Here is a 57671-nt window from a genome sequence, read left to right on the forward strand (position 1 = left end):
CTCGGCAACGAGCTGGGCGCGCTCACGCTCGTGGTCGCGGTGGCGCTCGGGGTCGGGACGGTCGTCGCGACGTCGGTCGCGATCTTCACCGTCGTCAAGCTCGTCGGGGCCGCGTACCTCGTGTGGCTCGGCGTCCAGGCGGTCCGCCACCGGCGCGACGGGGCCGTCACCGTCGACGGCGCCCCCGTGCGCGAGCCCTGGTGGCGCGTGGTGCGGCAGGGCTACGTCGTCGGGGTGACCAACCCGAAGACGATCGTGTTCTTCGTCGCGGTGCTGCCGCAGTTCACCGACTTCCACGCGGGCCGCGTGCCTGCGCAGATGATGGTGCTCGGGCTCGTCTTCACCGTCATCGCGTTCGTGTGCGACAGCGTCTGGGCGCTGGCGGCGGGCGCGGCCCGCTCGTGGTTAGCGTCCTCGCCCCGACGGCTCGGCGCGGTGCGGGCCGTGGGCGGCGGGATGATGATCGGCCTCGGCGGCGTCCTCGCCGTCGCGTCGCACCGCGCGCCCTGAGCGGCCCCGAGCGCGTCGACGCAGGGCTCGTCGGGCCCGGGACGCGACGAGGGCCGGCCTCCGTACGGAGACCGGCCCTCGCCGTCTGGGGTGAGTAACGGGACTTGAACCCGCGACCCCCTGGACCACAACCAGGTGCTCTACCAGCTGAGCTATACCCACCATGTGAGCCGTGCTCACGGACCGGCGCCTGGAGCACCGGCCGTCGAAAAGTGTACCCGGTCCGGGAGGTGCTCCTGGACGCCTTTCTCGCGTCAGGCCTCGCCGGCTCCTGTGACGGTCGCCACGGCCGGGTCGTCGGTGGCGTCGGCGCCCTCGGCGGGACGCGTGCGTCCCCGGGTCACGCTCGTCGTGACGACCTGCTCCGCGATCTTGCGGGCGGTCGCCGAGTCCGGGCCCGGCGCGGGCACGAAGACGGCGGCGCGGTAGTAGCGCAGCTCGTCGATGCTCTCGAGGATGTCGGCGAGCGCGCGGTGCCCGCCGTGCTTCTCGGGAGAGGAGAAGTAGGCGCGCGGGTACCAGCGGCGGGACAGCTCCTTGACGGAGGAGACGTCGATGATCCGGTAGTGCAGGTGGCTCATGAGGGCCGGCATGTCGCGGTCGAGGAACGCCTTGTCGGTCCCGACGGAGTTCCCCGCGAGGGGCGCCTTCCCGGGCTCCGGCACCCAGGTGCGGACGTAGTCCAGGACGCGCTGCTCGGCCTCGGCCAGCGTCAGGCCCTCGTCGAGCTCGTCCAGGAGGCCGGACGTCGTGTGCATCTGGCGCACGAAGTCGCCCATCTGCTCGAGCGCCTCGGCCGGGGGGCGGACCAGGACGTCGACCCCGTCGCCGAGCACGTTGAGCTCGGAGTCGGTGACGACCGCGGCGACCTCGACGAGGGCGTCGGCGCCCAGGTCGAGCCCGGTCATCTCGCAGTCGATCCAGACGATGCGTTCGTTCGCGTTCACAGGGCTCACGCCCACAGCCTAGTCGCGCACGAGGAAGGCCCCGGCGGTCCGGTCCACGGAGGGTCCGGACGGCCGAGGCCTTCGACGGGTCGCGCTCTCGCCCGGCGGGGTGTGCCCCCGGTGCGACGAGCGCTCGGTGCGCGTCATGCGGTGCGGCGCGACAGGCGGGCCTGCCGGGTGTGCGCCGGGACGCGGGTCGTGGTGCGGCGCAGCTGCGACCGGCGCAGGGTCTGCTCCTGCAGCTGCTCGCGACGGCTGAGGGCCGCCACGTCGTACGTGATCAAGGGATGCATGGTGCTGCTCTCGTGACGCTGGGTTCGTGGGTCTGGCCGGACCCTCCACCGCCCGGTACGGACCGGACGGACGCCACCGCGGTGTGTGCTCATACGACCACGCCGGGCGCCGGGGACGCACGGGTTTTTCGCCAGGACCGCCCGGGGGCCCGTCCGGTCCGTCGGGGGGTCGGTCCGGGACCGTGCCGCGCTGCGTCGTCGGCCCGCGTTCCGTAGCCTCCGGGGATGGGTGCGACGACGAGCGGGTCGAAGGAGGGCACGTCGCCGCGGGCGGTGCTCGTGAGCGTCTGGCCGGGGGTGCTCCTGGTCCTGGTCGGCGTCCTGGGCTTCGCCGGCCTGCTGGACTCCGTCCGGGAGCGGGACGACCTCTGGCGGTTCGACGAGCCGCTGCTGGCCTGGATGGTCGCGCACCGGACTCCCGTCGCCACGGGGGTGCTGACGGTCGTGACGAACGTGTTCGGCCCGTTCGTGCTGCCCGTCCTCGTGGCGGTGGGGTGCGTCGTGTGGGCCCGCCGCTCGGGGACGTGGTGGGAGCCGGGCCTGCTCGCCGGGGCGATGGTGCTCGCGACCCTCGTCTCGAGCGTGCTCAAGGCCGTGATCGCGCGACCGCGCCCCCCGGACGTCTCGATGGTCGTGGCCGGGGTGGAGCGGTCGTTCTCGTTCCCGTCGGGCCACACGATCGGTGCGGCGACGCTCGTGCTCGTCGGGGGCTACCTCGTGTGGCACCGCCACCGCGACGCGCGCGTGCTCACGGTCTGGGTCGTGGCGTCGGTGCTCGTCGTCGGGACCGTGGCGCTGAGCCGGCTCTACCTCGGGTACCACTTCCTCACGGACGTCCTCGCCGGGCTCTGCCTGGCCGTGGCGGTGCTCGGCGTCGTGGTCGCGGTCAGCCGGGTGCACGACCTGCTGTCTCGACCGGAGGCATCCCCGCGGCCCGTCGAGGCACCGCCCGAGGAATCTTAAGAAAGAACTCTTGCGCAAGATATCTTTCGTGACGTAGCGTCGTCGCCATGACGACCGCTGCCGACCGCCCCGCGCCGGGCACCCCCGCGAGCACGACCCCGCCGGAGCCGGTCGTCGCGACCGACCCGGCGAGCATCCGCGCCCTCGCGCACCCCCTGCGCCTGCGGATCCTCGCGCTGCTCGACGACGAGGGCGAGGTCACGGCCACGCGCTGCGCCGAGGTCACGGGCGAGTCGGTCGCGAGCTGCTCGTTCCACCTGCGCATGCTCGCGAAGTACGGCTACGTCGAGGCCGCCGAGCGGCGCGGCAAGGAGCGCCCGTGGCGGACGGTCGGGCGCGGCCGCCAGACCCGCTTCGACCCCGACGTGCCCGAGTCGCTGCCCGCGGCGAGCGCCGTGGCGGACCTCGTGCTCGGCCAGGAGGCGGCGCGCGTGCGGGCGTGGCTCGCCGGCGCCGCGGCGGAGGACCCGCGGTGGCTGCTCGCCTCCACGCTCAGCTCGTCGTCGTTCTACGCGACGCGCGAGGAGCTCGACGCGCTCGCCCGCGAGGTCGAGGCGCTCACCGACCGGTTCGCCGGGCGCTGGGAGGACCCGGCGCTGCGCCCCGAGGGCGCGCGACCGGCGCGGCTGTTCGCCGTCGTCAACGCCGACCCGCCCGCGGACCCCCGGTGACCGCGCCGTCCGAGCCGGCGGCCACGGACCAGGCCGCGGCGCCGACGTCGACCGCCGCGCCGACGGCGACCGGGGAGACGGCGACCGCGGCGTCCGCGCCGCGGCGCGAGGGCACGACGCCGGGAGCCGACGCACGCGCGGCGCTCCGCGGGCGCCCCTTCCTGCTGCTCTCCGTCGCGTGGGGCTTCACCAACTTCGCCGACTCGGTGCTCGCGATCATCCTCGCCGTGTGGGTCAAGGACCTCACGGGATCGAACGGTGCGGCCGGGCTCGTGTTCGCCGCGCTGGGCCTGCCCGCGCTCGCGTCCCCGTTCCTCGGCCAGCTCGCCGACCGGGTGTCCCGCCGCCGGATGCTCGTCGCGACGTACCTCGTCGGCGCGGCCGTGCTGCTCGCGCTCCTCCTCGTCCGCGGCCCGGGACAGGTGTGGCTCGTGCTCCTCGTGACGGTCGTGTACTCGGGGGTCGGGTTCGCGACGTCCGCCGCGCAGTCCGGGCTCGTGCGCGACATGCTGCCCGACGACGCGCTCGCCGCCGCGAACGGCCGCCTCACGACGATCGACCAGGTGTTCCGCCTGCTCATGCCCGTCGTCGGCGCGGGCGCCTACGCGATGGCGGGCGTGTGGCCGCTCGTCCTGGCCGCGTCGGGCGCGTTCGTCGTCGCGGCCGCGGTGGTGGCGCGCGTGCGGGTGCGCGAGACACCGCCGGCCGACGAGCACGAGCCGTACCTCGCCGAGGTGACGGCGGGCTTCCGGCACCTCGCGCGGACGGCCCCGCTCGGCGTGCTCACCGTCGCCCTCGTCGTCGCGTTCGGGGCGGTGGGCCTGCTCAACGCCGTGAGCCTCGCGATCGTCGAGGACGGCCTCGGCCTGCCCGCCGCGCTGCTCGGCCCGGTCTCGTCCGTCCAGGCCGTGACCGCGATCGTGGCCGGCCTCACCGCCGCCCGGCTCGCGGCCCGGTGGGGCGCGCAGCGCCTCGTCGCCCTGGGGCTGGTCGTGCTCGCGCTCGGCATCGTCCCGGCGACCGGCACGAGCGTGGTGGCGGTCGTCGTCGGGCTGGGCGGCGTCGGCCTCGGCGTCACGTGGGCGATCGTCGGGTTCGTCACCGAGCGCCAGCTCCGCACGCCGCCCGCGCTCCAGGGCCGGGTGGCCGCGGCGAGCACCATGCTGCTCAACGTGCCCCAGCTCCTGCTCACCGTGGTGGGTGCCGCGCTCGTCGGGGTCGTGGACTACCGGGTGCTGCTCGTCGTGACCGTGGCGGGCATCGCCGTCGCCGCGGCGCTCGCCCTGCGTGGCCGCCGCGCCGTCGCCGGCGCGCGCTAGCGGGACCGACCGGCGGCGCAGCGGCGGGGCCGGGACAGCGGGCACGACAGCGGGGGGGCACGACGGCGGGGCGCAGCACCGGTCCCACCGGCGAGACGACGCCGGGGCGGCCTCAGTCGTCGAGGCCGCGGGCGCGCAGCGCGTCGCCGAGCGCGTCCGCCTGGCGCAGGGCGCCCACGACGAGCGGGACGGCGAAGGCCCGGACGTCGTGCTCCCGGCCGCGCGCGCGGCACGCGTCCCGCACGCGCTGCGCGAGCGCCGCGACCACCGGGACGGAGCGCACGGCGAGCGAGAGGACGAGCGCGACCCGGCCGACGTCGACCCCCACGCGGCCGAGCGGGTGCAGCCCGCGCTCGATCGCCGCGAGCACCGCGGCCGTGCGGGTCGTGAGCAGCACGAGGCCTGCGAGGGCGACGATCGCCACGAGGCGGGACGTGAGGACCACCGCGGCGGCGGGACCGAGCGCGAACCACTGCACCGCGAGGAGCACCGGCACGACCAGCCGCAGCGGTCGGACCTGCTCCCACGCCGCGCGGGTCCCCACCCCCGCGAGCGCGTAGAGCACCGCGACCACGACGACCACGACCCCCACCGCGACCGGCGACGACACGAGCAGCACCGCGCCCGACGACGTCGCGAGGCCGACGAGCTTCGCCCCGGCCGGGAGGCGGTGCAGCACCGAGGTCCCCGGGCGGTAGCCGCCCGCCGTCATCCCGGCCCCGCGTCGACCAGGCGCCGGTAGTGCGCGACGGCCGGGCCCGGCGCGTCGTCCGCGACGACCCGCCCGCCGTCGACCACGAGCACGCGGTCCATCGCGTCCATGAGCGCGAGGTCGTGCGAGACGAGCACGACCTGCTGGGAGAGGGACGCGAGCTCCGCGGCGACGCGGCGCGTGTTGCGCAGGTCGAGGAGCGTGGTCGGCTCGTCGGCCACGACGAGGCGCGGTCCCGCAGCGAGCACGGAGGTGAGCGCGAGGAGCTGCTTCTGGCCGCCCGAGAGCAGGTGCGCGGGATGGTCCGCGTGCTCGGCCAGGCCGCGCGCCGCGAGGGCGCGCCGCACGACCGCGGCGCGCTCGTCGGCCGGTACGCCGCGCAGCGAGTACGCGACGTCCTCCGCCACGGTCGGCATGACGATCTGCGCGTCCGGGTCGGTGAACACGAACCCCACGCGCCGTCGCACCGCCGCGCCCTGGCGGCGCGTGTCGAGACCGTCGACGAGCACCCGTCCCGCGGTGGGCACGACGAGCCCGTTGAGCAGGCGGGCCAGGGTGCTCTTGCCCGAGCCGTTCGCACCGACCACCCCGACCCGGCGCTCGCGCAGCTCGAGGCTCACGCCGCGCAGGACGTCGCGCTCGCCGAGCCGCACGTGCACGTCCTCGAGCCGCACCACGCAGCCCGCTGCGCCGTCCTGCGGCGGGAGCTCGGGCGCGGGTGCCGCGACCTCGGCCGGGCGGTCCCGTCGTCGCCCCCGCACGGCGCGCGCCGCGCGCGCGATCACCGCGCCACCTCCACGAGCACCGCGACGCCCTGGCCGCCGCCGACGGCCGCCGTCGCGAGCCCGAGCGTCCCGGCCCGCGCGCCCCCGCGCACGAGCCGGGAGAACAGCCGGACCACGGCCACAGCGCCGCTCGCGCCCCACGGGTGGCCCAGCGCGAGCGCGCCGCCGTCGGCGCACACGCGCGCGTCGTCCGCCGGGTCGCCCAGCGGGTCGAGGCCGAGCGCGTCGGCGACCGCGAGCACCTGGGCCGCGAACGCCTCGACGACCTCGACCGCCGCGACGTCGTCGAGCCGCGCGCCGGCGCGGTCGAGCACGGCGCGCACCGCGGGCACCGGGCCCCACCCGGGCAGCGCCGGGTCGCAGCCCACGGTGGCCGACGCGACGACCCGCAGGCCCGCGAGGCCCAGGTCGCGGCGCACCGCCTCGGGAACCACCGCGACGACCGCGGCGCCGTCGCTCACCGGGCTCGACGTCGCCGCCGTGACGGTCCCGCCGGGGGTGAACGCGGGGGAGAGCCGTGCGACGACGGCCGGGTCGAGGCGGCGCGCGCGCTCGTCGCGCTCCAGGGCACGGCCCGGCGGGCCGACGCGCACGGTCTCCGCGGCGAACCGCCCGGCGTCGTGCGCCGCGCGGGCGCGCGCGTGGCTGCGCACCGCGTACGCCTCCTGGCGCTCGCGGGTCACGCCGCGTCGTCGGGCGAGCTCGTCGGCCGCCGCGCCCATCCCCGGGTCGGCCCACGGCACGGGCGTGAACGCCGCGCGCGCGTACGGGACGTCCCCCCACGGCGTGCGGTGGGCCCGCGCGGGGGAGCGCGTCGCGCTCTCGGTGCCGCCCGCGAGGACGAGCGTCGCCTCGTCCGCGCGGACCTGCTGCGCCGCGACGAGCACGGCCGCGAGGCCGGACGCGCACTGCCGGTCGACCGTGAGGCCGGGCACGCCGACGCCCGCTCCCGCGGCGAGCGCCGCGACGCGCGCGACGTCCCCGCCGGGGCCCGTGCAGCACCCGAGCACGACGTCCGCGACGTCACCGTCGACGCCGTGCGCCTGCGCGTCGTCGAGGGTCGCGCGCAGCGCCGCGGCCGCGAGGTCCACCTCGGTGAGCGCCCGGTGCCCGTGGCCCGCGGTGCCGACCCACGTGCGGCGCGCGGCGACCACCACGGGCGTCGCGTCCGTCGTGCCACGCGTCAACGTGCTCGGGTGCCGGGTCACCGCAGCGGCTCCAGGCCCGACCGCGCGAGGTCCGTCCCGCCGAGGGCCTCGCTCACCGCGCCGCGCGCGGGCTTGCCCGACGGCGTCCTCGGCAGCGCGCGCGTGCCGTACCAGCGCCGCGGTCGCTGGGCCGGCGCGAGCGCCGCGCGGGCGACCCGCTCGAGGTGCGCGCGCAGCCCCGACCGGTCGTCGCACTCCACGACGGCCGTCACGACCGCCCCGAGGCGGCGGTGCGCCGTGCCGAGCACGACGACGTCGCGCACCCCGGGCACGGCCCGCAGCACGACCTCGACGTCCTCGGGCACGACCGTCGACCCGCCCGAGAGGATCGCGCCGTCGCCCCGGCCGCGCAGCACGAGCGGCTCCGGCCCCGGGTCGGCGAGGTCCCCGACGGTGTGCCACGCGCCGTCGCGCCGCAGCGGTCCCGTGGCGCGCGCGAGGTAGCCGCGCGACACCCACGGCGAGCGCACCCACACCTCGCCGACGCTCGCCGACGGCAGGGGGCGGACCGCCAGGTCCACGCCGGGGAACGCGCGCAGCCCCGACCCGTCGGGGTCGTAGGCGACGAACGACAGCTCGACGGCGCCGTAGTACGCGAGCAGGTCGACGCCGAGGCCCCGCGCCCGCTCCCGCGCCCCGGGCGCGAGCGACGCCCCGCCGACGACCGCGTGCCGCAGCCGCGAGGGCGCGCCCGCGGCGACGGCGTCGAGCACGTCGTCGAGGACCTGCGGCACGAGGTGCACGACGTCGCTCGTCGCGAGCGCCGCCGTCGTCGCGGCCGGCGTGCGGGTGAGGACGGCGCACGCCCCGACGGCGAGCGTGTGCACGGCGGCGAAGCAGTACAGCGACGACGCGAGCGGGCCGGGGACGAGGACCGCGTCGGTGGGTCGCAGCCCGAGGAGACGGGTGACCGCGTCGAACGACCCCGCCCACGACGCGCGCGTGCGCACGACCGCGCGCGGGCGGCCGGTGCTCCCCGACGAGAACCCGGCCCACGCGAGGTCGTCGGGGCCGGGGACGTGCGGCGGCGCGGGCTCTGCGCCGTCAGCGGTGCCGGTCCCGCGCGGCAGCGGCACCTCGACGAACGTGCGCGGCGCGAGCGTGCGCAGCACCTCGGCGCGGTGGGCGCGCGGCCAGGCGGCGTCGCACACGAGCGGCGTCGCGCCCAGGTGGTCGACGGCCAGCATCGCCGTGAGCAGGTCGAGCGGGTCCGGCAGCGACACGGCGACGAGGTCGCCCGGTCGCGTACCCGACGCGCGCAGGTGCGTCGCGCCCGCGCGCACGTCCGCGGCGAGCGCGGCGTAGGTGCGCGACCGCTCGGGCGTGCGCAGGGCGGGACGGTCGCGCACCGCCGGGTCGGCGGCATGCGTCAGGACCTGGTGGGCGACGGGCACGCGGACACTCTCGCAGGTGTTCAGGAGGCGGGGCGGCGGTCGGCCGCGGCACGGTCGACGCGGCCGGTGCGCCCGACCGGACGGGCCGCGGGGTAGGCCCGCACGACGCCCACCGTGATCGCGGCGGCAGCGAGCGCCTTGAGCAGGTCGCCGGGAAGGAACGCGAGCGAGAGCTGCGCGGTCGTGGGCAGCGGCACGCCCGTGACGAGCGCCTGCACGGGGATGCCGACGGCGTAGACGACCGCGATCCCGCCGACGAGGCACGCGACGAGCACGGGCGCGAACGTGACGCGCCGGAGCCGGTCGACGAGCAGGCCGACGACGGCCGCGCCGGCGAGGAACCCGACGAGGTAGCCCGCGGACGGCCCGACGAACGCCCCGAGCCCGCCGCGCCCGCCCGCGAGGACGGGGAGCCCTGCCGCGGCGAGCGCGAGGAAGGTCGCGACGGCGAGCGAGCCGCGCCACGCGCCGAGGATCGCCCCCGCGAGCATGACGCCGAGCGTCTGGAGCGTCACGGGCACCGCGTTGCCGAACAGCGCGATCGAGCCGGGCAGGCCGAGCGCGGCCAGGAGCGCGGCGAACGTCGCGACCCGCGCGGCGTCGCCGGCGTCGAGCGCGAACCGGCCGCGGCGACGGTCGGGCACGTCCCGCGGTGCGCCGCGCGGCGCGTCCGGGGCGGTGGGCGCCGTGGCGGACGGGGTGGCGGCGGGCGTCTCCGTGCGGGCGTCGGTCATCGCGGGCTCCCTGGTGTCGGTGGTCGGGCGTGTCCACTCTGGCCGGGACGGCGGCCCTCGGGCGACGGCGCTCGCGACCACCTCCGCGGCCCGCCGTGCACGGATCGCACAAGGCGTTGGAGGGATCCTCCAACCGCGCCGGGGCGCGGGTGCGGGGTCGGTGTGGGAGCCGCACAACGCGGCCTGCCCGGCCGGTCGACACGGCTCGTCGCACCTCTTGGCACTCTCGGGGGGAGAGTGCTAAAACAGGAGCTGTAGCCGCCCGCGGGGTGCCTGCCTCGCGGGAGCACCGACCGGTCCCGGACCGTCCGGGACCGTGCGACGAGGAGGTGAGAGGTGTGGCTGCGATGACCGACCCCTTCACGAGCACCTTCGACGCGATGGACCGTCTGGTCGGCCAGCTCGCGTCCGGCGCCCGCGCGACCGCCGCCTCGGCGGCCTCGGGCGGCATGCCGCTCGACCTGTTCCGCGCCGGGGACCACTACGTGCTGACGATGGACCTCCCGGGCGTCGACCCGGGCACGATCGACGTGTCCGTCGAGGACCGCACGCTGACCATCCGCGCCGAGCGCAGCCCGCGGACCGACCCGGACGTCCAGTGGCTCGCCCGGGAGCGGCCGTCCGGCACGTACGCGCGCCAGCTCACGGTGGGGCGCGGCCTGGCGCTCGACAAGATCACGGCGTCGTACGAGGACGGCGTGCTGACGCTGACGATCCCGGTGGCCGAGGAGGCCCGGCCCCGCCGGATCGAGGTCGCGCACCGCGCGGGCGGCGCGGCGACCCAGATCACGGCCGAGGCCGAGCCTCAGACGTCCGAGGGCTGAGCCCGGCTCACGCCTCGCCCGGGAGCGCCTTGCGGACGACGAGGCGCGTCCACGCCCCGAGGTACACGCGGTCCCCGTCGGCCAGCTCGCGTCGCTGGCCGGCGGGGATCGGGTCCGTCGGGAGCGGTTCGCCCGCGGGGCTCACGTAGGTGCCGTTCGAGGACTGCAGGTCCTCGACCCACCAGCGCTGCCCGTCCGTGCTGAGCTGGCAGTGCCGTCGCGAGACCCCGGTGTCCGCGCCGCAGTCGACCTGCGGGTGGATGCCGCGCGAGACCGACGGGCGCCCCACGAGCACGCTGCGCTCGCGCAGCACGACCAGCCCCGGCAGGCCCGCCGACGGCATGGGGTCCTCGGGCTGCTGGGCCGCGTACCAGTCCGGGTCGATCCAGATCTCGACGACCCACTGGTCCGGCCCGGGCACGGGCGGCGTCGGCAGGTGCGCGCCCGACGGCGCGGGACCGGCCGGGTCCGCGGGCGCACCGGCGGGCTGCTCGCCCGTGCCCGTCCCGGTGGCCGGCGTCGGCGCCGGAGCCTCGAGCGGCGCGGAGGCGCCCGGCGGCGGGGTGGCCGCGGACGCGGGGGACGCGGCCGGAGCCGGGAGCGGGGGCGGCGTCACGCCCGACGCGAGGCCCGCCTCCGGTGCGGCCGGGGCAGCGGCGGGTGCGGCCGGGGTGGCCGGCGTGGGGCGCGACGGCGGGTCGAGCGAGAGCGCCGACGCAGGCTCCACCGGGTCGGGCAGGGCGCCGGTGGTGAAGTCGTAGCCGCAGTTCTCGCAGAACAGCGCGCCGGCAGGAGCGGGCGAGCCGCAGTTCGGGCACTCGAGGGCCTGCGCCGGTGCGGAGGCCCCGCCCGGAGCAGGAGACGCCGCGCCCGCTGCGGGCGTCGCGGGTGCCGACGCCGCGGCGATGGGCTCGCCGCACACGTCGCAGTAGTCGGTCGACTCCGAGGGGTGCCCGTTGGGGCAGACGACGGCGCTCACCGACGCACCCGCGTCGTCTTCGTCGAGGCGGTGTCGAGCGCCATCTCGTCGAGCGTCGAGGTGTTGCGCTTGAGCCGCACGGTGCCGTGCTCCTCGTCGTCGATCTCGACGACCTTGCGCAGGCGCGACGTCGCCTCCTCGTTCCCCGTCTGCTGCGCGAGCTGGACGGCGCGGCCGAGCTTGACGGTCGCCGTCGCCTCGTCGCCCGACGCCTTGGCCGCGAGGCCCTCCTGGATCGCCGCGGCGAGCTCGGTCTGGCCGGTGTAGTGCGCGACCTCGGGGTTGATGCGCGTGGTGAGCGACTCGTCGTCGGACCACTTCGCCTTGACCAGGCCCGAGGACACGACCTCGCCGTTCACGGCGAGCTGGACGCGCGCCGCGAGCTGCTCGGAGCCGACGGGCTTCGAGGCCACGCGCACCGCGACGTGGTAGTCGCGCGACTCGTCGCCCCACGACCCGGTCGGGTACGCGCCCGTGAGCGGGTTGACCTCGGCCCGGCGGTGCGTGAGGTCCTCGACGGTCGGGGCGACCTGGCGCACGAACAGCACCTGCGAGCCCTGCGGGGCCCACACGCGCAGGTCGGCCGAGGCGACGCCGCGCGCCATGGACGCCTGCATGAGCTTCTCGAAGTCGGCGGCGATCTCGTTCGGGTCCGCGATGAGGTCCACCGTGCCGAGCAGCGCGGTGGAGATCTCGCGCAGCTCGTCGACCTGCCAGCGCGAGCCGACGCCGCGCGCGTCGCACTGGAAGTGGCCCGTGACGTCCCGCACCGCGGCCGAGAGATTGGCGCGGGGCTCGGACTCGTTCTTGCCGTCGGTGAGCAGGATCGCGTGCCGCTGCGTCGCCTGCGGCACCGTCGCGAAGAGCTGGTCCGCGAGGCGCAGCCACGTGCTCATCGCCGTGCCGCCGCCGGGCGTGAGCATCGAGATCGCGCGCTTCGCCTCGGCGCGCGCGCCCGGCTCCATCTGCACCATGGCCATGCGGGCGTTCGGGTAGGGGAACGCACGGTTCGCGACGTGGCTGCCGCCGACGATCGCGAACCACGTGCCGTCGAGGATCTGGTCGACCGCGACCTGGGCCGCGTGCTTCGCGGCCTCGATGTTGCGCCCCGACATCGACCCCGACGTGTCGACCATGATGATCTCGGCCACCCCGCCCGCGCCGCCGGCGCTCCCCGCGCTCCCGGCGCCGCGGCACGTCACGGTGACGATCGCGTGGACGTCCGTCGCGCCCTCGGACAGGAACTCGTTCTGGTAGACCTCGGCGGCGAACTCGGCCATGGGGGCTCCTTCGGTGGTGCGGGTGTTCGTGCAGGCTATCGGGTCGTCGGGGCCCGACGCGCGGTGCGCGTCAGGCGGTGGCGGGGTCCGCCGGGGGCGGCGGCGGGGTCGCGGACGACGCCCGGGAGAACCGGGCGAGCGTCGCCGTGATGTTGTCCCGGCCGCCCTGGGCGTTCGCCCAGTCGACGAGCGCGCCCGCGAGCACCTGCGGGTCGTCGCCGACGCGGTCCTGCGTGCTGCGCACGAGGGCCGCCAGGTCGGCCGCGGGGGAGCAGTAGTTCCACAGGCCGTCCGAGCACACGAGCAGCCAGCCGTCGCGGTCGGGCAGGGTCGCGGCCGTGCGGGCCACCGGGTCGGGGGCGTCGGGGCCGAGCCAGCGCGTGATGGCGTGCGCCTGCGGCGACGTCTCCGCCTGGGCGCGCGGCACGCCCTGCGCGATCATCTCCTGCGCCCACGAGTCGTCCACGCTGAGCTGGTGCGCGTCGCCCTCGTCCGGGATCCAGTAGGCGCGCGAGTCGCCCACCCAGCCCGCCACGACGAGCGGCCCGTCGACGACGGCCGCGACGAACGTGCACGACGGCGGGTTCTCGCGGTCGGCCATCGTGCCGACGGTCGCGAGGATCGCGTCCTGCGCGGCGCGCGACGCGTCGCCGAGGAGCGCGGACCACGCGCCCATGCGCGCCGAGGCCTCGCCGGTCACGGGGTCGGGACCGTCGGGGCCGCGCGCCGCGAGCACGTCGCGCGCGGCGCGCGCCGCGGCGAGGCTCGCGACGTCGGAGTCGGGGGCGGAGGACACGCCGTCGCACACGACGAGCGCCGCGAACGCCCGCTCGGCGGTCGCGGACGGGCTCGCCGCCAGGGCCATCGCGTCCTCGTTGCGCGAGTGCCGCACACCTCGGTCGCACACGCCGGCGACCCAGCTCGCGGGCCGCTCGGCCCAGTGGTCGCGCTCCGACGCCGCGGGCTCGCCGCACTCGGTGCAGTACCCGTCCTCGGCGACCCGGCCGCCGCAGCGCACGCAGGGGCGCGCGCCGCTCTCGGTGCCGTCGCCGTCGGTCTCGGCGGAGGCCTCGCCCGACGGCTCGGTGGTCCCGGCGGCGGTCTGGTCGTCGGACCCGGGCCCGCCGTCCCCGGTCCCGGCTGCTGCGGGGTCCGTCGCGGCGTCGGTCGCGAGGTCCGCGGCAGCTCCGGTCCCGGCGTCCGAGCCCGTCGCGGTCGGGAGCGGGGCGAGCGGGGTGCCGCACGCCTCGCAGAACCGGGCGCCCTCGGGCGACGGTTCCCCGCACGCCGGGCAGGCGAGCACGCCGCTCGGCTCCGCGACCGTGCCGCCGGGCACCGGTGCGGGCGCGGGCGCGGGGGAGTCGCTCATCGGATCGTCCACCGGCGCACCTCGTTCGCGCGGTCCACGAGCGTGATGCGCTCGTCCCGCGAGTCGGTGAGCGACGCGAGCTCGCGGTACGCGCCCTCGAGCGCGTCGCGCAGCGCGGGCTCGTCGGCGGGCACGCCCGCGATGCGCGTGGTCGGCTCCGGGCCGGAGGTGGTCACGGTGTCGAGCGCGGAGCGCAGGACGCCCACCGCGAGCTCGGCCCGCTCGCGCGGCGCGATCGCGACGGTCGAGACGCTCGCCATGGCGTCGGCGAGCGCGGGCAGCCCGCGGCCCGAGGCGGCGAGCAGGTGCGCGCGGAGCGTGCGGGACTCGACGTACGACCCGCGCGTCGGGCCGACGAGGTCGAGCGCGTGCAGCGCGCCGTCGAGGTCGCCGCGCGCCTCGCGCACGCGCATGAGCCCGAACGCGGCCGGCGCGGTGTAGTTCGCGTCGGTGCGCGCGCAGATCACGTAGAGCGACTCGGCGATGTCGGGCTCGCCGCTCAGCTCGCAGGCCGCGGCGAGCGCGAGCTTGGGCGCGAGCTCGCCCGGCACCTGCCCATACACGGCGTTGAACGACGCGCGCGCCGCGACCGGGTCGCCCTGCGCGAGCTCGCCGAGGCCCCCGATCCACGCGGCGCGCCACTCCCACGGGTCGTCCGCGAGGATGGTCGCGATCGTGTCGCGCAGCACGTCGAACCGCTCCGCCTCGATCGCGGCGCGCGCCCGGGCGAGGCGCACCTCGACCGTGTCCTCGGGCGCGTCGGCGAGCGCGGCGAGGCGCGCGTCCGGGTCCACGACGTTGACCCCGGCGAGCCAGCTCGCCATGGGGTCGTGGTCGTCGCGCCGCAACGTCGGCAGCTCGTCCCAGGCGAGCGGGCGGGACGCGACGTCCGCGACCGGCGCCTCGAACAGGACCGAGGCCGCCGAGTGCAGCGCCGGGTTGCCCGGGCCGGCGTCCGCCGCCACGACCTCCCGCAGGACGCCGAGGAGCTGGGTGCGCATCTCGTCGGCGGTCGCGAACCGGTCGGCCGGGTCGAGCGCGCACGCCTTGGCGAGCAGGCGGTAGAACGAGTCGTACTGCTGGAACACCGGGGTGTCCGCGACGGGCGGGAGCGAGGCGACGTACGTCGTCGTGTTCCCGCGGAAGTCGAGGACGAGCGTCGCGAGGGTGCGGCCGATCGTGTAGATGTCGGACGCGACCGACGGCCCGACCTCCGCGACCTCGGGCGCCTGGTAGCCGACGGTGCCGAAGATCGCGGACGTGAGGTCGTCGGTGCGGCGCACGCCGCCGAGGTCGATGAGCTTGACGCCGTCGCCCTGCTGGATGACGTTCTCCGGCTTGAAGTCGCAGAACAGCAGGTTGTGGTCGTGCAGGTACGCGAACGCGGGCAGGATCGCGAGCACGTAGGCGAGGGCCTGGTCCACGGGCATCGGGTCGATGACCCCGTTGTTGTCCTCCCGGCGCTGCTGGAGGATCTCCTTGAGCGACTCGCCGCCGACGTACTCCATGACGGTGTAGCCGGCGCCGTCGTGCATCGCGAAGTTGTAGATCTCGACGATGAGCGGGTGCTCGACCTCCGCGAGGAACTGGCGCTCCGAGATCGCCGCCGCGTACGCGTCGGGGTCGCCGGAGTTGAGCAGGCCCTTGAGCACGACCCACCGGCCGGACACGTTCTGGTCGCGCGCGAGGTAGATCCAGCCGAGGCCGCCGTGCGCGAGGCAGCCCACGACCTCGTACTGCCCGCCGACGAGGTCGCCCGGCTTGAGCTGCGGCGTGAAGTCGAACCGGTTGCCGCAGTGGGGGCAGAACCCGGAGGTGCGGCCGGGCTGGCCGTCGCGCCCGCGGCCGACCTTCTCGCCGCACGCGGGGCAGAAGCGCTTGCGCTCGGCGACCTCGGGCACGGCCATGACGGACTGCAGCGGGTCCCGGACGGGCACCGACGGGACCGTCGTGAGGCCCGCGCCGAGGCCACGCCCGCGCAGGCGCGTCGAGGACGTTCCGACGCGGCGGGTCGCCTTGGAGCCGGTCGCGGCGGTGCGCGCGGAGCCGAGCGCGGTCGACGCGAGGCGGCTCGAGCTCGTGCGGCCGGTGCGCGTGGAGCGCTCGGCGTCGGGGTCGCCCGCCCCGGCGGTGCCCGGGCGGCCCTGCACGAACCCGGTGCCGAGCATGGCGGACGGCGAGGCGGCGGCCGCGCTCCCGGGCGCGGGCACGCCGGTGGTGCCGCTCGCGGCGGGCGTCGGCGTGGTGCCGGAGCCGCCCGCGGGCGCGCCGCAGACGTTGCAGTAGCCGTCCTCGATGGTGCCCGGGCAGCCGGGCTCCGAGCACGGGACGGTCGCGGTGGTCGTCACGACGACGCTCCTTCCGGGGTGGGCAGGTCGCGGGTGAGGAATTGGTACTGCTCGACGAGGAACCGCGCGAGCGTCACGTCGCACGGCGTCGTCTCGACGGCCTCGCGCGCCTCGGCGAGGCCCGAGCGCACCGTGGGGGACGCCGAGCGGCCGTTGGCGTCGGCCCGCGCGGCGAGCCGCTCCAGGCTGTACCGCAGCTCGGCGCGCGCGCGCAGGGGACGGGTGTAGGCGTCCTCGACGGTCTCGACGGCGCGGGCCACGGTCGCGAGCCGGGCCGCGTAGGCGTCGAGCTCGAACCGCGAGTCCGGCACGGGGCCGAGGCGCGAGACGTCGGGGACGGCGAGCCGCGGCGGGTGCGCGATCTCGCGGCGGCAGCGCGCGACGAGCTCGCGCAGGGCGGGCTCGCGCGCCTCGAGCGCGGCGCGCTGCTCCTCGGTGCGGGCGCGGTCCCGGCGCAGCTCACGACGCTGCGCGGACGCGACGATGAGGTCGCGCTCGGCGCGCGCGACCTCGGTCTCGAGCTCCGCGAGCGGGCCCGACACGTCGGCGCCGCGCGCAGCCTGCGCGACGAGGTGGTCGAGGCGCCCGCGGAGGGTCTCGACGCGCCCGCGCGCATCGGCGTCCGAGCCCGCGAGGTCCTCGCAGCGCACGAGCTCGGCGCGCACGCCGCGCAGCCGTGCGACCTGGTCGGCCGTGTGCGGGTCGAAGGACAGGCGCGTGCGCAGCTGCACGACGAGCGCGTCGCACAGCTTGACCGCCTCGACGAGCGAGACGAGCGCGGCGCCCGAGCCCGAGTCGAGCCGGCCCCACAGGAGCTGGGAGATCTTCTCGCGCGCGACGGCGTCGGCCCGGCCCGAGTCCCACACGGGCCGGATCTCGTCGGCGCGCGAGCGGATCGCCTGCCACAGCGACAGGGCGAGCACGAGGTCGGCGGTGTAGGCGTCGGGCGTCGCGGCGGCCTGCGCGGCGGCGTCGAGCCGGTCGAGCTCGGTGCGGCGCTCGTCGAGCCAGGTCTCGAGCGCGCCGAGGTACGCCAGGAGGTCGGCGGCGGGGATCGCCTCGCCGAGCCGTCCCGGCGCCTCGGGTGCGGGGGAGCGCGTCACGGCGTGCGGCCGTACACCGCGGCCGGCGGGGTCGGGGCGGGGCCCAGGCCGCCGAGCCACTCGCCGTAGATCGCGGCCCAGCGCCCGTCGGCCTTCATCTGCTCCAGGACGCCGTTGACGAACCGCACCATGTCGACGTTCTGCGCCGGGACGCCGATGCCGTAGGGCTCGTCGCTGATCGCCTCGCCGACGACCTTCGCGTACGGGTCCTGGGCCGCGAAGCCCGCGAGGATCGTGTCGTCGCCGGTGATCGCGTCGACCTTGCCCTGCTGGAACAGCACGAGGCACTGCGTGTGCGTGGTCGCCGGGACGGGCTCGATGCCGGAGAACTGCTCGAGGCGCGTGAGCGTCGTCGTGCCCTCGGGCGCGCACACGCGCTGGCCCTCGAGGTCCGCGATCCCGTTCGCGGTCGAGTCGCGCGTGACGAGCACCTTCTGCCCCGCGTGGTAGTACTCCGCGGAGAACGCGATGGACTCCCAGCGCTCGCAGTTGATGGTGAACGCGCGCGCGACGAGGTCGACCTCGCCGTTCTCGAGCACCTCGAGCCGCTGCCCCGACGTGATGACGCGGAACTGCAGCCGGTCGGGGTCGCCGAAGATCGCGCGCGAGACCTCGTGCAGCACGTCGATGTCGAAGCCCTCGATCTGGCCGGACAGCGGGTTCCGCGCGCCCATGAGCAGCGTGTCCGCCGAGACGCCGACGACGAGCGCGCCGCGGTCGCGGATCGCGGCCATGGTGCTGCCGCCGGGCAGGGCGTCCGGGCCGGGCAGCGCGCCCTCGGGCGCGTACGAGGCGAGCGGGTCGGCACACTCGGCGGGTGCGGCGGGTGCCGCGGGGGACTCCGTGGCCGACTCGTCCTGCGGGGTGGTCGTCAGGCGCAGGTCCTCCGCGCCGGACGGCCCGGAGCAGGCGCCGAGCGTCAGCAGCGCGACGAGCACCGAGGCCAGCCCGGTCGTGACGACGCCGGCGCGGCACGCGCGCGTGCCGGTGCGGCGGGTCCCGGCGGGCCGGGCGTGGGGGGCGGGCGTCGTGGTCACCGGTACTCCTCCAGTCGTGCCGTCACGCCGCGCCACGCGAGCAGCGCCGCGACGAGCCCTGCCGCGAGCAGCAGCCAGCCCGCGACGGTGGCCGTCGTCGCCGCGCCGTCGAGGCGGTCGCTCGTCGCGGCGGCGTGGGTCTCGATGTCGTCGCGCGCCGCGGCCGAGAACGCGTCGAACGCGGCGTTGGGGCTCTCGGGGTCGGTCGCGGTCGCGAGGGCGACCGCGTCGTCCCACTGGCCCGCGTCGTCGAGCGCGCGGATCTCGGCGTGCCGCGCGACCCAGGCGTCGAGCGCCTGCGCCGTCGTCCCGTCGAGGTTGCCCTCGGCCGCCGCGGTGTCGAGGCGTGCCGCCGCGTCGTCCGTCGCGGCGACGAACGACTCCTCGTACGTCTGCCCCGAGCCGCGCTTGATGAGCGTGAACGCCTCCATGGACTTCGCGTCGTTCGCGAGCGAGTACGCCTGCGACGCGGCGAGCGTCGCGGCGTACGGGCCGGTCCGCACGTCGTGCGCGCGGGCGCTCGCCTGGGACAGCAGGACCGTCGAGACGACGCCCACGACGAGCAGCACGGCCGTGGCGACGGCGAGCCCCACGTTGAGCACGCGGTGCGTGCGCCGCGCGAGCCAGACCTGGCTCGCGAGGAGCACGGCGAGGGCCAGCAGGCCGGCCGCGAGCACCCACAGCGCGTTGCGCACGCCCGAGAAGTCCGCGGCGACGCGGTCGGCGTCGTCGAGCACGACCTCGTCGAGCGCGGGGAGCATCTGCTCGCGCAGGATCGTCGAGGCCTGGTCGAGGTACGCGGACCCGACGGGGAAGCCCTGCCGGTTGGTGGCGCGCGCCTGCTCGACGAGGCCCGTGTAGACCGTGAGGTCGGCGGCCACCTGGCCCAGCAGCGCGGCGTCCGCCTCGTTGCTGCCCGAGAGCGTGGCGAGCCGGTTCGCGGCCTGGTCGACGAGCTCGTCGTACCGCGCGCGCTGGTCGGCGGGCTCGAGGCCCCCGACGAGGAACGCCCCGGTCGCGGTCGCGTCCGCGGCGACGAGCGCGTTGCGGACCTCCTGGACCCCGACGAGCTGGGCCGCGTCCTCGCTCGCCGCGGCGAGCGCGCGCGACTGGAGGCTGCCGGCCTGGAAGCCGAGGACGCCGAGCGCGAGCGCGGCGAGCACGCACAGCGCCATGACGAGGCGCAGCTTGCCGGGCGTCCGTCGCAGCGCGCCGCGCGCACGGGACACGGCCGCGCTCTGCGACCCCTGCGGGACGACGGCGCCCCCGCCCGGGGCGGTCAGGGCACCGCCCGGCGCGGGGCCGCCGGCCGGGACGATCTGCTGGCCCGCCGGGCGGACCGGGGTGGTCGTCATGCGTTCTCCTCGGCGCTGGAGGGTGCGGTGTCGGGTGCGTCGTCGGTGCCGTCGGTGCCGTCGGTGCCGTCGGTGGTCTCGGTGGCAGGCGGCTCGGCCGGCGCGTCCTCGGGTGCGGGCGGCTCGAGCGTCGCGAGGAGCGCGGGAGCGCCCTCGCCGTCCACGAGGTCGACGGGCAGGAGCAGGCGCAGCTCGTCGATCGTCGGGGCGTCGACGTCCTTGAGCCGCCACGCGTGGCGCGCGATCGCGGCGTCGAGCACGTTGCGGGCCCAGCGCGCGTTGCCGAACCCCTCGGTGCGCGGCTGCGCCGCGGCGAGCCGGGCGAAGACGTCGAGCGCCTCGGGGGTCGGCTCGAAGTCCGCCCGGGAGGCCATGCTCGCGAAGATGTCGCGCAGCTCGGCGTCGGCGTAGTCCTCGAACGTGATGGTCGTGGAGAACCGCGACTCGAGGCCGGGGTTCGTCGCGAGGAAGTCGGCCATCGGGCCGGGGTAGCCAGCCACGATGACCACGAGCTCGTCGCGGTGGTCCTCCATGTCCTTGACGAGCGTGTTGATCGCCTCGGCGCCGTACTGGTCCTCCGCGAGCCCGTACGCCTCGTCGACGAACAGGACGCCGCCGAGCGCGGTCGTGACGACCTCCGACGTCTTCACGGCCGTCTGACCGAGGTAGCCCGCGACGAGCTCCGAGCGGTCGACCTCGACGAGGTGGCCCTTCTCGAGCAGACCGAGCGCGCGGTAGATGCCCGCGACGAGCCGCGCGACCGTCGTCTTGCCCGTGCCCGGGTTGCCGAGGAACACGAGGTGCCGTGTGAGCGTGGGGCGGGTCAGGCCCGCCTCGGTGCGCAGCTTCTCGACGCGCAGGAGCTCCGTCTGGCGGTGGATCTCGTCCTTGACGCGCGTGAGGCCCGTGAGCGCGTCGAGCTCGGCGAGCAGCTCCTCGATCGAGCGCGCGGGCTCCTCCTCGACCGTCGCCTCCGCGGCGGTCTCCATGGCCGTCTCCGCGCTCCCGGCGGTCGCGTCCGCCGTCGTGCCCGACGGCGGGGCGGGCGTCGTGCCGGACGGCGCGGTCCCGCCCCCGGTCCCGCGAGCACCGAGCGCGTCGAGGATCGACGCGACGGACGGGACCTCGGGGGCCGGGCGGCGCAGCGCGTCGAGCGAGCCCTGCGCGGCGACCAGGTCGCCGAGGTCGAACGGGTCCGCGCCGCCCGTCGTGCGGGGTGCGGCGAGCGGGCCGCCCGCGGCGGACGTCGGGCCTGCTGGCGCGTGGGTCGCAGCAGGGGCGGCCACCGGGCCGGCTCCGGCCTGCTGGACCGCGGCGGTCGAGGCGGCGGCCCCGGCGACGTGCGGGCCGGGGGAGCCGAGGCGCGCAGCCGCGCGGGCGACGTCGGCGAGCGCCTGCCCGTACGCGGTCGCGTGCTTCGAGCGCGCTGCCCCGAGGGCGGCGAGGACGTCGGTCGGGGACGTGCGCCAGCGCCGGGCGCTCGACGCCGCGGTGAAGAACGCGCCCGTGGCCGCCGGGTCGTGGCCCAGCGCGGCGAGCCATGCCGCCGGGGCGCCGGGGGAGGACTCGGCGACGGCCGCGGCGAGGCGCGCGCCCTCGTCGCGGGCGGCCTCCTCGTCGACGCCCGCGGTACGCGCGGCGGCGTCCAGCGCGTCGAGCGCCGCCGCGAGGGTCGGGGTGTCCGGGGTGGTCACGGTGCCTCCAGTCGTCCGGGCTCCGACGGCGGACCCGGCTGCGGCGTGCCCCGGCCCGCGCCGGGGTCGAGCGCGATCGACGAGTCGCGGAACTTCTCCGCGAGGAACGCGCCGTGCGCGACGAGGGCCGCAGCGTCGGCCCGCGACACGGCGTCGGAGATCTTGTCGAGCGTCACGCCGAGCAGGTCGAGCTGGTCGCACAGCAGCATGAGCGACGTCTTGCCCTGCGCGACGACCCGTCGGTCGGCGAAGTCGCGCGGCAGGCGCAGGTAGGCGCCGACGGCCTCGGGCAGGTAGCTCGTCGCCGTCGCGACGACCGTGTGCGCCTGCTGCGACCCGCCGCCGAGACGGTCGAGGCGCGGGACCATCTCCTCGACCGTGCCGGTGATGCGGTGCACGCGCGCCGTCACGGCGGGCGGCACGCGCCCCTCGATCTGCTGCTCGACCCGCTCGACCGACGCGAGGATGTCGGTCGACGTGGGCGGGGCCGGCAGCTCGTGCTCGGGCTCGGGCGCGGAGGACCGGCCGCCGAGGCGGCCGATCACGTCGGAGAACCAGCCCATCTAGCTCGGGGTCCGATCTGTGGTGCGGGGAGGGGTGGTCGGGGGACGGCGCGTCACAGCCGACCGATGTCGAGCGAACCGCTGCCCGCCTGCGACTGGTCGGAGCGGCGCGCGCGGTCCAGGTACTCGTTCGCCTTCGTCGTCTCGGTCTCCAGGACGCCGATGGTCTGCGCCATGGAGTCGAGCGCCTGCGTCTTGAACGTCGAGATCGAGTCGAGCGTCGCGTAGATGTTCGCGAACGCCTGCTGGAGCTGCGGGAGCCCGACGGTCGCGCTCGCCGCCTGCTGCTGGATGCTCGCCGACTGGTCCGCCAGCATCTTCGAGGTCGACGCGATCATGTTCGACGTCGTCGTGTTGAGCGCCGTGATCTGGTCGAGCACGAGCTTCTGGTTCGCGAGCGCCTGCGCCACGATGACGGCGGTGCGCAGCGCCGAGATCGTCGTGGTCGTCGCGCGGTCGACGCCCTTGATCAGCTCGAGGTTGTTCTTCATGATGATGTCCATCGCGAGGTAGCCCTGGATGGACACCGCGAGCTGCGTGAGCAGGTCCTGGTGCTTCTGGCGCACGTAGAACAGCACGTCCTCGCGCAGCGCCTGGGCCCGCTCCGGGTCGCTCGCCTCGATCTCCGCGATCTTCGTGGACAGCTCGGTGTCGAGGCGCTCGGCTATGAAGATGTACTGGTTGAGCCGCGCCATCGTGTCCCAGAGGTTCTGCTTCTCCAGGTTGAGCGCCGCGTTGTCCTTGCGGAGCTCGTCCTGGCCGTTGTACAGCGACTGGACGATCGCGTTGAGCTGCTTCTGCGAGCTCTCGTAGCGGCGGAAGTAGTCCTGGAGCTTCCCGCCGAACGGGATGAGGCCCAGGAACTTCTTGCCGACGCTCGCCTCGCTCGGGTCGAGGTCCTCCACGGTGCGGCGCAGCTCGAGCAGCGACTTGCTCACCTTCGAGCTGTCGGACACGCCGCCCTCGCGCAGCTCCTTCACGGGCATCTCCAGCATGCGGTTGGAGACGTCGGCCGCGGCGCGGATGTCCTTGTCGCCCATCTTGCGGACGTCGTCCGCCTTCGCGCCGAACTCGGGAGAGCGGGTGTCCGTGGTCAGGAGCTGGTCGAGGTAGGACGACACCTTCGACTCGAGACCCGGGATGGCCGCCTCGTCGATGCGCGGCGCGAGCGCCGGGGCCTGGGTGGCCGCGACCGGCTTGACGGGCTCCGGGGCGCTGAGCGTGAGCGTCTCCGTCGGGGCGGGGGGCTGGAGCGGTGCTGCCTCGGTCATGTCGGTCCTTCGCTCGTGCGTGCCGTCGGACGCCGTCGGTGGCGGGTGGAGGACGCCCTCGCGGGCTCCCCCTCGACCCGGGCGAACCGGGTGGAACCGGCCTGCGCCGGTCGGGCGAGTATATCTACGACCGGTGGCCGGATCTTTACCCTTTCCGGGGATCGGGAGGGTGAGAACTCCCCATGTCAGACCAACGTTCGGGCGGCCGGCGAGTTCCGCCCCTCGACCTGTGCGGCGGTGCGCCGGGGTGCTCGGCGAGAGCGTGCGCACGTCCTCAGCCGGGCGGCCGGAGGAAGTCCGCGGCGAGCTCTGCGGGGGTGGCGCCGGTGAACCCGGTGCCGTCCAGCGGTCGCGTGAGCTCCTGGGTGCGGGTGCCGTCGGTGATCGTCACGCCGAGCGTGTCCGCGTGCCAGCGGATCCGCCGGTACGCCAGCGGCTGCCCGAAGTCCCGGAGCAGGTCCTCCCAGGTCCCCAGGTCGATCAGGTACGCGGCCCACCCGAGCCGCCGCGACCAGGGCGGGAAGCCACTCGCCTCCACCCCGGGGACGACCGGCACCAGCCCGGCGACGCCGGCCGCGAGCGCAGCCGAGACGGCCCGCGAGCCCTGCCCTACGAGCAGGTCGACGCTCCCGCCCTGCACGGTCCGGACGCGCACGCCGCCCGGGAACGGCTCGAGCGCGAGCGTCACCGGGTCGGGGCCGGGCTGACCCGCCTCGACCCGGCCGACCGCAGCGATCAGATCCCCGAGCGTGCTCACGTCCCTCCCCGTCCAGCGCCTCGCGCCGTCGCCGGCCATGACCCGTGTCCTGTCGTCCGTTCGGCGTCGGTGACTGCATTCTCCGCCTCGCCGGTCGTGCGTGAGTCCTGTCGCTGCGAGCTCGTGAAGGCCTCGACCACGAGCTCCGCCGCGCGGACGTTCTCCTCGGGCACGTGCTCGTCGTAGAACCAGGTGCGGCCTTCCCCGTCGAGGGTGAGCGCGACGGTCACCGCCTCCGCGAACGCCTCCCGCGCGGGACGGAGGGTCGGCCGCTCGCGGTCGAGCTCGACCACGACCAGGTCCCGGAGGTCGTCCTCCGAGAGACCCAGCAGCGCGTCGAGCACGTGCCCGAGCTCGTGCCGCACCGTGGTGCGGACGTGCTGCTCGAGGAGCTCCCCGTCGACGGCGTCGCCGTCGTCACCGTAGGCGGCGACGTCCTCGACGAGCCAGACCCGCGGCGCCTCCCCGGGCCGCACGCTCGCGTCGGCGAAGCCCCACCACCCGACGCCGCCCGGGACGAACCGCCACCGCACGTCGCACACCGGTAGCCCGCGCGCCCCGAGCCGCTCGATCTCCTCCCATGCGATCGCGTTGACGACTCCCGCGACGTCGTCGGGCACGCACGACGTCCCGGGCGTCACGGGGGAGTAGGCGGCGAAACGTGGGGACGGGGCGGTCGCGGGCAGGTCGGCGCTCGCGGTCGAGCCGACGAGCGTGGCCGGGACGGCCAGGAGGAGGGCAGCGCAGAGCGCGCGACGGCGAGCGTGCCCCCAGCGACTCACGTACCGGAGAGAGGGACGTGCGCCGTTCCTGATACCCGGGTGAGGAAGAGCGCTGCCTCTGCCGGCACGAGCGTGTGGGGACCGTCGCGCCGCAGGCCCTTCCAGGCTCGCCCGGGCGTGATGTGCGTCGCGCGGGGGTCGCGCGTGGTGCCCCGAGCAGGACTCGAACCTGCAACCTACGGATTAGAAGGCCGTTGCTCTATCCATTGAGCTATCGAGGCGCGCGCCCATCGTAGTGGGAGCCGGGCGTGCTCGGGAGGTGGGGCCGCGGTGGTGGAGCCGCAGGTCGGGTGGTCGTGCGTCGTCCGGCGCGTGCGTTTGGCGGGGCCATCGACAGCGGTCACTATGAACCAGTGAGAACCCCAGACGCCGCCACGAGCGACGCGAGCGCCACCTCGGCCGGCCGGTCGCCGGGCTCGTGGCGCCCCGCTCAGGCGACCGAGGAGCTCGGTGTCACGGTCTTCGACGTCGCGCGCGACCTGCGCCGCGACGTGGCGGACGTGCGCCTCCCGCTCGCGATCGACGGTGCGACCGAGGCCGACGCCTCGCGCCGTCGTCTGCTCACCCAGCTCGACGAGCACCTGCTGCCGCGGCTGCGGGAGCTGTCCTCGCCCGCGATCGTGGTCGTCGCGGGGTCGACGGGGGCGGGCAAGTCGACGCTGTACAACTCGCTGCTCGGCGAGGAGGTGTCGCAGGCAGGCGTGCTGCGGCCCACGACGCGCGAGCCGGTGCTCGCGTTCAACCCGCTCGACGCGGACGTCATCGTCGAGGGCCCGGTGACGCGCGTGGCGCGCGTGATCGACCACGACGGCGTGCCGCGCGGCACGGGCCTGCTCGACGCCCCGGACCTCGACTCGCTCCTGTCGGAGAACCGCGACACGGCCAGCCTGCTCCTCGAGGCGGCGGACCTGTGGCTGTTCGTCACGACGGCGTCGCGCTACGGCGACGCGCTGCCGTGGCAGGCGCTGTCGCGCGCGAAGGAGCGCGGCGCGAGCGTCGCGATGGTCCTCAACCGCGTCCCGCGCGAGACGCTCACGACGATTCGCGGCGACCTGCTCCAGCGGCTGCGCGACCACGGCATGGACGGCGTGCCGCTGTTCGTCGTGCCCGACGTCGGCCCGCACGAGGGTCTGCTCGACCGCTCGGTCGTCGCGCCGGTCGCGCGCTGGCTGACGATGCTCGCGGGCCCGGACCGCTCCCGCGCGGTGATCGTGCGCACGCTCAAGGGGTCGCTCGCGGCCCTGCCCGACTGGGTCACCGGCGTCTCGGACGCGGTGGAGGAGCAGGTCGAGGCCGCGGCGGACCTGCGCTCCGCCGTCGAGCGGGCCCTGCCGCCCGTGCAGGAGACCGTGCGCCGGACCGCGCTGGACGGCGCCGTCGCGCACGGGTCGCTCGAGGCGCGCTGGGCCCAGGTGACGGGCGCCGGGCGGGTCGACCGCGTCAAGGTGCGGGGCGGCGTCGTGCGGTCGTCCCGCCGCCGGGGCCGCGCGCGCGACCTGGTGCTCGCCCCGCTGCTCGACGAGACGCGCGACGCGGCGCGGCGCACGCTCGCCGCGGACGGCGTGCTCGCGTACGAGGCGCTGCGGGCGGCGCTCGACGGCGACCGCCCGCTGCCCGGCGGGGCCGACGTCCTGCCCGCCGAGGACGCGGCCGCGGCGCGCCGGGAGGCGTCCGCGACGACCCAGGTGCAGCAGTGGGCGACGCGCGCCGAGCACGTGGTGGCCGCGCTCGGGGCGCCGTCGGCGTCCGAGGCGGGCCGTGCCGCGGTGAAGGCCTTCGGGGAGACGGGCGTCGCGGCGCTGCTCCTCGCCGGCGCGGCGGGGAACGACGACGCCGCCCGGCTCGTGCGGACCGTGCTGGCCGACGAGGGCGACGAGGCGGTCGCCGCGCTGCGCGACGACCTCGCCGACCGCGCCGCGACCATGGTCGAGCGGGAGGCGGAGCCCGTCCTCACCACGCTCGCCGACCCCGCGCTCGCCGCGGACGCCGCCGTCGGACTGCGCCTACGACTCGCCGAGCTGAGGAGGCTCATGTGACGTCCCACGACGCCCAGCTGCGCGCCCGGGTCGACGACCTCGCGCGCGCGGTGGACCTCGCGGGCGACCGCCTCGACCCCATCGTCGCAGCCCAGGTCCGCGACGCGATCGGCGGCGTGCGCGAACGTCTCGCGCTCGGCGTCGACCACACCGTCGTCGCGCTCGCGGGCGGCACCGGGTCGGGCAAGTCCAGCCTCTTCAACCGGGTGTCGCGCCTCGACTTCGCGGACGTCGGCGTCAAGCGGCCCACGACGGCGCGGGTCACGGCGTGCTCGTGGAGCGACGCCGCGACGGCGCTGCTCGACTGGCTCGACGTCGACCCCGAGCGTCGTATCACGCGCGACGGCGAGCTCGACGCCGAGGACGAGTCGGCGCTCGGCGGCCTCGTCCTGCTCGACCTCCCGGACCACGACTCGATCGAGCCCGCCCACCGCGCGGTCGTCGACCGGGTGCTGCCGCTCGTCGACCTGCTCGTGTGGGTCGTGGACCCGCAGAAGTACGCCGACGACGCGCTGCACTCGGGGTACCTGCAGAAGTCCACGGGGCTCGAGGGCTCCATGGTCGTCGCGCTCAACCAGATCGACACCGTCCCCGAGGCACGCCGCGCGTCGCTCGTCGAGGACATGGACCGCCTGCTGCAGGAGGACGGGCTCGACGGCGTCTACGTCACCACCGTCTCCGCGCGCACCGGCGAGGGCCTGGACGAGCTGCGGTCGCTGCTCGAGCAGGCGGTCGCGCGCCGCAGCGTCGCCGCGAGCCGCGTCGCGGGCGAGCTCGACCGCGCCGGGGCGCTCCTCCTGGAGCAGCTCCCGGGCGACGTCCCGTGGACCATGAGCACGGCCGTCGAGGAGGAGGTCGACGCGCTCGCCGACGCGACGGGCCTCGCCGCGGTCGCGGGCCAGGTCGGCGCGGCCGTGCGCAACGGGTACGGGCGGCCCGAGTTCTCGCCGCCGCAGCCCGACGCCGTCGCCCTGTCGCGCTCGCGCTGGCTCGCGCGCGCGGGGCGCTCGCTGCGGTCCGGCTGGCAGAAGGCCCTCGACGAGGCCGTCGCGCCGTCCCCACGCGTCGCCGAGGCGACGCGGTCCGCGCTCGCGAAGATCCCCCTCGACACGCGTGGGCCGTCGTCCTCGCGGCCCACGCGGCGCGCGGCCTGGTCGGCGCTCGCGGTCGGGGTCGTGGCGGGGGTCCTGGCGGTGCTCGGGTCGCTGCGCGTGCTCGACCTCGGGCGCACGCTCGTCACGGTGTGCGCGGTCGTGGCGGCGGTCGCCGTCCTGGGCGCCGTGGTCGCGTTCCTCGTCGCGCTCCAGGTGCGGCGCACGCTCGCCCGACGCCGGGAGCAGCAGGTCCTCGCCTCGGGGCGCGGCGCGATCGAGCGCGTCGTGCAGGACGCGATGGGCCGACCCACCCAGGAGCTCCTCGACCTGCACCGGCAGGTGCGCGAGCTGGCGCAGTCCGCGCGGGACAAGACCCCCGCCGCACCGCTCACCGGGGCCCTACGGCTACCCCCAGGCATGGACGGCGCAGGCTCGTCCACAGGCGAGGGCCCGACGCCGGACGCCCCCGCCGCTCCCACCGCACCCTGAGGCGGTGGCCGGGACCAGCCCGGCCGTCGACCTCAGGAGGAACCATGCCCGGTGACGTCACGGTCACGCTGTCCGGCTTCGTCGCGACCACGCCCACGCTGTTCCGCTCGCAGTCGGGCAACGACTTCACGAGCTTCCGGATCGCCCAGACCCGGCGCTACCTCGACCGCGAGCGCGGCGAGTGGGTCGACGGCCGCACGCTGTGGTTCACGGTCAAGGCGTGGAAGAACACCGCGCGCAACGTCGCGCTCTCGCTCCACAAGGGCGACCCGGTCGTCGTCACGGGCCGGCTCTCGCTCGACGAGTGGGACGGCCCGGACGGCCCGCGCACGAGCCTCGTCGTCGAGGCGACGGCGCTCGGCCCGGACCTCACGCTCGGCGAGGCGCGGTTCACACGCACGGTGCACCGCCGCGACGAGGACGCCACGCGCCGCACCGAGGGCGGCCCCGCCGACGTGGCGGACGGCGACCCGCCCGCCCCCGCCGGCACGCTCGACCCGACCGGGGTGCCCGACACCTCGGGCGGTGTCGAGTCGGGCGCGGGGCCGGGCGTCGGCGGCCGTGAGCCCGTCCCCGGCGAGCCCGCGCTCGACGAGCCTGCCGACGACGACCCGTGGGCGGCGGCGGACGTCGCCGCAGCGCTGGGCGGGGAGCCCGACGCGTCGGGTGCCCGCGCGCCGCGTGCCCGCACCGCCCGGAAGGGGAGCGCGACGGCGGCCGCCTGAGCCGTGGGACGGGGCGGCGTCGTGACCTTCGACCGGTCGCGGCGCCGTCGGGCGCGTCCCGGCGGCCCGACCGCGTAGGCTGAGTGGTCGACGAATCCCGTACCTCTCCCGACCGAAACGGTGGAACGACAGGCTGTGGCTGAGTTCATCTACTCCATGTACAAGGCGCGCAAGGCGCACGGAGACAAGGTCATCCTCGACGACGTCTCCCTGAACTTCCTGCCCGGCGCCAAGATCGGCGTCGTGGGCCCCAACGGCGCCGGGAAGTCCACGATCCTCAAGATCATGGCCGGCCTGGACACGCCCTCGAACGGTGAGGCGCGCCTCTCCCCGGGGTACAGCGTCGGCATCCTGCTGCAGGAGCCGCCGCTCAACGAGGAGAAGACGGTGCTCGGCAACGTCCAGGAGGCCGTTGCCGACATCCTCGCCAAGAAGCAGCGCTTCGACGAGATCTCCGCGCTCATGGCGGAGCCCGACGCGGACTTCGACGCGCTCCTCGCCGAGATGGGCACGCTCCAGGAGGCGATCGACGCCGCCGACGCGTGGGACCTCGACTCGCAGCTCGAGCAGGCGATGGACGCGCTGCGCTGCCCGCCGCCGGACGCAGACGTGTCGGTGCTTTCCGGTGGTGAGCGACGCCGTGTCGCGCTGTGCAAGCTCCTGCTCGAGAAGCCGGACCTCCTGCTGCTCGACGAGCCCACGAACCACCTGGACGCCGAGTCCGTGCTCTGGCTCGAGCAGCACCTCGCGACGTACCCGGGCGCGATCCTCGCCGTCACGCACGACCGCTACTTCCTCGACCACGTCGCGGAGTGGATCTGCGAGGTCGACCGCGGGCGCCTCTACCCGTACGAGGGCAACTACTCGACGTACCTGGAGAAGAAGCAGGAGCGTCTGCAGGTCCAGGGCAAGAAGGACGCCAAGCTCGCCAAGCGCCTGAAGGACGAGCTCGAGTGGGTCCGCTCGAACGCGAAGGGCCGCCAGACCAAGTCGAAGGCGCGTCTCGCCCGCTACGAGGAGATGGCTGCCGAGGCCGAGCGCACGAGGAAGCTCGACTTCGAGGAGATCCAGATCCCGCCGGGCCCGCGCCTGGGCAACCTGGTCCTCGAGGCGACGAACCTCCAGAAGGGTTTCGACGGCCGCCAGCTCATCGACGGCCTGAGCTTCACCCTGCCGCGCAACGGCATCGTCGGCGTCATCGGCCCGAACGGCGTCGGCAAGACGACGCTGTTCAAGACGATCGTCGGGCTCGAGCCGCTGGACGGCGGCGAGCTCAAGGTCGGCGAGACCGTGTCGATCTCCTACGTCGACCAGTCGCGCGGCGGCATCGACCCGAAGAAGACGCTGTGGGAGGTCGTGTCCGACGGCCTCGACTTCATCAAGGTCGGCAACGTCGAGATCCCGTCACGCGCGTACGTCGCGTCGTTCGGGTTCAAGGGCCCGGACCAGCAGAAGCCTGCGGGCGTGCTGTCCGGTGGTGAGCGCAACCGCCTCAACCTCGCGCTCACGCTCAAGCAGGGCGGCAACCTCCTGCTGCTCGACGAGCCGACGAACGACCTCGACGTCGAGACCCTGGGCTCGCTCGAGAACGCGCTGCTCGAGTTCCCCGGCTGCGCCGTCGTGGTGTCCCACGACCGGTGGTTCCTCGACCGCGTGGCGACCCACATCCTCGCGTACGAGGGCACCGAGGAGAACCCGGCGAGCTGGTACTGGTTCGAGGGCAACTTCGCCTCCTACGAGGAGAACAAGGTGGAGCGTCTCGGCGCGGAGGCGGCCCGCCCGCACCGCGTGACGTACCGCAAGCTCACGCGCGACTGAGCGACCGTCGTCGCGCGGCTCGGCCACGACGCCGGGCGGGACCCGTTCCCGCCCGGCGTCCGCGCGTCCGGGCCCGTCCTGGCCGGCCGAGCCGGCGGGAAGGTTGTGCCGTCGGGCTCGCGAGCCGTCGGCCCGTCCAGACCTCCAGGCGCCCCGCCGTCAGGACCTCGGCGGTCCAGCGGGACGGACCGTCCCGCCGTCCGTGGCGGCTCGGCGACGCGGAAGGGCGTTGACGCCGCCCGTCGGAGGTCGCGAGGATCCCTCGGCATGACCCTCGACCTCGCCCCCTCGCGCGTGCGCCCTTCCTGGCCCGACCTCCCGGCGGCGGTCCGCGCTGCCGTCGAGACCTGGCTGGGTGCCGGCGTCTCGGGCTGGACGAGCCACGACGGCGGCTACTCGCAGGGGCTCGCGTCGACGCTCCGGACCGACGCGGGCGACGTGTTCGTCAAGGCGGTCGGGCCCGAGCACCCCTTCACCGCCGACCTGTACCGGCTCGAGGCGCGGACCGCGAGGGCGCTGCCCGCCGGGACACCGGCGCCTGCGCTCCGCTGGGTGCTCGACGACGACCTCGACGGTGCGGGGACCTGGGTCGCGCTGGCCTTCGACGCCGTGCCCGGCCGGGCCGTCTCCACGCCGTGGCGCGACGACGAGCTCGCGGCGGTCGCGGACCTCGCCCGCCGGATCGGCGAGGTCGAGGTGCCCGCCGACTCCCTGCTCCCGCGCTTCGCGGACACGGTGGAGTGGCGCGAGTGGGAGGACCTCGCGGACCGTCGTCCGGCGGGCCTGGGAACGTACGACCCGTGGGTCGCGGACCGCGTCGACGGGCTCGCCGTGCTGGCGGCGGCGTGGCCCGAGGCCACGGCGGGGGACCACCTCGTTTACGGCGACCTCCGCGGCGACAACACGGTGCTCGTCGACCGTGCCGCCGTCGCGGTCGACTGGCCGTGCGCCGCGCGGGGTGCCGCGTTCTGCGACGCGGTCGGCATGCTCCCGGCCGTGCAGGTCGAGGGCGGTCCGCCGCCCGAGGAGGTGCTGCGGCGTCACCCTCTGCCGCGCGACGTCGAGCCCGACGCGGTGACTTCCTACCTCGCTGCGCTGACCGGCTACTTCCTCAAGTCGTCGCTCGACCCGGCGCCGCCGGGCATCCCGCACCTGCGCGCGTTCCAGCGGGCGCAGGCCGAGGTCGGCGTGGCGTGGCTCCGGCACCGCCCGGAGGAGTGACCCTCCGCCGGACCGGCTCGTGCGGTCGCGGTCGACCCTCGTAGGGGCGGTCTCGACCCGTGCGCGTCGATCTCGCCGGGTGCGGGGGACGGCCGTGCCGTGTCCCATCGGGCCTGGCCAGCGGCATTCCGGCAGACTGACGGGATGACGGCCAGCGGTGACTCCGGAGACGACGCGGTCCGTCCGGACGCGCCGACCCCCGACGCCCCGCGCCCCGACGGCACGCGCCCCGACGGCCCGCGCGCCGGCGGGGTCGCGGCGAGCGCCTCGGCGACCACGGGGCTCGTCGAGGCGCTGGAGATCCTGCGGGGGCGGCTCGCCGCCACGCGCCTCCCGCTCGACCTGCCCGGTGCGGCGCTCGCGCGCGAGGACCTCGGCCTCGCGGTCCATCAGCTCGACGACTACCTGCTGCCCCGGCTGCGCTCGCACGCGGCGCCGCTGCTCGTCGTCGTCGGCGGGTCGACCGGAGCGGGGAAGTCGACGCTCGTGAACTCGCTCCTCGGCGAGCACGTCTCGGCGCCCGGCGTGCTGCGCCCGACGACGCGTGCGCCCGTCCTCGTGCACCACCCGCTCGACGAGCGCTGGTTCTCGACCGACCGCGTGCTGCCCGGGCTCGCGCGCGTGAGCGAGCACGGCACCCGGTCCGCAGCCCCCGGAACCGCGACCGGTCCCGGTACCGGGACCAGGCCCGGCGAGCCCGCCACGCCGCCCGACCCGACGCGCACGCTGCGCCTCGTCGCGAGCGACGCGCTGCCGCAGGGCCTCGCGCTCGTGGACGCGCCCGACGTCGACTCCGTGGAGACGGCGAACCGCGAGCTCGCCGCGCAGCTCCTCGCCGCGGCCGACCTGTGGCTGTTCGTCACGACGGCCGCCCGCTACGCCGACGCCGTCCCGTGGGACCTCCTGCACCGTGCCGCCGAGCGCCGTGCGCAGGTCGCGATGGTCCTCGACCGGGTCGACCCGGGCACCGAGGCCGTGGCGGACGACCTGCGCCGGATGATGGACGAGAACGGCCTCGACGCCGCGACGCTCTTCGTCGTGGGAGAGTCCGAGCTCGTCGACGGCTTCCTCCCCGAGCGGGCGGTCGCCGCGGTGGCGTCGTGGCTGTCCGCGCTCGGGGCGGACGGCGACGAGCGGGACCGGGTCGCGACCGCGACGCGCGACGGGGTCGTGGACGACCTGGTGCGCCGGTCGGTCCTCGTGGCGGGTGCGGCCGACGCGCAGGCGGCGTCGGACGCGCGCCTGCGCGCCGTCGTCGAGCGCGCGTACGACGAGGCGGCGACGACCGTGGACGCGGCGACGAGCGACGGGGCGCTGCTGCGCGGCGAGGTGCTCGCGCGCTGGCAGGACTTCGTGGGCACGAGCGAGCTGTTCCGCTCCGTCGAGCAGGGCGTCGGTCGGGTCCGCGACGCGCTCGCGGCGTTCTTCCGCGGGCGGCCGGCGCAGGCGCCGCAGGTCGAGCAGGCGATCGCGCACGGCCTGGAGGCGGTGGTCCTGGACGCGACGGACGTCGCGGCCGAGCGCGCCTACGGCGGGTGGCGCGCGGACCCCGCGGGGTCGGCCCTGCTCGACGGGCTCGACCTGGCGCGGTCGTCCGCGGGCGTGCGGGCGCGCGTCGCGGAGGAGATCCGGGGCTGGCAGTCCGACGTCCTCGACCTCGTGCGCGAGCAGGGAGCGGGCAAGCGCGGCGCCGCGCGGGCGTTGTCCTTCGGCATCAACGGGCTGGGGTTGAGCCTCATGGTCGTGGTGTTCGCCTCGACCGGCGGTCTGACGGGCGCCGAGGTCGGGATCGCGGGCGGGACGGCGATCCTCGCGCAGAAGCTCCTGGAGGCCGTGTTCGGCGACGACGCCGTACGGCGTCTGACGCGGACCGCGCGCGAGCGGCTCGCGGAGCGGGTGCGCGTGGTGCTCGACGACGAGGCGCTGCGCTACACCGCGCAGCTCGACGCGCTCGGGACGGCCGACGCCGACGAGACCGCCCGCTCGGTCCTCGAGGCGGCGCGCGCGGTCGAGGCCGCGGCCCGGGTCGAGCGGTCCGCACGCCCCGCCGTCGCGGCCGGTGCGGACGGTGGCCGGACCGCCGTGGGCCGGCACGCCGCGCGCCTCCTGCGCGGCGCGGGGTGGACCCCGCCGCCTCCGGACGAGCCCGCGGTCGCGCCGGGGGACGAGGCGGCAGAGCCGGCCCGGCGGCCGGGATTCTGGCGCCGCCTGCTGGGGGGTGAGCAGGCATGACGATCGACCTCGCGGCGCGCACGACCGCGCTGGAGACCGCCGTGCGCGCGGGGGAGGGGCGCGTCGACGCCGACCTGCTCGCCGACGCGCGGACCGTCGTCGCCCGCGCGCGAGAGCGGGCCGGGCTCTCGGCCGACCACACCGTCGTCGCGCTCGCGGGCGCGACCGGCTCCGGCAAGTCGTCGGTGTTCAACGCGCTCGCGGGCACCGAGCTCGCGACGGTCGGGGTGCAGCGGCCCACGACGTCCCACCCGCTCGCCGCGGTGTGGGGCGCGTCGGGACCGGCCGCCGGCCCGGCGGGACCGGCCGCCCTCCTCGACTGGCTCGAGGTGCGGCGACGGCACGAGATGGGCACCCCGCTCACGTCCGGCGACCCGGGCGACGCGCGCGCGGGCGGGGGCCTGCGCGCGCTCCTGCGCGGTCGCCGCGCGGGCGAGCTGACGAGCGGCCTCGTGCTGCTCGACCTGCCCGACCACGACTCGGTCGTCGTCGAGCACCGCGTGCGTGCGGAACGCCTCGTCGAGCGGGCCGACCTGCTCGTGTGGGTCGTCGACCCGCAGAAGTACGCGGACGCCGCGCTGCACGAGCGCTACCTGCGCCCGCTCGCGGGGCACGGGTCGGTCGTCGTCCTCGTGCTCAACCAGGTGGACCGGCTCACGCCCGCCGACGCCGACGCGTGCCTCGCCGACCTGCGCCGGCTCGCGGCCGAGGACGGGCTCGCCGACGCGCGCGTGCTCGGCGTCTCGGCCCGCACCGGCCAGGGGCTGGACGAGCTGCGGGGGCTGCTCGCGGACGCCGCGGCCCGGCGGCGTGCGTCGAACGACCGGCTCGCGGCGGACGTGCGGGCGGTCGCGCGCCGCGTCGCGGCGGCGTGCGGGGAGCCCGTCCCGGAGCGGGCGGCGCGCCGCGCGCGCGACGGCCTCGTCGATGCCCTGGAGGCCGCGGCGGGCGTCCCGACGGTCGTCGCCGCCGTGCGCGGCTCGGCCGTGCGGGACGCGCGCGCCGCGACGGGCTGGCCCGTGACGCGCTGGGTCGGCCGGTTCCGGCCCGACCCCCTGCGCCGCATCGGGCTGCGCACCGGGCCTGCGCCGGGCTCGGCCCGCGCGCGGGCGGCGAAGGAGCTGGGGACGGGCGAGACCGCGAGCCGGCCCGAGCTCGTGCGGACCTCGCTCCCGGCGGTCGGCGCCGCGCTGCGGGCCGGCGCCCAGACGGCGGTGCGCGACTACGCGGCCGAGGCCACCGCGGGCGTGCCGGACGACTGGGCGCTCGTCGTGCGCCGTCGGGCGTCCGAGGGTGCGGCGGACCTCGCCGACGCGCTCGACCAGGCCGTCGCGGGGACCGAGCTCGAGGCGGCCCGCCGTCCGGTGTGGTGGCGCGTCGTCGGCGCGTTCCAGTGGCTCGTGCTCGCGGCGCTCGTCGTGGGCCTGCTGTGGCTCGCCGCGCTGTGGGGGTTCACCTACCTGCGCCTGCCCGAGCCGCCGACGCCGGTCCTCACGCTCGGCGGCCCGGGCGCCCCGGAGCTGCCGTGGCCGACGCTCCTCGCGCTCGGCGGGATCGTCGTGGGCGTGCTCGTCGCGCTCGTGTCCCGCGTCGCGGCCGCGGTGGGCGGACGACGGCGGGCGGCGCGCGCCCGACGGCGGCTGCGCGACGCCGTCGGCCAGGTGGCCGACCGGCTCGTGCGGCTCCCCGTGGGCGAGGAGCTCTCCGCGCTCGCGAGCTGCCGCGCCGCGGCCCTCGTCGCCGCGTCCTGACCGTCCGACCTCCAGGCGTGCTCGGCGCGGAGGAGCCTCGTGGTCGGCGGGCCGGTGGAGAATGGACCCGGTCCGGTGACCGGGGCACCTGTCCCGCCGGTCGCGCCGGGCCGCACCGTCGAGCGAGAGGACCCTCCATGACCCGTCTGCACGTCCCCGTCTCCCTGCGGTGGTCGGACCTCGACGCGTACGCGCACGTCAACAACGTCGAGATGTTCCGCCTGCTGGAGGACGCCCGCATCACCGCGTTCTGGACCCACCCGGACGCGGGCGAGGACGCCTGGCCGACGGCCGTCCTGGAGACCGGCCCGCACGCGACGAGCCACACGCTCGTCGCGCGCCAGGAGATCGAGTACCTGCGCCCGCTCGGCTTCACGCGCACGCCCGTCCGCGTCGAGCTGTGGATCGGGCACCTCGGCGGGGCCAGTCTGGAGGTCTGCTACGAGGTGCACGACGGCGCAGCGCGCTTCGAGCGCACCGGCCCCACCTCGGGCGGCGCCCCGTACGCGAAGGCCGCGACGACGATCGTCGTGGTCGACGCCGCGACGGGCTCGCCCCGGCGCATCAGCGAGGCCGAGCGCGCGGCGTGGGAGCCGTTCGTCGAGGAGCCGCTGACGTTCCGTCGCCGCCGCTGAGCCCTCGGAGCGGCGGCGTGCGTCGCCGCTCCGGTCAGCCCGTCCTTCGACCGGGTCCCGCGCCCGGCCCGTCGTCGCGTCCGTCCTCACGCGGCCGGTCCGCGGAGGGGCGACCGCTGCGCGCGGCGCGCTCGGCGGCCTCGGCGACGTTGCGCTGCATCCCGCCGAACACCACGCCGTGGAACGGCTTGACGGCCCACCAGTAGAGCTGGCCCGCGAGCCCGTGCGGGTGGAACAGCGCGCGCTGCGCGAAGTAGGTCCGGCCCGGCCCGCTGGCGTCCTGCGGCGAGGGACCCGGCGCGTCGGGGTCGGTCGCGTCGGGGAGCTCGGCCGCCGCCTCGTCGACGCGCAGCTCGAGCCACGCGAGGCCCGGGAGCCGCATCTCGGCGCGCAGCAGGAGCCGACGCCCGGGCTCGATCGCCTCGACGCGCCACCAGTCGAGCTCGTCGTCGACGCGGAGGTAGCGCTCGTCGCGCCGGCCGCGGCGCAGGCCCGGCCCGCCGACGACCCGGTCCATGAGGCCGCGCACGCGCCACGCGAGCGACCACGAGTACCAGCCGCCCTGCCCGCCGATCTCCTCGATCACGCGCCAGAGCACCTCGCGCGGTGCGTCCACGACGGTGCGGCGCTCGTCCACGTAGAGCGAGCCGCCCGCCCAGTCGGGGTCGCTCGGCAGCGGGTCCGACGGCGCCCCGGGCACCGACGCCGACGACCAGCGCGTCGTGACCTCGCCGTCGTGGATGCGCTCCAGCGCGAGCTCGACGGCCCGGTCGAACCCGATGAGCCCCTCGGGCGGGTCGGGCACGTACTGCGCGATGTCGTGCTCGTGGCACACGACCTCGTGCTGGAGCGACTCGACGAGGGGTCGGGCGATGCCGCTCGGCACGGGCGTGACGAGCCCGACCCAGTGCGACGACAGCCGGGGCGTGAGCACCGGCACGCTGACGATGCGCCGTCGGGGGAGGTTCGCCACGCGCGCGTACCGCTGCATCATGTCGCGGTAGGTGAGCACGTCGGGGCCGCCGATGTCGAAGCCGCGCGACACGTCGTCGGGCATCGAGGCCGAGCCGACGAGGTAGCGCAGCACGTCGCGGACCGCGATCGGCTGGATGCGGTTGTCGACCCACTTCGGGGTCGTCATGGCCGGGAGCCGCTCGGTGAGGTAGCGCATCATCTCGAACGACGCGGAGCCCGAGCCGAGGATCACCGCGGCGCGCAGGACGGTCGTCGGGACGCCCGACGCGAGCAGGATCTCCCCGACCTCCTTGCGCGACGCGAGGTGCGGCGACAGCTCGCCCTCCGGCACGTCGGGGAACAGCCCGCCGAGGTAGACGATGCGCCCCACGCCGGCCTCGCGCGCCGCGCGCGCGAACGTCAGCGCGGTGCGCCGGTCGCGGACCTCGAACGTGCGCCCGGTGCCGAGCGAGTGCACGAGGTAGTACGCCACGTCGGCGCCCTGGAGCGCCGCCCGGATCTGGTCCAGGTCGCTCGCGTCCGCCTCGACGAGCTCGACGTCGTCCGCCCACTCGCGGCCCGCGAGCCGCTCGGGGTGCCGGGCGAGCGCACGGACCTCGAAGCCGGCACGGAGCAGCTCGGGCACGAGCCGCCCGCCGACGTACCCGGTGACCCCGGTGACCGCGGCCCTCATCCGAGGAGCTCCAGGACCTCGCGCTCGGCGCGCGCCTGCGAGCGCGTCGACCCGATGGTCTCGCCCCGCTCCCACAGGTCGAACAGCCGCGGGTCGATGTACGACGAGCGCGCCACGGCGGGCGTGTTCCCGAGCTCCTCCGCGACGTCCTTGACGATCCCCGTGACGACGCGGCGCCGGGCGCGCTCGGACGCGGGCGCCGTGCCGGCGTCGGCCAGCGCGCGCGCCGCGAGCACCGTCGCGTGCCACGTGCGGAAGTCCTTGGGCGTCGCGTCGTCGCCCAGGCGCTCCTTGATGCCGGCCTGGACGTCGGCGCTCGTGACGTCGTGCCACACCGCGCTGCCGGTCGCGTCCGCGTCGCGCCACGCGAGCAGCTCGACGCCGCCCCGGCGCCGCTTGAGCGTCGTCACGAGCTCGGCGACCACCGGGTCGTCGACGATCACGTCACGCACCTGGCCGGACTTCGCCGGGTAGTGGAAGTGCACGCTCCCGTCGCGGCGGACGCGCGCGTGCTCCTTGCGGATCGTGGCGAGGCCGTAGCTGTTGTTCTGCTTCGCGTAGATCTCGCCGCCCGCCCGGAAGTACGCGAGGTCGAGCAGCCGGAACGCGAGCGCCAGCACCTTGTCGCGCGACATGCCGGGGAGCTCGAGCTCGCGCGCGACCCGGCGCCGGGCGGCGGGCAGGCGACGGCCGACGTCGAGCACGTGGTCGTGCTTGCGGCGGGCCCGCCGCACCTGCCACTGCTCGTGGTAGAGGTACTGGCCGCGCCCGGCGACGTCCCGGCCGAACGCCTGGATGTGCCCGTTGGGGTACCGGCAGATCCAGACGTCGGACCACGCGGGCGGGACGGCGAGGCGCTCGCACCGCGCGACCTCCTCCTCGTCGGCCAGGGGCAGGCCCTCGACGTCGAGGAACACCCACGCGTCGCCCTTCGGGCGGCGGGTGTACCCCGGCGAGGTCACGGTCACGCGGCGCAGTCGCACCAGGACAGTGTCGGGCCGACGCGCGTCCGTCGCCCGTCAGAGCGCGGGGAGGCGGACCATGCCCTCCTGGGCGATCGACGCGACGAGGGTGCCGTCCTGCGCGAACACCCGCGCGGCGCCGAGCCCGCGTCCGCCCTGGGCGCTCGGGGCGGACTGCACGTAGAGCAGCCACTCGTCCACGCGCACGTCGCGGTGCCACCACATCGCGTGGTCGAGGCTCGCGATCGACATGTCGGGCGTGACCCAGCTCGTGCCCGCCTGGCGCAGGATCGGCTCGAGCATGACCTGGTCGCACGCGTACGCCATGAGCGCACGGTGCAGCAGCTGGTCTTCGCCGACGTCGCCGCGCGCCCGCATCCACACCATCTGGTGGTCCTTGGGCTCGTGGTCCGGGTGCAGGTAGAGCGACCCGCCCACGTGCCGCAGCTCGAACGCCGAGTGGTGCGACCAGAACCGCGCGATGGGGTGGTCGATGCCGCCGAGCACGTCGAGCGCGGACGGCACCTCCTCGGGGGCCGGGGCGGCGGGCATCTCGGACGCGTGCTCGATGCCGCCCTGCTCCTCCTGGAACGAGGAGATCATCGACAGGATCGGCTTGCCGTGCTGGATCGCGTGCGTCCGGCGGGCGCTGAAGGAGCGCCCGTCGCGCAGCCGCTCGACCGCGAAGTCGATCGGTACGTCGAGGCCGCCGGGTCGCAGGAAGTACCCGTGCAGCGAGTGGGGGAGCCGGCCCTCGGGGACCGTGCGGCCCGCGGCGAGGACCGCCTGCGCGAGCACCTGCCCGCCGTAGACGCGGCCCGTCGGCTGGTGCACGGAAACCCCGCGGAAGTGCTCCGGGTCGGCGGCCGACCCGTCGCCGTCGCCGACCCGCTCGAGGCGCAGCACGTCGAGGAGGTGGTGCAGCGGGTTCGGGACCTGCTCGCGCGGGGCGGCGTCCGACGTCGGGCCGGGGGAGGCCGAGAAGGTCGACGGCGGGGTGGGCTCGGGGGTCACGGGTGGGGGCTCCTTCGCTCGGGCGGCGGGTCGGTCAGTCCTCGAAGGTGTTGAGGAGGGAGTGCGCCGCGCGCTCCAGATAGTCCCACAGCGTCGCCTCCTGGATCGGCGGCAGGTCCAGGGTGTCGACGGCGGCGCGCATGTGCGCGAGCCAGCGGTCGCGCGCGTCGGGGTTGACCTTGAAGGGCGCGTGCCGCATGCGCAGGCGCGGGTGGCCGCGCTGCTCGCTGTACGTCGTCGGGCCGCCCCAGTACTGCTCGAGGAACGCGGTGAGCCGCCGGCGCGCCGGGCCGAGGTCCTCCTCGGGGTACATGGGCCGCATGACCGGGTCGTCCGCGACGCCCTCGTAGAACGCGTCGACGAGACGCACGAACGTCTCGTGCCCGCCGACCTCGTCGTAGAACGTGCGGCTCGGGCGGACCGGCGCGGTCGCGCCCGCGGGGCCGGCCGGCGCGCCGTTCGACAGTCCGGCGACGGGCAGCGTCGGGCGGGGGGTGGGCTCGGTCGTCACCGGCCCATCATCGCACCGGCGGCGGCGCGCTCCAGAGCCCGGAGCCGCCGTCGGGGGCGGTCCGGGCGCACGTCACAGCCCGAGCTCGGCGAGCACCGGCAGGTTCTCGCGCACGACGGCGCGCGCCTCGGCCGCGCTCTCCGCCTCGACCGCGAGGCGCGCGAGCCGTCGGCACTCGTCGACGTCGACCTCGCGCAGGAGCGCCGCGACGTCGGGGATCGCGCGCGCCGTCATGGACAGCGACGACACCCCGAGCCCGACGAGCACGACGGCGAGCACCGGCTGGGACGCCGCCTCGCCGCACACGCCCACGGGCCGGCCCTGCTGGGCCCCGCCCGCGCACGTCGCCTCGACGAGCCGGAGCACGGCGGGCTGCCACGGGTCGCTCAGCTCCGCGAGCGACCCGAGGAGCCGGTCCGCGGCCATCGTGTACTGCGTGAGGTCGTTGGTGCCGATCGACGCGAACGCCGCGCGCGCGAGGATCGGCCCGGAGAGCAGGGCGGCGCTCGGGACCTCGACCATGACGCCCGCCACGTCGAGGCCGTGCGCGCGGCAGCGCTCGACGAACCACTCGGTCTCCCCGACGGTCGAGACCATGGGCGCCATGACCCACACCTCGGCCTCCTCGGCCGCGGCGGCCTGCGCGATCGCGTCGAGCTGCTGCTCGAGCAGCTCCGGCCAGCGCGCGGCGGTGCGCAGCCCGCGCACGCCGAGCGCCGGGTTCTCCTCGTCGTCGACGGTGAGGAAGTGCAGCGGCTTGTCCGCGCCGGAGTCGAGGGTGCGGATCACGACCTTGCGCCCGCCGAACTCGCGGAAGACGGTGCGGTAGGCGGCGACCTGCTCCGCGACGGTCGGCGGCTGCTCGCGGTCGAGGAAGCAGAACTCGGAGCGGAACAGCCCGACGCCTTCCGCGCCGGACGCGGCTGCCGCCGCGGCGCCCGCCGGGTCGCCGACGTTCGCGAGGAGCTGCACGCGGTGCCCGTCGCGCGTGCGGCCCGTGCCGTCGAACGTGCGCACCTGCTGCGAGCGGGCCCGCGCCGCAGCCACCTGCTCGGGCGACGGGTGCACGACGACCGTCCCGGCCGCGCCGTCGACCAGCACGACGTCCTCGGGAGCGAGCGCCGCGCTCGCTCCCGTGGCCGCGACGACCGCGGGGATGCCCTTGGCGTTCGCGACGATAGCGGTGTGCGACGTCGGCCCGGCGCCGTCGGTGACGATCGCCAGCACGCGCGCAGGGTCGAGCGCGGCCGTGGCCGACGGCGCGAGGTCGTACGCGACGAGGACGAACGGCTCGGTGTGCTCGGGCACGCCGGGCGCGGGGCGGTCGGTGAGGGCCGCGACGAGCCGGTCGCGGACGTCCGCGACGTCGCGGGCGCGCTCGGCGAAGTACCCGCCGAGCTCGGTGAACTGCCGCACGACCTCCTCCGCGGCCTCCCACACCGCGCGCTCGGGCACGAGGTGCTCGTCGAGCACGCGCCGCCGCGCGTCAGCCGCGAGCGTGGGGTCGGCCGCCATCGCCGCCGTCGCCTCGAGGACGTCGCGCGCGTCCCCGTCGGCGGCGTCGGCGGCGCGCTGGAGATCGCCCGCGACCTGCTCCGCCGCGGCGTCGACGCGCCGCGCCTGCGCCTCGTGGTCCTCGCGCGGACCCATGCGCAGCCCGGGCGCCGGCTCGTCGATGGCCTCCGGCATGAGCACCACCGGCCCGACGACCGTGCCGGGGCACACGCCGATGCCCGTGATGACCTGCCGTGCCTCGTCCTCGGTTCCGCCCGTCACGACCCTCGCTCCTCGTCCGCCTCGGGCGTGCGACCCGGGTGCCCGGGCCGGTGCGCACGCGTGCCCGTCACGGTCCGACCGCCAGGCGCCGCGCACGTCCCTGTTGCGGGGGCGTTGCGGGGCCGCGTCGATCCGGTGACAACCTCGCCAGGAGACTAGGCTGTTCCCAGGTGCTCGGCACCCCGACACCCCGGATCCCCCGCGCGGATCCCCACCCGCGACTCGCCTCAGGAGACACTTTCGATGAGCACCCCCTCGGACCAGAAGGCACAGAACATCCTCGACGCCCTCGGGGGTCAGGGCAACGTGGTCGACCTCGAGCCGTGCATCACGCGCCTGCGCGTCGAGGTCACGGACCCGCAGCTCGTCGACGAGGCGCGCCTCAAGGCGACGGGCGCGTTCGGCGTCGTGCGCTCGGGCCGCGTCGTCCAGGTCATCGTCGGCCCGGAGGCCGACAACCTCGCCGCGGAGCTCGACGGCCTGCGCTGAGTCCCCACCGGGTCCCTCCGCGCGGAGGGACCGGCGCCGTCGTGGTCGTGCCCGACGGCGCCGCGCGGCTCAGGACGCCGGGCCGCCCGCCGCGTCCTGCACCACGGTCGCCGCGGCGGCGCCGCGCCGCTCGCGGGCCGCCTGCGCGGACCGGTCGCCCGTGTCGTCGGGCCGGTCGTCGGCCCGCGCGTCGGTTCGGTTGTCGGCCCGGTCGTCGGGCAGCGACGGCGAGTGGTCGAGGACGACCACCTGCTGCGCCCCGGCCAGCGGGACGCGGGCGTCGGACAGCGCCTGCCGGACGCGCGAGCGCAGCGCGCGCGCCACCTCCCACTGCATCGCGGCCTGCGTCTTGACCTGCACCCTGAGCTGCAGCGCCTCGGCCGTCATGGCCTCGATGCCCGTGACCTCGGGCGGCTCGAGGAAGTACGTGCCGAGCACCGGGTCGCTCCCGACCTCCTCCGCGGCCGCGAGCAGCGCCGCGCGCACGGCCTCGACGTCGGCCCAGTACGCGACGCGCACGTCCACCACCGCGCGACCCCACTCCTGGGTCTTGTTGCCCGTCCGCAGGATCTCGCCGTTGCGGACGAACCACAGCGTGCCGTTGCCGTCGCGGACCTTCGTCACGCGCAGCGCGACCTCCTCGACGGTGCCCGTGACCTCGCCGAAGTCGACCGTGTCCCCGACGCCGTACTGGTCCTCGAGAAGCATGAACGTCCCCGAGAGGAAGTCCTTCACGAGGCTCTGCGCGCCGAAGCCCAGCGCGACGCCCGCGATGCCGGCCGACGCGAGGAACGGCGCGATGTTCACGCCGAGCTCGGTGAGCACCATGAGCACGATCGTCGCGCCGATGACGATGTTCGCGGTCGAGCGCAGCACCGAGCCCACGGTCCGCGCCCGCTGGGCCCGGCGGGCGCTCGCGAGCGGGTTCGCGCGCAGCAGCACGCTGCCGACCTCGGATCCGCCGAGGCCCTTGAGCCGCTTGCCGCGGAGCGTGGGCGTGCCCTCGGCGATGTGCTCGGAGACGCGACGGATGAGCCGGCGCACGACCGCGAGGACGAGCGCCCCGATCACGACGATGAGCAGCACGCGCAGCGGGAGGCCGACGAACCACTCGAACCAGTCGTCGGGGTTGCTCGGGTCGAAGCCGTTGCTCAGCTCTTCCGGGACCTCCGCGGGCACGCGCACGGCAGGAGCGAGAAGGGGGAGGGACATGCGGGCAGGGTACCCGGGGCACATGAGAGCGCCCCGGGCACGCCGGGCGATCGTCCTGCTCGCAAGGCCCTGGTCTGGCAGGATGCAGGCGTGAGCGAACCCCCGCAGACGGACCTGCCCGAGCCGTTGGTGCAGCTGGCCGACGCCCACGGCGTCGCGTCCGACTTCTGGGACTTCGACGGGACGCGCCGCCAGGTCCGGGCCTCGACCCTCGTCGCCGTGCTGGAGGCCCTCGGCGTCCCCGCGTCGTCCCCGGAGAAGGTCGCCGTCAGCCTCGAGCACTCGCGCGACGACGCGTGGCGGCAGATGCTGCCCCCGACCGTCGTCGTGCGGCAGGGTGACGCCGTGCCGGTCCCCGTGCACGTGCAGGACGGCGCTGCCGTCGACGTGTGGGTCGAGCTCGAGGCGGAGCAGGGCCGCTCCGGCGTCGCCGGGCACCACGCCGCGCGCGCCCCCCGGGAGCGCCGCGACCTCGGCCAGCTCGACGTGTTCGTCGAGCCGCGCACCGTCGACGGCCGGCGCGTCGGCCGCGCGACGTTCGAGATCCCGGCCGACCTGCCCCTCGGGTGGCACGACCTGCACGCCGAGAGCGACGGCGCCCACGCGCGCGCGACGCTCGTCGTGACGCCGCAGCGGCTCGAGCTGCCCGCCGCCGTCGCGGAACGGCGCGCGTGGGGCTTCATGGCCCAGCTGTACTCGGTGCGCTCGCGCGCGTCGTGGGGCGTCGGCGACCTGGCCGACCTCGCCGACCTCGCCTGGCTCGCCGCGCACGAGGCCGGCGCGGACTTCGTCCTCGTCAACCCGCTGCACGCCGCCGAGCCGCGCACGCCGATGACGCCCTCGCCCTACCTCCCGACGAGCCGCCGCTTCGTCAACCCGCTGTACATCAGGGTCGAGGACATCCGCGAGACGGGGTACCTGTCCGCGGCCGACCGCTCGCTCGTCGAGTGGGCGTTCGACCCGGTGCGCGACCTCGACACCGACCCCGGTCCCATCGACCGCGACGCCGCGTGGGAGGCCAAGAAGGCGGCGCTGGAGGTCGTGTTCACCGCGCCCCGGTCCACCGCCCGCCAGGCGTCGCTCGACGCGTTCCGCGCCGAGCAGGGCAAGGGGCTCGAGGACTTCGCCACGTGGTGCGCGCTCGCCGACCACTACGGCGACCGGGACTGGCCGCCCGGCGCGTCCGACCCGAACGGCCCGACCGTCGCGGCGCTGCGCGAGCAGCTCGCCGACCGCGTGGAGTTCTACTGCTGGCTCCAGTGGGTCGCCGACGAGCAGCTCCGCGTCGCGCAGCGCACCGCGCGCGAGGCGGGGATGTCGGTGGGGATCATGCACGACCTCGCGGTCGGCGTGCACCCCGAGGGCGCCGACGTCTGGTCGCACCGTGGCGTGCTCGCCACCGGGGTGTCCGTCGGAGCGCCGCCGGACATGTACAACCAGCAGGGGCAGAACTGGTCCCAGCCGCCGTGGCACCCGCGGGCGCTCGCGCGGGCCGGGTACGCCCCGTACCGCGACATGCTGCGCACCGTCCTGCGGCACGCGGGCGCGATCCGGATCGACCACGTCATCGGCCTGTTCCGGCTGTGGTGGATCCCGGGCGGCGCGCGCGCCGACGCGGGCGCGTACGTCCGCTACGACCACGAGGCCCTCGTCGGCATCCTGTGCCTCGAGGCGCACCGCGCGGGCGCGATGGTCATCGGCGAGGACCTCGGCGTGTTCGAGCCCTGGGTGCGTGACTACCTCGCGGACCGCGGCGTCCTCGGCACGTCCGTCCTGTGGTTCGAGAAGACCGACGACGGCCGTCCGCTGCCCCCGGAGGACTACCGGCGCCTCGCGCTCGCGACCGTCACGACGCACGACCTGCCGCCCACGGCCGGGTATCTCGCGGGCGAGCACGTCGAGCTGCGGGACCGTCTGGGCGTGCTCACGGAGGACGTCGCCGACGTGCGCCGGGCCGCGCGCGCCGAGCGGGACGCGATGATCGCGTTCCTGCGCGAGCGCTCGCTCGTGGGCGAGGACCCGTCCGAGCGCGAGCTCGTCGAGGCCCTGCACCGCCTCGTCCGCAGCACCCCGGCCGTGCTGCTCGGCGTCTCGCTGGCCGACGCCGTGGGGGAGCGCCGCTCGCAGAACCAGCCGGGCACGGACCAGGAGTACCCGAACTGGAAGGTGCCCCTCGGCGACTCGTCGGGCAACCTCGTCCTGCTCGAGGACCTGTTCGACTCCGCCCGCCTGCGCTCGCTTGCCAAGGCGATGAACGACTCCCTCTGACCGGCCGAGCCGGCCGAGCAGGCCGTCCTGGTCCGTCCTGCTCGCCGCACGCGCCGGGATCGCCTGCTCGCGGCGCCGGTACCGCCTGGTCGCGGACCCGCGCGGGACGACGAGCGCCGGGCCGCCCCGTCGTGCGGAGCGACCCGGCGCGCGGTCGTGAGGGGTGCTGACCCGAGGGTCAGGCGTCGGCGGCCTGGGCCGCGAGGGCGCGCTCGACGCCGGCGAGGTTCTCCACCACGAGCCGGCGCAGCGCGGGAGCGGCGTCGGCGTTGGCGTCGAGCCACTCCTGCGTCGCGTCGCGCAGCACCGTGCTCGCGAGCGGGGCCGGGTAGAGGCCCGTGACGAGCGCCTCGGCGATGTGGTACGACCGCTGGTCCCACAGGGGGAGCAGCGCGTCGAAGTACGCGCCGACGAGCGGGGCGAGCGACTCGGGGTCGTTGACGTGCTGGAACCCGAGCGTGGTGGCGCGGACGATCGCGTTGGGGGCGTCGTCCGAGCCGACGAGGCGGTCGAACGCGGCGCGCTTCGCCGCCGCGGTGGGCACCGTCGCGCGGGCCCGCGCGGCGGACTGCTGACCCGTCGCGGTCGAGTCGGCGTCGAGCGTCGCCTCGATCTCGGCGTCGTCCGCGAGGTCGAGCAGGACGAGCCCCTCGAGGATCTCCCAGCGCAGGTCGGTGTCGATCTCGAGCCCGTCGAGGGCAGCGGAGCCGTCGAGCAGCGACCGCAGCGCCTCGCCGTGCGCGGGCGTCGACGCGAGGTGCGCGAAGAACTTCACGAGCTGGAACTGCAGGTCCGAGCCGGGGGCCGCGTCCTGCGCGAGCGACCAGAGCACGTCGCCGACGTGCGCGAGCGTCTCCTCGCGGCGCTCCGGGGCCACGTACGTCTTCGCGGCGAGCGCGAGCTGGTTGAGCGTCGTGCGGATCGTCGTCGACTCGGTCTCGCGGGCGATGTTGCCCAGCACGAGGCGCACGTAGTCGCTGGCCGGCGTCTCGCCGTCGCGCGTCGCGTCCCACGCGGAGCCCCAGACGAGCGAGCGGGCCAGCGGGTCGGCGAGGTCCGCGAGGTGCTCGGTCGCGACCTGGAGCGACGCGGGGTCGAGGCGGATCTTCGCGTACGCGAGGTCGTCGTCGTTGAGCAGGACGAGCTGCGGGCGGTCGAGGCCGAGCAGCTCGGGGATCTCGGTGCGCGGCCCGGCCACGTCGACCTCGGTGCGGTGCACGCGGGTCAGGACCCGTCGGCCGTCGACCTCCTGCACGTCGTAGAACCCGATCCCGAGCCGGTGCGGGCGCAGCGTCGGGTGGTCGGCCGCCGCCGTCTGCACCACGGAGAACGTGGTGAAGCGGCCGTGGGCGTCGAGGTCGAACTCGGGCCGCAGGGTGTTCACGCCCGCGGTCTCGAGCCACAGCGCGGACCACGCGGTGAGGTCGCGGCCGCTCGTGGCCTCGAGCTCGACGAGCAGGTCGCGCAGCTCGGTGTTGCCCCACGCGTGCTTGCGGAAGTATGCCGCGACGCCGGCGAGGAACTGCTCCTTGCCGACCCACGCGACGAGCTGCTTGAGCACCGACGCGCCCTTGGCGTAGGTGATGCCGTCGAAGTTGACGAACACGTCCTCGAGGTCGTTGATCGTCGCGACGATGGGGTGCGTCGAGGGCAGCTGGTCCTGGCGGTAGGCCCAGGACTTCTCCATCGCGGCGAACGTCGTCCAGGCCTCGCGCCACTCGGTCGCCTCGGCGGTCGCGAGCGTCGACGCGTACTCCGCGAACGACTCGTTGAGCCACAGGTCGTTCCACCACTTCATGGTCACGAGGTCGCCGAACCACATGTGCGCGAGCTCGTGGAGGATCGTCACGACGCGACGCTCCTTGACCGCGTCGGTGACCTTGGACCGGAAGACGTACGTCTCGGTGAACGTCACGCACCCGGCGTTCTCCATCGCGCCCATGTTGTACTCGGGCACGAAGAGCTGGTCGTACTTGTCGAACGGGTACGGGTGCTCGAACGCGGACTCGAAGAACGCGAAGCCCTCGCGCGTCTTGTCGAACACGTAGTCGGCGTCCATGTGGTCGGCGAGCGACGCGCGGCAGAAGACCCCGAGCGGGATCGTGCGGCCGTCGGACGACGTGAGCTCGCTGCGCTCCACGACGTACGGCCCTGCGACGAGCGCGGTGATGTAGGACGAGATGCGCGGCGTCGGCTCGAACGTCCAGCGTGCGACCTCGACGTCGCCGGCGCCCGTGCCGGTCGGGTCGGCCTTCGTGCCGAGCGCCTCGAGCGCGGGCGTCGGCTGGTTGCTCACGACCTCCCACGCCGCGGGCGCGGTGACCGTGAACGCGAACGTCGCCTTGAGGTCGGGCTGCTCGAAGACGGCGAACACGCGCCGCGAGTCCGGGACCTCGAACTGCGTGTAGAGGTAGACCTCGCCGTCGACCGGGTCGACGAACCGGTGCAGGCCCTCGCCCGTGTTGGTGTACGCGCAGTCGGCGACGACGCGCAGCTCGTTGTCGGCCGCGAGGCCGTCGAGCGCGACGCGCGAGTCGGCGAACACCTGCGCCGGGTCGAGCGCACGGCCGTTGAGCACGACCTCGCGCACGGTCGGTGCGACGAGGTCGACGAACGTGCTCGCGCCCTCGGTCGCGGTGAACCGCACCACGGTCGTCGACGCGAACGTCGTCGCCCCCGTCGTGAGGTCGAGGTCGACCTCGTAGGACTGGACGTCGACGATCGCCGCGCGCTCGCTCGCCTCGGCGCGGGTGAGGTTCTCTCCGGGCACTGCATCTCCTCGGTCTCGTGGTCGGGCCGGTCGGCCTCGACGGCGGCCTGTGGGCCACGGACGATCATCCCACGCGTGCCCGCGCCCGCTCCCGGGAATACGCTGCCCTCGCGCGGTGTCGGAACGGGGTGGTGACGCCGTCGGCCCGGCCGCCGCGCCCCCGGCGACCCGGACCCCGGGCGCGCCCGACGACGAAGGAGACCGCCCCGTGACGCTCACCGCGACGACCGACCCCACCGCGACCGAGGACGACGTGCGCGTCGCCGACTTCTGGTTCGACCCCGTGTGCCCGTGGGCGTGGATGACGAGCCGCTGGATGGGCGAGGTCGAGCAGGTGCGCGACGTCACCGTCCGCTGGCACGTGATGAGCCTCGCGGTGCTCAACGAGGGCCGGGACCTGCCGGAGGAGTACCGCGAGCTCATGGCGAAGGCGTGGGGCCCGGTGCGCGTGGTCACCGCCGCGCGCGTCGAGCACGGCGAGGACGTCGTCAAGCCCCTCTACGACGCGATCGGGACGCGCCTGCACCCGGGCGGGCGGACGGACTACGACGCCGTGCTGCTCGAGGCGCTCGCGGAGGTGGGCCTGCCCGCGTCGCTCGCCGAGGCGGCGGGCTCCGACGCCTACGACGAGCAGCTGCGCGCGTCGCACGCCGAGGGCATCGGCCGCGTCGGTGAGGACGTCGGGACGCCCGTCGTCGCGTTCGGCGGGACGGCGTTCTTCGGTCCCGTGGTGACGCCCGCGCCGAAGGGCGAGGCCGCCGGGCGGCTGTGGGACGGGTGCGTCCTGGTCGCGAGCACGCCGGGCTTCTTCGAGCTCAAGCGCACGCGCACCCAGGGTCCGGTCTTCGACTGAGGCCGGGCGCGGCGCCGCCGTCGTGCGGACGTCGTGCAGACCGCGGGGGCGTGGGCGTCGTGGGGATCCCGGGGTTCGACCGGTGCGGGTGGCTCGTGCCATGCTTCGTCAGTTCGCGGGCGGTTCCAGGAGCGCCCGCCGCCCGGTCGCGCCGGGCGAGACCGCCGAGGAAGCCCGCGAGGAGCCGAGCATGTCCCCGAACGCACCCGTGCCACCGCCGCCGCCGCCCCCCGGCGGCGTCCCGGGGGCCGCGGTCGGTCGTGACGACGCCCAGCCGACCACGGCGTTCGCCCCCGTGCCCGCGCACGCGACCTCGGGGCCGCCCTCGTTCGCCCCGACGAGCGGCCCGACGGCCCAGGCGCCGCGCGCGACGCCCGCAGACGGCCAGCCGACCGTCGTCGCGTCGGCGGCGTCCTTCCAGGCGACGACGGTCCAGCACGTGACGCCGATCACCCAGCTCCCGACGGCGGCACAGCCTGCGGTCCCGGCGCCCTCGCCGTCGCCGGTGCCGCCGCAGCGCGTGCGCTACGCGACCGAGCAGAACGGGTTCGGCGTCGCGGCCCCGGTCGGGACGGCCGCGGGCCGTCCCGGCTACGCGCCGGGCGACACGGCGGCCGGTCACGCTGCGGCCGGTCCGTACGCGGGCGCGACCGCGGCGTACGAGCCGACCGCCCAGCCCGCCTACGCGGCCGCCACGCCGCCCGCGCAGCAGCCCGCCTACCACCCGCCGGCCTCGGCAGCCCCGGCCGCCGCCGCCCCGCGCACCACGTCGGGAGGGGCGGGCGCCCCGTCCGGACCGTCGACCGGTCGGCGCGACGGGCGCAGCGGAGGCGGCGGCGGTCGCGGCTCGAACCGGCTCGGCGCGGGGTGGATCGCGTTCATCGTCGTCGACGCGCTGCTCGTCCTCGGGGCGATCGTCTTCGCGATCTCGCTGCTCGGCGGCGGCGACGAGGAACCGCTCGGCGGGGCGTCGACGTCCCCGGCGGCGACCGCCACGGACGGCGCCGAGGAGACGGCACCGGCCGAGCCCACGGTGTCCGAGACGTTCGCGTCGGAGTCGCGGAACATCACGTGCGAGGTGACCGACGTCAGCGCGACGTGCGTGATCGCCCAGCTCGGCACGCAGCCCGCCCCGGTCGACGGGTGCGACGGCACGGTCGGCTACAAGGTCGTCCTGGACGCCGACGGCAGCGTCGACCAGCCGTGCGTGCCCGCGGCGGAGCAGCCGCAGCCCGCGCCGGGGGACACCGCGATCCTCGACTACGGCACGTCCACGACGGTCGGCCCCTTCACGTGCGACAGCGCCGAGACCGGCATGACGTGCCGCGACGACGCCACGGGCAAGGGCTTCACCATCGCGCGCGCGGGCATCCGGACGCTCTGACCGGCCCGACCACCACGCAGGAGGGCCCGCGGCGGGACGACCCGCCGCGGGCCCTTCGCGCGTCCGGGGTCACCAGATGCGCACGCGCTCCTCGGGGGCGAGGTAGAGCGCGTCGCCCGGCTGCACGTCGTAGGCGTCGTAGAACTCGTCCACGTTGCGCACGACCCCGTTGCAGCGGAACTCGTTGGGCGAGTGCGGGTCCGTCGCGATGCGGCGCACGACCTCCTCGTCCCGGCCCTTCGACTGCCACACCTGGGCCCAGCCGAGGAACACGCGCTCGATGCCCGTGAGCCCGTCGACGACGGGCGCCTCCTCCAGCGGACGGCCGAGCGCGATGCGGTACGCCTTGAGCGCGATCGACAGGCCGCCGAGGTCGCCGATGTTCTCGCCGATGGTCAGCGCGCCGTTGACGTGCGGGCCGTCCTCGCCGAGCTGCGCGGGTCGGTACGCGTCGTACTGGGCGACGAGCGCCGTCGTGCGCTTCTCGAACTCCTCGCGGTCGCGCGCCGTCCACCAGTCCTCGAGGCGGCCCGCGCCGTCGTACTTGGATCCCTGGTCGTCGAAGCCGTGACCGATCTCGTGGCCGATCACGGCGCCGATGCCGCCGTAGTTCACGGCGTCGTCGGCCTCGGGGTCGAAGAACGGGGGCTGCAGGATCGCGGCGGGGAAGACGATCTCGTTCATGCCCGGGTTGTAGTAGGCGTTGACCGTCTGCGGCGTCATGAACCACTCGTCGCGGTCGAGCGGGCGCCCGATCTTGCCGAGCTCGCGGTCCTGCTCGAACGCGTGGGCGCGGCGCACGTTGCCCACGAGGTCGTGCGCGTCGACGACGAGCGCCGAGTAGTCGCGCCACCGCACGGGGTAGCCGATCTTCGGCGTGAAGGCCTCGAGCTTGGCGAGCGCCCTCTCCTTCGTCTGGTCCGTCATCCAGTCGAGCGTGGTGATCGACTCGCGGTAGGCGGCCACGAGGGTGGCGACGAGCTCCTCCATGCGCGCCTTGTGCGCGGGCGGGAAGTGCCGCGCGACGTACTGCGCGCCGACGGCCTCGCCGAGCGCGCCCTCGACGACGGAGACGGCGCGCTTCCAGCGCTCGCGCACCTCCTGCGCGCCCGACAGCGTGCGCCCGTAGAAGTCGAAGTTCGCCTCGACGAGGTCGTCGGAGAGGTAGGGCGCCCGGGCGGTGACGAGGTGGTACACCATCCACAGCTTCCAGTCCTCGAGCGGCTCGCTCGCCCAGAGCTCGGCGAACCCGGCCGCGAAGTCCGGCTCGCGGACCACGACGTCGTCGAGCGAGCCCTGCGGCGCGCCGAGCGCGAGGACCCACGCGCGCCAGTCGAACCCGGGGGCCTCCTCGACGAGCGCGGCGAGCGTCCGCGGGTTGTACGTGAGGTCGGCGTCGCGGTCGCGCACGACGTCCCAGTGCTTCGCGGCGAGCCTCGTCTCGAGCGCCACGATCCGCTCGGCGGCGTCCTCGGGCGACGCGCCCCACGTCTCGGACGTGACGCCCGCGAGCGCGAGCATGCGCGCGACGTGCGGTACGTACTTCTCGCGCACCGGGGCGTACTGGTCCTCGCGGTAGTACGCCTCGTCCGGCAGGCCGAGCCCGGACTGGTAGAGGTAGGCGACGTAGCGCTCGGGGTCCTTCGCGTCGTTGTCGACCCAGAAGCCTACGGCGCCCGCGCCGCCCGTGCGCTGGAGGGCGCCGAGCGCCCCGGTGAGCTCGGCCTGCGTCGTGGCGGACGCGATGAGCGCGAGGTCGGGCTGCAGCGGCGTGGTGCCGAGCGCCTCGATCCGCTCGGTGTCCATGAAGCTCGCGTAGAGGGCCCCGACCTTCGCCGCGTCCGGCCCGACGTCCGCGCCGCCTGCCGCGACCTGCTCCCCGAGGTCCGTGATGATCTCGCGGACGTGCACCTCGGCCTGGTCGTGGAGCGCCCGGAACGCGCCGTCCATCGCGCGGTCGGCGGGGATCTCGTGCGTCGCGAGCCAGCGGCCGTTGACGTGGCGGTACAGGTCGTCCTGCGGGCGGACCGCGGGGTCCAGCGCGTCGAGGTCGATGCCGGAGCGCGCCGCGTCGGCCGGGCCGGACGAGGACGGAGGCGTGGACGTCGGGGAGGTCTGTGTCATGCGTCTCAGGCTACGGCCTCACCCCGGCGGCGAGGGGGCCCGCTGGGGCATGATGAGCCCATGCGCGTTCACATCGCCGCGGACCACGCCGGCTACGAGCTCAAGACCCATCTCGTCGAGCACCTGGGGGCGGCGGGTCACGACGTCGTCGACCACGGTGCCCACACCTACGACGCGCAGGACGACTACCCGTCGTTCTGCTTCGCGGCGGGCGAGGCGGTGGCGGCGGAGCCCGGCTCGCTGGGCGTCGTCATCGGCGGCTCGGGCAACGGCGAGCAGATCGCGGCGAACAAGGTCGTCGGCGTGCGCGCGGCGCTCGCCTGGAACCTGGAGACCGCGCGCCTCGGGCGCCAGCACAACGACGCGAACGTGGTCGCGGTGGGCGCGCGCCAGCACTCGGTGGACGAGGCGGTCGCGCTCGTCGACGCGTTCCTCGCGGAGCCGTTCAGCGGCGACCCGCGCCACCAGCGCCGCATCGACCAGCTCGCGGCGTACGAGGCGGCGCGCGGCACCTCGGCCTGACGTGCCCGAGGGCCACACCGTCCACCGCCTCGCGCGCGCCTTCGGTGAGCTGTTCACGGGCGAGCCGCTCGCGGTGAGCAGCCCGCAGGGCCGGTTCGCCGCGGGAGCCGCCCTGCTCGACGGCCGCGTGCTCGTCGCGAGCGAGGCGTGGGGCAAGCAGATGTTCCTCGGCTTCGCGGGGCCGGGCGGCGCGTCCGACGACGTCCGCTGGCTCCGCGTGCACCTCGGCCTCTACGGCGCGTGGACGTTCGCGGGCGACGGCAGCACCGCCGTCGTGCACGCGATCGGCGCGCCCCGGCGCCGGATCGGCGAGCGCGAGACCGTCCCGGCGGGCCCGGCGGAGGTGCCCGGCGCGCCCGACGACGCCTGGTCGCCCCCGCCGCCGCGCGGCGCCGTGCGCGTCCGGCTCGTCGGCGCGCACGCGGTCGCGGACCTCACGGGCCCGACGGCGTGCGAGGTCGTCACGGACGACGAGAAGCGTGCGGTCGAGGACCGGCTCGGTCCGGACCCGATCCGCGACCCGGGCCCCGGCGAGCCCGACCCGCGCGACGCGTTCGTCGCCGCGGTGCGGCGCTCGCGCAGCCCCGTCGGGCTGCTCCTCATGAACCAGGACGTCGTCGCGGGCGTGGGGAACATCTACCGCGCGGAGGCGCTGTTCCGGGCGGGGCTCGACCCGATGCGCCCCGGCCGCGACGTGCCCGCGGAGGACCTGCGGAGCCTGTGGGACGACCTCGTCGTGCTCATGCGCGACGGCGCGCGCACGGGCGCGATCGTCACGACGCGCCCCGAGCACCGCGACGACGGCGCGGGCGAGGCCCCCGACGAGGCGGGGGCGGGACGACGGCGCGTGCGGCAGAACACGGACGTCGCTCCCGGCGCCGTGCCCGCGGACGAGGCGTTCTACGTGTACCACCGCGACGGGCTGCCGTGCCGGGTGTGCGGCACGCCGGTGCTCCTCAAGGAGCTCGCGGGGCGCAACCTCTTCTGGTGCGGCGTCTGCCAGACGTGACGGCGGGCGCACCCGGGACCGGGTGCGCCCGCCCGGTCAGAACACCCAGCTGCACACCGGGGCGACGGGCCAGCCGAGGGCCGCGCTCGTGCGTGCGAGCGCGCCGGGGGAGTGCTCGGTGACGAGACCTGCCGCGCCGAGGGCCGCGAGCGACGTCCCGCCCAGGTAGGTCGCGCCGAGCTCGCGCACGTCGAGGGAGACGTCCGCCGCGTCGTCGGTCCGCTCGGCCGTCGCCGGGCCGAAGGCCTCCGCCCGCAGCCGCCAGCGCCCCGCGTTGTCGGGCAGTCGCTCGTCGGTCACGTGCAGCACGACGTCGACGTCCGCGGCGTACCGGCGCGCGGCGAGCGCGCCGGGCACGTCCACGACCCGCACCCAGAGGTTGTCCGCGAGGCGCGGCGACGCGGAGCGCGGGTCCACGAGCAGGCTCGTGACGACGTCGTCCACCGGCAGCATGAAGGGCGTCACCTCGTGCGTGAGGTCGAGGTCGGTGAGCACGCCCCACAGCGCGCGGGCGGCCGCGGCGTCGAGCGCGACGACCTCGCCCGTGCTCACCGGGCCGCGCGGGCCCGTCGCCTCCCAGGAGAGCTTGCGGTGGAAGCGCGCGTACCCGCGCGGCTCGCCGTCGAGCTCGACGATCGCGATGCGCGTGGGCTCGCGGTCCTTGCGCCAGACCTTGGCGTCGTCCCAGAACGTCGCCTGGAGCTCGGGGGTCTCGCGTGTCGCCCACCCCGGACGGTTGATGCCCGCGCCCTGGCCCGTCGGGTCGGCGCCCGCGCGCTCGTGGATCGTCGCGACGAGCTCGCCGTGCCGCGCGCGGTCCGCGCGCTCGATGCGGACGGTGTGCCGCTCCGCGCCCGGGACGTCGCGCAGCGCGACGCCGCGCGGGACGGTGAGGCGCACGTCGTCGGCCGCCTTGCCGTACCCGAACCGGCCGTAGATCGCGGCCTCCGCCGCGAAGAGCGCCGAGACCGGCTCGCCCCGCTCGCGGCACCGGGCGAGGTGCGTGTCGATCATCGCGCTGAGGATGCCGCGCCGCCGGTGCGCGGGGTGGACGCCCACCCAGGTGAGGCCCGCGACCGGAGCGGTCGCGCCGGGGACCGGGAAGCGCGCGAACGGGTACGACGCGTGCATCCCCACGAGCTCGCGCCGCACGGGACGCGCGCCGTCGACGGGCGGCGCGTCCGCGTCCTCGCGCTCGACCGTCACGCCGAGCGCGCGCTCCCACGTGAGCGGGAACGGGAGGTCGACGAGCTCGTCGACCTCCACCGGCGAGGGGAACGTCGTGGTGTCGAGGTCGAGCACGTCGCGCAGGTCGGCGGACGTGAGGGGGACGAGCTCGTAGCCGTCGGGGAGGCGTGCGGGTCGGTGGTCGCTCATGCCCCCGATCCTCCTGTCCCGGGCCGTGCTCGCGCCAGGACATTCGCGACGGCTAGGGTCGGGCGCCATGGCACGACGCACCCCCGGACGCGGCGGCGACGACCGCGCCGACCCTCGCGCCCTCGCCCAGGAGTACGCGACCGCGGTGCTCGACCTCGTGCGGCGCGTCCCGCCCGCGCGGGCCATGACCTACGGGCTCGTCGCGGAGATCGTCGCGGAGTCGCTGGGGCGGGGCGGCCCGCGCCAGGTCGGGCAGGTGCTCGCCGGGTCGTCCGGGGTGGACGACGACGGCACCCCCGTGCCGTGGTGGCGGATCGTCAACGCGGCGGGGTCGCCGCCCGCGCACCACCTCGACGCGGCGCTCGCGGAACTCCGCGCCGAGGGCTGCCCGCTGTCGCGCGACGGGCGTCGCGTGGACCTGCGCCGGGCGGTGTGGTTCCCCGGCGCGGACGGCTGACCGCGCGGCGCCGGGCCGGTCAGCCCGGGGTCGGGGCCGCGAGGAGCGGGGCGAGCGTCTGCACGGCCGTCGCGTCGCCCTGGACGAGGAGCGTCGTCACCGCCGTCTCGCGCCACGCCGCGAGGTCGCTCGCGATCTTCTCGGGCGGGCCGACGAGCGCGACGTCCTCGACCATCGCCGTCGGGACGGCGGCCGCCGCGAGGTCCTTGCGTCCCGCGAGGTAGTGCGCCTGGATCTCGTCGCACGCCTCGGCGTACCCGAGGCGGTCGAGCGCGTCGCGGTGGAAGTTCGCCCCCTTGGCGCCCATCCCGCCGACGTACAGCGCGAGGAACGGGCGCACCTGGTCCGCGGCCTGCTCGACGTGCTCGCGCACGACGACGGGGACGGTCGCGCTCA

The 57671-nt window shown here is 76.0% G+C and carries 49 protein-coding genes and 2 tRNA genes (2 of these 51 running past the window's edge); 20 read left to right on the forward strand and 31 right to left on the reverse strand.

Annotated features, from left to right (window positions below):
- Positions 1–510, forward strand: the 3' portion of a protein-coding gene (locus GWJ10_RS02365; protein ID WP_163184743.1) for a LysE family translocator. Its footprint begins 132 nt before the window's first position; the window shows 510 of its 642 coding nt (coding positions 133–642); its start codon lies off the left edge, out of view; it ends in the stop codon at positions 508–510.
- A gap of 86 nt (positions 511–596) precedes the next feature.
- Here the strand turns inward: GWJ10_RS02365 and GWJ10_RS02370 are convergent.
- The 3 genes from GWJ10_RS02370 to GWJ10_RS02380 all read right to left on the reverse strand — a co-directional run bounded on the left by GWJ10_RS02370 (position 597) and on the right by GWJ10_RS02380 (position 1741).
- Positions 597–672: transfer RNA gene (locus GWJ10_RS02370), tRNA-His, on the reverse strand.
- A 92-nt stretch (positions 673–764) separates the two neighbouring features.
- Positions 765–1466 carry an oligoribonuclease gene (gene orn, locus GWJ10_RS02375; RefSeq protein ID WP_083712042.1) on the reverse strand — a complete coding sequence of 234 codons (702 nt, stop codon included), beginning with the start codon at positions 1464–1466 and terminating at the stop codon, positions 765–767.
- A gap of 134 nt (positions 1467–1600) precedes the next feature.
- Complete coding sequence (locus GWJ10_RS02380) at positions 1601–1741, reverse strand: hypothetical protein (protein WP_157446647.1); 141 nt, start codon at positions 1739–1741, stop codon at positions 1601–1603.
- Between the two features lie 234 nt (positions 1742–1975).
- On the opposite strand from GWJ10_RS02380, the gene GWJ10_RS02385 reads away from it, so the two are divergent.
- From GWJ10_RS02385 to GWJ10_RS02395, 3 genes are read left to right on the forward strand one after another with little or no spacing between them, the layout of a single operon-like run.
- Entirely contained in the window at positions 1976–2713 is a 738-nt protein-coding gene (locus tag GWJ10_RS02385; RefSeq protein ID WP_163184745.1) for a phosphatase PAP2 family protein, read from the forward strand.
- Positions 2714–2760: 47 nt separating this feature from the next.
- Positions 2761–3384 carry a winged helix-turn-helix domain-containing protein gene (locus GWJ10_RS19555; protein WP_061268549.1) on the forward strand — a complete coding sequence of 208 codons (624 nt, stop codon included), beginning with the start codon at positions 2761–2763 and terminating at the stop codon, positions 3382–3384.
- Complete coding sequence (locus GWJ10_RS02395) at positions 3381–4703, forward strand: MFS transporter (protein ID WP_163184746.1); 1323 nt, start codon at positions 3381–3383, stop codon at positions 4701–4703. Before GWJ10_RS19555 ends, GWJ10_RS02395 begins: the two co-directional genes overlap by 4 nt.
- A 112-nt stretch (positions 4704–4815) precedes the next feature.
- Here GWJ10_RS02395 and GWJ10_RS02400 read toward each other — a convergent pair whose 3' ends face one another.
- The 5 genes from GWJ10_RS02400 to GWJ10_RS02420 form a co-directional block, all read right to left on the reverse strand.
- Positions 4816–5415: an energy-coupling factor transporter transmembrane protein EcfT gene (locus GWJ10_RS02400; RefSeq protein ID WP_163184748.1), complete on the reverse strand. Its 600-nt coding sequence runs from the start codon at positions 5413–5415 to the stop codon at positions 4816–4818.
- Positions 5412–6092, reverse strand: a complete 681-nt coding sequence (locus tag GWJ10_RS02405) for an ABC transporter ATP-binding protein (RefSeq protein WP_163184886.1) — start codon at positions 6090–6092, stop codon at positions 5412–5414. Before GWJ10_RS02405 ends, GWJ10_RS02400 begins: the two co-directional genes overlap by 4 nt.
- Positions 6093–6196: 104 nt before the next feature.
- On the reverse strand, positions 6197–7387 hold the full coding sequence (locus GWJ10_RS02410; protein WP_241005629.1) for a thiolase family protein: 1191 nt from the start codon (positions 7385–7387) through the stop codon (positions 6197–6199).
- 17 nt (positions 7388–7404) lie between these two features.
- The gene (locus tag GWJ10_RS02415) at positions 7405–8802 is read right to left on the reverse strand and encodes a class I adenylate-forming enzyme family protein (RefSeq protein WP_163184750.1); all 1398 of its coding nucleotides are present in this window, start codon (positions 8800–8802) and stop codon (positions 7405–7407) included.
- Between the two features lie 20 nt (positions 8803–8822).
- A complete protein-coding gene (locus GWJ10_RS02420) occupies positions 8823–9536 on the reverse strand; it encodes a biotin transporter BioY (protein ID WP_163184752.1) in 714 nt (237 codons plus the stop codon).
- 347 nt (positions 9537–9883) lie between these two features.
- On the opposite strand from GWJ10_RS02420, the gene GWJ10_RS02425 reads away from it, so the two are divergent.
- The gene (locus GWJ10_RS02425) at positions 9884–10360 is read left to right on the forward strand and encodes an Hsp20/alpha crystallin family protein (RefSeq protein ID WP_228485289.1); all 477 of its coding nucleotides are present in this window, start codon (positions 9884–9886) and stop codon (positions 10358–10360) included.
- A gap of 7 nt (positions 10361–10367) precedes the next feature.
- On the opposite strand, the gene GWJ10_RS02430 is transcribed toward GWJ10_RS02425, so the two are convergent.
- From GWJ10_RS02430 to GWJ10_RS02490, 13 genes are all read right to left on the reverse strand, one after another.
- The gene (locus GWJ10_RS02430) at positions 10368–11339 is read right to left on the reverse strand and encodes an FHA domain-containing protein (RefSeq protein ID WP_163184754.1); all 972 of its coding nucleotides are present in this window, start codon (positions 11337–11339) and stop codon (positions 10368–10370) included.
- Positions 11336–12619, reverse strand: coding sequence for a VWA domain-containing protein (locus tag GWJ10_RS02435; protein ID WP_021483252.1), 1284 nt, complete (start codon positions 12617–12619; stop codon positions 11336–11338). The genes GWJ10_RS02430 and GWJ10_RS02435 overlap by 4 nt, the downstream gene beginning before the upstream one ends.
- A 70-nt stretch (positions 12620–12689) precedes the next feature.
- Positions 12690–13988, reverse strand: coding sequence for a PP2C family serine/threonine-protein phosphatase (locus GWJ10_RS02440; protein ID WP_163184756.1), 1299 nt, complete (start codon positions 13986–13988; stop codon positions 12690–12692).
- On the reverse strand, positions 13985–16336 hold the full coding sequence (locus tag GWJ10_RS02445) for a serine/threonine-protein kinase (RefSeq protein WP_076406678.1): 2352 nt from the start codon (positions 16334–16336) through the stop codon (positions 13985–13987). The genes GWJ10_RS02440 and GWJ10_RS02445 overlap by 4 nt, the downstream gene beginning before the upstream one ends.
- Positions 16333–17439 (reverse strand): hypothetical protein, encoded by a 1107-nt coding sequence (locus GWJ10_RS02450; protein WP_076406680.1) that lies wholly within the window; start codon positions 17437–17439, stop codon positions 16333–16335. Before GWJ10_RS02450 ends, GWJ10_RS02445 begins: the two co-directional genes overlap by 4 nt.
- Positions 17436–18476, reverse strand: a complete 1041-nt coding sequence (locus GWJ10_RS02455; RefSeq protein ID WP_241005630.1) for a glutamate ABC transporter substrate-binding protein — start codon at positions 18474–18476, stop codon at positions 17436–17438. The genes GWJ10_RS02450 and GWJ10_RS02455 overlap by 4 nt, the downstream gene beginning before the upstream one ends.
- The gene (locus GWJ10_RS02460; protein ID WP_163184758.1) at positions 18473–19831 is read right to left on the reverse strand and encodes a hypothetical protein; all 1359 of its coding nucleotides are present in this window, start codon (positions 19829–19831) and stop codon (positions 18473–18475) included. Before GWJ10_RS02460 ends, GWJ10_RS02455 begins: the two co-directional genes overlap by 4 nt.
- Positions 19828–21525: an AAA family ATPase gene (locus GWJ10_RS02465; RefSeq protein ID WP_163184760.1), complete on the reverse strand. Its 1698-nt coding sequence runs from the start codon at positions 21523–21525 to the stop codon at positions 19828–19830. Before GWJ10_RS02465 ends, GWJ10_RS02460 begins: the two co-directional genes overlap by 4 nt.
- Positions 21522–22088 (reverse strand): hypothetical protein, encoded by a 567-nt coding sequence (locus GWJ10_RS02470; RefSeq protein WP_061268560.1) that lies wholly within the window; start codon positions 22086–22088, stop codon positions 21522–21524. The genes GWJ10_RS02465 and GWJ10_RS02470 overlap by 4 nt, the downstream gene beginning before the upstream one ends.
- A gap of 53 nt (positions 22089–22141) precedes the next feature.
- A complete protein-coding gene (locus tag GWJ10_RS02475) occupies positions 22142–23359 on the reverse strand; it encodes a toxic anion resistance protein (RefSeq protein WP_021482025.1) in 1218 nt (405 codons plus the stop codon).
- 274 nt (positions 23360–23633) lie between these two features.
- The gene (locus GWJ10_RS02480; RefSeq protein WP_163184762.1) at positions 23634–24116 is read right to left on the reverse strand and encodes a hypothetical protein; all 483 of its coding nucleotides are present in this window, start codon (positions 24114–24116) and stop codon (positions 23634–23636) included.
- Complete coding sequence (locus tag GWJ10_RS02485; protein ID WP_163184764.1) at positions 24113–24898, reverse strand: hypothetical protein; 786 nt, start codon at positions 24896–24898, stop codon at positions 24113–24115. Before GWJ10_RS02485 ends, GWJ10_RS02480 begins: the two co-directional genes overlap by 4 nt.
- Positions 24899–25043: 145 nt before the next feature.
- Positions 25044–25119 (reverse strand) — tRNA-Arg (locus GWJ10_RS02490).
- Positions 25120–25251: 132 nt separating this feature from the next.
- Here GWJ10_RS02490 and GWJ10_RS02495 point away from each other — a divergent pair.
- The 8 genes from GWJ10_RS02495 to GWJ10_RS02530 all read left to right on the forward strand — a co-directional run bounded on the left by GWJ10_RS02495 (position 25252) and on the right by GWJ10_RS02530 (position 36899).
- Positions 25252–26934 carry a GTPase gene (locus GWJ10_RS02495; protein ID WP_163184766.1) on the forward strand — a complete coding sequence of 561 codons (1683 nt, stop codon included), beginning with the start codon at positions 25252–25254 and terminating at the stop codon, positions 26932–26934.
- The gene (locus GWJ10_RS02500) at positions 26931–28517 is read left to right on the forward strand and encodes an ABC transporter (protein ID WP_206158308.1); all 1587 of its coding nucleotides are present in this window, start codon (positions 26931–26933) and stop codon (positions 28515–28517) included. Before GWJ10_RS02495 ends, GWJ10_RS02500 begins: the two co-directional genes overlap by 4 nt.
- Before the next feature lie 44 nt (positions 28518–28561).
- Positions 28562–29242: a single-stranded DNA-binding protein gene (locus tag GWJ10_RS02505; RefSeq protein WP_163184768.1), complete on the forward strand. Its 681-nt coding sequence runs from the start codon at positions 28562–28564 to the stop codon at positions 29240–29242.
- 135 nt (positions 29243–29377) lie between these two features.
- Positions 29378–31060, forward strand: coding sequence for an energy-dependent translational throttle protein EttA (ettA, locus tag GWJ10_RS02510; RefSeq protein ID WP_076406694.1), 1683 nt, complete (start codon positions 29378–29380; stop codon positions 31058–31060).
- Positions 31061–31327: 267 nt separating this feature from the next.
- The gene (locus tag GWJ10_RS02515) at positions 31328–32281 is read left to right on the forward strand and encodes an aminoglycoside phosphotransferase family protein (protein WP_163184770.1); all 954 of its coding nucleotides are present in this window, start codon (positions 31328–31330) and stop codon (positions 32279–32281) included.
- A gap of 144 nt (positions 32282–32425) precedes the next feature.
- Positions 32426–34513: a GTPase domain-containing protein gene (locus GWJ10_RS02520; protein ID WP_163184772.1), complete on the forward strand. Its 2088-nt coding sequence runs from the start codon at positions 32426–32428 to the stop codon at positions 34511–34513.
- Positions 34510–36264 carry a GTPase gene (locus GWJ10_RS02525; protein ID WP_163184774.1) on the forward strand — a complete coding sequence of 585 codons (1755 nt, stop codon included), beginning with the start codon at positions 34510–34512 and terminating at the stop codon, positions 36262–36264. The genes GWJ10_RS02520 and GWJ10_RS02525 overlap by 4 nt, the downstream gene beginning before the upstream one ends.
- A gap of 137 nt (positions 36265–36401) precedes the next feature.
- Positions 36402–36899, forward strand: coding sequence for a thioesterase family protein (locus tag GWJ10_RS02530; RefSeq protein WP_043658693.1), 498 nt, complete (start codon positions 36402–36404; stop codon positions 36897–36899).
- Between the two features lie 34 nt (positions 36900–36933).
- Here the strand turns inward: GWJ10_RS02530 and GWJ10_RS02535 are convergent, their stop codons facing one another.
- From GWJ10_RS02535 to ptsP, 5 genes are all read right to left on the reverse strand, one after another.
- Positions 36934–38547 (reverse strand): SDR family oxidoreductase, encoded by a 1614-nt coding sequence (locus tag GWJ10_RS02535; RefSeq protein ID WP_163184776.1) that lies wholly within the window; start codon positions 38545–38547, stop codon positions 36934–36936.
- The gene (locus GWJ10_RS02540; protein ID WP_163184892.1) at positions 38544–39533 is read right to left on the reverse strand and encodes a DNA topoisomerase IB; all 990 of its coding nucleotides are present in this window, start codon (positions 39531–39533) and stop codon (positions 38544–38546) included. Before GWJ10_RS02540 ends, GWJ10_RS02535 begins: the two co-directional genes overlap by 4 nt.
- A gap of 33 nt (positions 39534–39566) precedes the next feature.
- Entirely contained in the window at positions 39567–40415 is an 849-nt protein-coding gene (locus tag GWJ10_RS02545) for an acyl-CoA thioesterase II (RefSeq protein WP_240696775.1), read from the reverse strand.
- Positions 40416–40557: 142 nt separating this feature from the next.
- Complete coding sequence (locus GWJ10_RS02550; RefSeq protein ID WP_163184895.1) at positions 40558–40989, reverse strand: globin; 432 nt, start codon at positions 40987–40989, stop codon at positions 40558–40560.
- Between the two features lie 117 nt (positions 40990–41106).
- Positions 41107–42810: a phosphoenolpyruvate--protein phosphotransferase gene (ptsP, locus tag GWJ10_RS02555; protein ID WP_163184780.1), complete on the reverse strand. Its 1704-nt coding sequence runs from the start codon at positions 42808–42810 to the stop codon at positions 41107–41109.
- A gap of 207 nt (positions 42811–43017) precedes the next feature.
- On the opposite strand from ptsP, the gene GWJ10_RS02560 reads away from it, so the two are divergent.
- Complete coding sequence (locus GWJ10_RS02560) at positions 43018–43299, forward strand: PTS glucose/sucrose transporter subunit IIB (protein WP_255181276.1); 282 nt, start codon at positions 43018–43020, stop codon at positions 43297–43299.
- 69 nt (positions 43300–43368) lie between these two features.
- On the opposite strand, the gene GWJ10_RS02565 is transcribed toward GWJ10_RS02560, so the two are convergent.
- Positions 43369–44511 (reverse strand): mechanosensitive ion channel family protein, encoded by a 1143-nt coding sequence (locus GWJ10_RS02565; protein ID WP_163184782.1) that lies wholly within the window; start codon positions 44509–44511, stop codon positions 43369–43371.
- 90 nt (positions 44512–44601) lie between these two features.
- Here GWJ10_RS02565 and malQ point away from each other — a divergent pair, with 90 nt between their 5' ends.
- A complete protein-coding gene (gene malQ, locus GWJ10_RS02570; protein WP_043658677.1) occupies positions 44602–46779 on the forward strand; it encodes a 4-alpha-glucanotransferase in 2178 nt (725 codons plus the stop codon).
- A 178-nt stretch (positions 46780–46957) separates the two neighbouring features.
- Here the strand turns inward: malQ and pepN are convergent, their stop codons facing one another.
- The gene (gene pepN / locus GWJ10_RS02575) at positions 46958–49549 is read right to left on the reverse strand and encodes an aminopeptidase N (protein ID WP_163184784.1); all 2592 of its coding nucleotides are present in this window, start codon (positions 49547–49549) and stop codon (positions 46958–46960) included.
- 253 nt (positions 49550–49802) lie between these two features.
- On the opposite strand from pepN, the gene GWJ10_RS02580 reads away from it, so the two are divergent.
- Both GWJ10_RS02580 and GWJ10_RS02585 read left to right on the forward strand, forming a co-directional pair.
- Positions 49803–50402 carry a DsbA family protein gene (locus tag GWJ10_RS02580; RefSeq protein WP_061269282.1) on the forward strand — a complete coding sequence of 200 codons (600 nt, stop codon included), beginning with the start codon at positions 49803–49805 and terminating at the stop codon, positions 50400–50402.
- A gap of 190 nt (positions 50403–50592) precedes the next feature.
- Positions 50593–51786 (forward strand): hypothetical protein, encoded by a 1194-nt coding sequence (locus tag GWJ10_RS02585; RefSeq protein ID WP_163184786.1) that lies wholly within the window; start codon positions 50593–50595, stop codon positions 51784–51786.
- 69 nt (positions 51787–51855) lie between these two features.
- On the opposite strand, the gene GWJ10_RS02590 is transcribed toward GWJ10_RS02585, so the two are convergent.
- On the reverse strand, positions 51856–53910 hold the full coding sequence (locus GWJ10_RS02590) for a M13 family metallopeptidase (RefSeq protein WP_163184788.1): 2055 nt from the start codon (positions 53908–53910) through the stop codon (positions 51856–51858).
- Between the two features lie 60 nt (positions 53911–53970).
- On the opposite strand from GWJ10_RS02590, the gene GWJ10_RS02595 reads away from it, so the two are divergent.
- Both GWJ10_RS02595 and GWJ10_RS02600 read left to right on the forward strand, forming a co-directional pair.
- The gene (locus GWJ10_RS02595) at positions 53971–54432 is read left to right on the forward strand and encodes a ribose-5-phosphate isomerase (protein ID WP_021482425.1); all 462 of its coding nucleotides are present in this window, start codon (positions 53971–53973) and stop codon (positions 54430–54432) included.
- 1 nt (position 54433) lies between these two features.
- Positions 54434–55441, forward strand: coding sequence for a zinc finger domain-containing protein (locus GWJ10_RS02600; RefSeq protein WP_076406712.1), 1008 nt, complete (start codon positions 54434–54436; stop codon positions 55439–55441).
- A gap of 36 nt (positions 55442–55477) precedes the next feature.
- Here GWJ10_RS02600 and GWJ10_RS02605 read toward each other — a convergent pair whose 3' ends face one another.
- Entirely contained in the window at positions 55478–56818 is a 1341-nt protein-coding gene (locus tag GWJ10_RS02605; RefSeq protein WP_163184790.1) for a GNAT family N-acetyltransferase, read from the reverse strand.
- A 67-nt stretch (positions 56819–56885) separates the two neighbouring features.
- On the opposite strand from GWJ10_RS02605, the gene GWJ10_RS02610 reads away from it, so the two are divergent.
- Positions 56886–57275, forward strand: coding sequence for an MGMT family protein (locus GWJ10_RS02610; protein WP_083712040.1), 390 nt, complete (start codon positions 56886–56888; stop codon positions 57273–57275).
- 19 nt (positions 57276–57294) lie between these two features.
- Here GWJ10_RS02610 and GWJ10_RS02615 read toward each other — a convergent pair whose 3' ends face one another.
- On the reverse strand, positions 57295–57671 hold the end of the coding sequence (locus GWJ10_RS02615; protein WP_163184792.1) for an LLM class F420-dependent oxidoreductase. Its footprint extends 673 nt past the window's final position; only the last 377 of its 1050 coding nucleotides appear in the window; its start codon lies beyond the right edge, outside the window; the stop codon is at positions 57295–57297.

The organism is Cellulosimicrobium sp. SL-1, assembly GCF_011033075.1.
Lineage (GTDB): Bacteria > Actinomycetota > Actinomycetes > Actinomycetales > Cellulomonadaceae > Cellulosimicrobium > Cellulosimicrobium funkei.

Coding starts and splice junctions, on each gene's coding strand:
- GWJ10_RS19555 (WP_061268549.1), top strand. CDS start 2,761: ATGACGACCGCTGCCGACCGCCCCGCGCCGGGCACCCCCGCGAGCACG.
- GWJ10_RS02610 (WP_083712040.1), top strand. CDS start 56,886: ATGGCACGACGCACCCCCGGACGCGGCGGCGACGACCGCGCCGACCCT.
- GWJ10_RS02425 (WP_228485289.1), top strand. CDS start 9,884: ATGACCGACCCCTTCACGAGCACCTTCGACGCGATGGACCGTCTGGTC.
- GWJ10_RS02440 (WP_163184756.1), bottom strand. CDS start 13,988: ATGAGCGACTCCCCCGCGCCCGCGCCCGCACCGGTGCCCGGCGGCACG.
- GWJ10_RS02590 (WP_163184788.1), bottom strand. CDS start 53,910: ATGACACAGACCTCCCCGACGTCCACGCCTCCGTCCTCGTCCGGCCCG.
- GWJ10_RS02595 (WP_021482425.1), top strand. CDS start 53,971: ATGCGCGTTCACATCGCCGCGGACCACGCCGGCTACGAGCTCAAGACC.
- GWJ10_RS02400 (WP_163184748.1), bottom strand. CDS start 5,415: ATGACGGCGGGCGGCTACCGCCCGGGGACCTCGGTGCTGCACCGCCTC.
- GWJ10_RS02475 (WP_021482025.1), bottom strand. CDS start 23,359: ATGACCGAGGCAGCACCGCTCCAGCCCCCCGCCCCGACGGAGACGCTC.
- GWJ10_RS02515 (WP_163184770.1), top strand. CDS start 31,328: ATGACCCTCGACCTCGCCCCCTCGCGCGTGCGCCCTTCCTGGCCCGAC.
- GWJ10_RS02435 (WP_021483252.1), bottom strand. CDS start 12,619: ATGGCCGAGTTCGCCGCCGAGGTCTACCAGAACGAGTTCCTGTCCGAG.
- GWJ10_RS02520 (WP_163184772.1), top strand. CDS start 32,426: ATGACGGCCAGCGGTGACTCCGGAGACGACGCGGTCCGTCCGGACGCG.
- GWJ10_RS02420 (WP_163184752.1), bottom strand. CDS start 9,536: ATGACCGACGCCCGCACGGAGACGCCCGCCGCCACCCCGTCCGCCACG.
- GWJ10_RS02470 (WP_061268560.1), bottom strand. CDS start 22,088: ATGGGCTGGTTCTCCGACGTGATCGGCCGCCTCGGCGGCCGGTCCTCC.
- GWJ10_RS02530 (WP_043658693.1), top strand. CDS start 36,402: ATGACCCGTCTGCACGTCCCCGTCTCCCTGCGGTGGTCGGACCTCGAC.
- GWJ10_RS02565 (WP_163184782.1), bottom strand. CDS start 44,511: ATGTCCCTCCCCCTTCTCGCTCCTGCCGTGCGCGTGCCCGCGGAGGTC.
- GWJ10_RS02460 (WP_163184758.1), bottom strand. CDS start 19,831: ATGACGACCACCCCGGTCCGCCCGGCGGGCCAGCAGATCGTCCCGGCC.
- GWJ10_RS02605 (WP_163184790.1), bottom strand. CDS start 56,818: ATGAGCGACCACCGACCCGCACGCCTCCCCGACGGCTACGAGCTCGTC.
- GWJ10_RS02505 (WP_163184768.1), top strand. CDS start 28,562: ATGCCCGGTGACGTCACGGTCACGCTGTCCGGCTTCGTCGCGACCACG.
- GWJ10_RS02385 (WP_163184745.1), top strand. CDS start 1,976: ATGGGTGCGACGACGAGCGGGTCGAAGGAGGGCACGTCGCCGCGGGCG.
- GWJ10_RS02525 (WP_163184774.1), top strand. CDS start 34,510: ATGACGATCGACCTCGCGGCGCGCACGACCGCGCTGGAGACCGCCGTG.
- GWJ10_RS02535 (WP_163184776.1), bottom strand. CDS start 38,547: ATGAGGGCCGCGGTCACCGGGGTCACCGGGTACGTCGGCGGGCGGCTC.
- GWJ10_RS02585 (WP_163184786.1), top strand. CDS start 50,593: ATGTCCCCGAACGCACCCGTGCCACCGCCGCCGCCGCCCCCCGGCGGC.